Genomic DNA, 57,671 nt, shown 5'->3' with positions numbered 1-57,671 from the left:
GCCTTTCATGCCCACGACGCGTGCCGTGAGGTGCGGCAGGGGCTTGCCGATGGACAGCGTCCCGCTCGGCAGGTGCACCGGCGCCTTGGCCCCCGGCGGCACCGCGATGACGGCGGACGTCGTCTCGGTCATCCCGTAGCCGTTGTGGAGGTAGACGCCGAACCGCTCCTGGAACCGTACGACGGTGGCCGGCGGGATCGGTGCACCCCCGGAGTACAGGGCCTTCACCGACGCGAAGTGCTCCGGTCCGGCCTGCGGCAGCTGGAAGATCGCGTTGTACGCGGTGATGGAGCCGATCGTGTAGGTCACCCCGTGCTCGGCGAAGGCCTCCAGAGCGACCTCGGGGTGGAACCGGCCCGCCAGGACGAGCGTGGTGTCGGTGAGCAGGGAGATGGACGCGTTGACCACCGCCCCGGTGATGTGGAACAGCGGGGCCATGGCGAACACGACGTCCCCGTCGCCCACGCCCATCCACGACGCGCAGGTCACCACCACGCTCAGCACGTTGCCGTGGGTGTTCATCGCGCCCTTCGGCGGCCCCGTCGTTCCCGAGGTGTACGTCAGGAACGCGACGTCGTCACGGGTCGGCTCCACCGGCGAGGGACCGCGGCCCTCGAACTCGCCTATCAGCGCCACCAGATCGCCGTCGGGCGCCGGAGCGTGGCGTTCCGTCGACGCGAAGACCCGCGGATCGTTCCTCGACTGGTAGTCCAGCGCCGACGTGCTGATCAGCCAGCGCACCGTGCTCCCCGCCAGCGTGCCCAGCGTCTCGTGGACGTCCGCGTCCGCGCAGACGACGCCGACCGCCCCGGAGTCGTCGATGATCCGGCGGAGCTCCTGGCGCCGGTACATCGGGTTGAGTCCCAGTGCCGTGGCCCCCAGCTTCCACAGGGCCAGTAGCACCAGCGCGTACTGCGGGACGTTCTGCAGGTACACCCCGACGCGGTCGCCCCGGCCGGTCCCGCGGGACTCGAACGCGGCGGCCAGGGCGTCCGACGCCGCGTCCACCTCCCGCGCGGTCAGGGCACCGTCGAAGAAGCGGAGCGCGGTGCCCTCCGGGTTCTTCGCCACGCGTGCCTTCCAGGCGGCCACGAGCGAGCCGGGTGCCGCGTCCGTCCCCGTAACGGACCCGTTGGGGGGCGTGTCCCGCCGCCGACCTTCATCCACTGTCATCTGTCGTCCTTCCCATCCGTGTCCGTGCGCTTGGCGCGCCGGTCACGTGAGTTCGCGCTTGAGGATCTTTCCGGTGGACGTCATCGGCAGCGTCTGGACGACCTCGACGATGCGCGGGTACTTGTAGGCGGCCATCTGCTCCTTGCCCCAGGCGATCAGCTCGTCGGGACGGGCCTCGGCGCCTTGGTCGAGGATGACGAACGCCTTGATCTCCTCGCCGTGGCTCTCGTGCGGCACGCCGACGACCGCGGCCAGGCCGACCGCCGGGTGCGTCATCAGGACCTCTTCGATCCCGCGCGGGTACACGTTGAAGCCACCGCGGATGATCAGGTCCTTCGCCCGGTCGACGATGTAGTAGAAGCCGTCCTTGTCCCTGCGGGCCAGGTCGCCGGTGCGGAACCAGCCGTCCCTGACGGCTTCGGCGGTGGCCTCGGGGCGGCCGTGGTAGCCCTTCATCACGTTGTGGCCCTTGACCGCGATCTCGCCGATGGCGCTGCCTGAGCCGTCGTCCTCGACCTCCGACCAGTCCGCGTTGCCGAGCTTGACCTCGACGCCCCAGATCGGCACGCCGATCGACCCGGGACGGGGCTCCCGCGCCGGATCGCTGAAGGTCACCACCGGCGAGGTCTCGGAGAGGCCGTAGCCCTCCAGGACCTGGACGCCCAGACGCTCCCTGACCTGCTTGACGAGTTCCGCGGGGAGCGCGGCGCCGCCGGAGACGCCGACGCGCAGGTTCCTCGCGATGCGCTCGACGTCGACGTCGTCGGTGAGGGCCTGCAGCAGGCCCCACCACATGGTGGGGACGCCTGCGAAGACGGTGATGTCCTCCTGCTGCATCAGGGACGCCGTCTGCCGGGCGTCGAACCGTGGCAGCAGCACCAGTGTGCTCGCCGTCGAGAAGCCGGCGTTCATCTGCACGGTCGCCCCGAAGGAGTGGAACAGTGGCAGCACCAGCAGATGGGTGTCCGAGGCCGGCTGGTTGTCCAACAGCCGATTGCACGCGAAGGCGTTGAGCACCAGGTTGGCGTGGCTGAGTTCGGCGCCCTTCGCCTGCCCTGTCGTACCGCTCGTGTAGAGCAGCACGGCCGGGTCGTCACCGGACGTCCCGACGCTGTCGAACGTCGTCGCGGTGCCCCGCAGCGCGGCGCCCATGGTCTCGGCACCTTCGATCGGGCTCTCCGCCGCGGGGTCGGCGGTAATGAGGAAGAAGTGCTCGCAGCCCGGGGTCCCGGTGAACCCTGTGTGGCCCTCCGCACCCATCGGCAGGCCCTCGCCGCCCTCGAAGCAGAAGTACGCCTTGGCCTCCGAGTCGGCGAGGTGGTAGGCGACCTCCCGGCCCTTGAGCAGGACGTTGAGCGGTACGACGACCGCGCCGGCCTTGAGGATCCCGTAGTAGACGATCGGGAACCAGGGCACGTTCGGGCAACTGAGCGCGACCTTGTCGCCGGGCCAGATGCCGCGGTCGACCAGGAGGTTGGCGACCCGGTTGGCGGCGGCGTCGACCTGGGCGTAGGTGAGACGCGTCTTGCCGAGGACGACGGCGTCCCGGTTCGGGTGCGTCCGGGCGGAGTCCTCGAGCACGACCGAGAGGTTCAGCATGGTGTCTTCCGGGAAGGTGGACCGGGCCAGGCCGCGGGGGAACAGAACACGCGGCCTGGCTCGGAGCGGGTGGGGGTTGCGCGTGGATCGATGCGGGCGTCACAACTTCCGCAGGAGCCGGTCGAGGGCTTCGGCCGTCGCCTCGATGTCGGCGCTGGTGTGCGCCGTGCTGAGGAAGACCTTGCCGGACGGCATGAACAGGAAGCCCTGCCGCAGCATCCCTTCGAGGATCACTGCCCAGAGTCCGCTGGTTCCGTGAAGCCCCGTGGCGCCACCGGCGGGTACGTACTGGAGGAGCGAGCCGACCCGGTTGAAGCTGCCGAAGTCGGGCGATGAACCGAGAACGGCGCCGACGAGGGCTTCGAACTCGGACGAGGTCCGTTCGAGCTGGTCGTAGACCGCGGGATCGGCCAGGACGCGCATCGTCGCCGCGACGGCCGCCAGTGCGATCGGGTTGGCGTTGAAGGTTCCGGCGTGCACGACGCCGGACGTCACCTGGTCGACCAGCTCTGCCCGGCCGACGACGGCGCTCTGGGTGAAGCCGCCGGCCATCGCCTTTCCGAAGACGGACAGGTCGGGCAGCACGCCGTACTTCTCCGCCGCCCCGCCCCGGGCGATCCGGAACCCGGCGATCACCTCGTCGAAGACGAGGACGACGCCGTGCCGGTCGCAGAGGGTCCGCAGCGTCGACAGGAACTGCGGTGAGGGGGCTTCGACGCCGGCGTTGCTCATCACGGGGTCGACGAGCACGGCCGCGATGTCGCGCTCGACGGCCTCGCCCAGCAGGCGCTCGACCAGCTGTACGTCGTTGAAGCGCGCCACGACCAGGTCGTCCAGCACGCTGGCCGACTGCCCCGGCCCGCCGGGGGTGGCGGGGCGATCGCAGTCGTCCTCGGACATCCCGGCGTACACGGTGTCGTGCCAGCCGTGGTAGCTCTTGGCGAACTTCAGGACGCGGCGCCGGCCGGTGGCAGCGCGCGCGAGGCGCAGCGCCACCTGCACCGCTTCGGTCCCGGTGTTGCTCCACAGCAGTCGCTCGCCGTGTGGCACGGCTTCGAGGACCGCTTCCGCCGCGAGGTACTCGAGCGGGTGGCCGGTGCCGACGACCTGCATCTTCGTCGCGACCTCGGACACCGCGGACACGACGCGCGGGTCGCTGTGACCGAGGACGAGCGGGCCCCAGGCCATCACGTAGTCGATGTACCGGTCGCCGTCCAGGTCCCAGACGTGCGCGCCCCGCGCTTCGCGCACGAAGAGCGGATGGGGAGGCATCGCGGCGCGCAGGCCCGACCCCACACCCCCGCCGAGGCTGCGGCGGGCTCGCTCGAAGGCCGAGCGTGATGATTCCAGGGCCATGAGATCGCCCCTGCCTTTCAGTACGTGATCACCGAGCGGATACCGATACCGCGCTTCATCTGGTCGAACGCCTCGTTGATGTCCTGAAGACCGATCACGCTCGTCACCAGGGAGTCCAGATCGATGCGGTCGTTCATGTAGTGGTCGATCAGCAGCGGGAAGTCGGAAGCCGGCTTGCTGGAGCCGTAGTTCGAACCGATGAGCGAGAGCTCCTGATCGGACATGACGAAGGGATCGATGGAGACCTTCAGGCCGTCCGCCACCTGCCCGGCGACCACCGCCGTGCCGCCCCGGGCCAGGACCTCGTAGGCCGACTCGATGGTGCGGGGCAGCCCGATGGCCTCGATGGCGATCTCCACACCACGTCCGTCGGTGAGCTGGTGCACCCTGTCGGCGAAATCCTCGCGGGCGTTGTTGATCAGGTCGGTCGCACCGAAGACGCGTGCCTGTTCGAGCTTCTCGTCGGAGATGTCCGCGGCGATGATCTTCCGCGCGCCGGCGAGCCGGGCCCCCTGGATCGCGTTCAGGCCGACACCTCCGCAGCCGAGGACCAGCACGGTGTCGCTCGGCCGCACGCCGGCGGTGTTGACGGCCGCCCCGACACCGGTCGTGACGGCACATCCGACCAGAGCCGACTGCGGGAACGGGGCGTCGTCCCGGATGGCGATCGCACCCGATTCGGGCACGAGGGTGTACTGGCCGAACGTTCCGAGGCCCGCGAAACTGAGGACGTCTTCCCCGTCTGTGGACGTGATCCGGGACCGGCCGTCGAACGACAGGTGATTCGCCGAGTGCCGGCTGACCATGTCGCAGAGGACGGGCCTGCCACTGATGCAGTAGCGGCAGCGGCGACAGGAAGGCGTCCAGGACAATACGACGTGGTCGCCCTTCTTCAGCGTCGTGACACCTTCGCCGACACTCTCGATGATCCCGGCCCCCTCATGGCCGAGGATCATCGGCGAAGGAACCTCCCATTCGCCCAGGAGGACGTGGAGGTCGCTGTGGCACACCCCGCTCGCCCGGAGCCGCACGAGCACCTCGCCGGGCGGAGGCGTCGAGGGGATCGTCACTCGCTCGATGGTCAGTGGTTCGTTCGGCGTCCTGAAGACAGCGGCGTCGAATTCGATGGTCATGAAAGGCTTCCCTCCTTGCTCTGGGGCGATCACGTCCGAGCGATGCGGATGAGCTTCTTGTTCGCGAACTCGTCGATTCCCGCCCGGCCCAGCTCGCGTCCGAAACCGGACAACTTGACTCCGCCGAAAGGCAGTTCGGCGCCTTCGAGGCCGACGCCGTTGATGAAGACCATGCCTGCGTCGATCTGGTCGGCGACGCGCAGCGCCTGCTCGGTGTCCGTCGTGAACACGTACGAGCCCAGCCCGTACGGCGTGCCGTTCGCCAGTTCGACGGCCTCGTCCTCGGAACCGACCCGGTAGACGGTCGCGACGGGACCGAAGAGCTCCTCGGCGGCCGACGGCGATGTCGGCGAGACGCCCGTCAGCACGCCGGGCGGGAAGTACGCCCCCTCGCGCTCTCGTGCGGAGGCGAAGGTCGCCCCCTCATCGATGGCTCGCCTGACCTGGTCCTCGATGTACTCGGCGGCGGCGACCGAGGACAGGGGCGCCACCCCGTCGGTCAGGGCGAGCACCTTCTCGGTGAACCTGTCGAGGAAGGCGTCGTAGAGGTCCTCGGCAACGATGAAGCGCTTCCCGGCGTTGCACGCCTGACCGGCGTTCTCGAAGCGGGTCTCGACCGCAGCCTGGACGGTGGCGTCGAGGTCGTCGGTGGACAGCACGATGAAGGGGTCCGAGCCGCCCAGTTCGAGTACCACCTTCTTGAGGCTGCGCCCGGCCTTCTCGGCGACCTCCGCGCCGGCCCGCTCCGAACCGGTGAAGGAGACGCCCTGCACGCGGGGGTCCGCGATGGCGCGACCGATCTGTTCGCCGGTGGCGTGGACGTTGACGTAACAGCCCTGGGGGAAGCCCGCGTCCGTGAACAGCTGCTGGAGAGCCGCGGACGACTCCGGACACTGCGACGCGTGCTTGAGCACGATGGTGTTGCCCAGCGCGAGGTTGGGTGCGGCGAATCGGGCCACCTGGTAGTACGGGTAGTTCCAGGGCATGATCCCCAGCAGCACGCCGACCGGCTGGCGACGGACGAAAGCGGCGCCCTCTCCCTCCAAAAGCTCGATCGGTTCGTCGGCGAGGAACTTCTCCGCGTTCTCGGCGTAGTACCGGTAGATCGAGGCGCTGAACTCGACCTCCGCGACGGCCTCGTCCACCGGCTTGCCCATCTCCCGGTGGATGATCTCGGCAAGATGCCCGCTGCGCTCGCTGTGCAGGGTGCGACGGTGTTCAGCAACTCGGCGCGCCGCTCCACGGAGGTCTGCCTCGACCACTGCGCGTAGGCCTCCGCCGCCGCGTCGAGTGCCGAGTCGACGGTCTCGTCCGTCGCGGTCGGGTACTCCTTGACCAGCTTGCCGCTGGCGGGGTCCACCACCGCGTACACGTGCTTCTTCGCCATACTGACTCCTTGTTCGTGTTCCGGGTTCACGCGAGGGTTCCGGTCGCGCGGGCCGGGTTCGCGTCCGAGGCCGCGTTGTGGTCGTGCAGTGCGCGGTAGGCGCGGAAGTAGACGAATCCCTGGGTGCCCCACGTCGCCAGCGCGGCGGTGTAGAAGATCGTGTGGTTCGCGTCGTCGAACGGCAGCGGGAAGAAGTCGTACGTGATCGCGATGGTGGTCCCGGCGGCCGTGACCAGTCCCGTCCAGACCGCCGACCACTTCGCGCCCGCCTTCCACAGCCGCTTGGCGAAGTACCCGAGGAAGACCGCCGTGAGGAGATTGGCGACGACGTAGAAGACGGCGACCCAGAACGGGATGCCGCCGGTGTGGAGATCCGCGCCGTGGTACTGCCGGAGGAACAGGCCGGCCACGATCGCGAATCCGAACACGGCGACGTCGACGCCGCGGCTCGGCTTGTAGCGATGGGTGACCTTCACCAGGCCCATGACCAGAATGAGCGTGATCCCGACCGATCTGGAGAACGCGTCGAAGAAGTACGCCACGTCGTACAGGACGCTGTCGCCGTTGGCTCCGAACAGCGACCAGAGCAGGAAGTTGCTGCCCGATGTGGCGACGACCATCCACTCCAGGCCCAGGAGGTGGTTGCCGTACCGGCGGATGAACTTCCATCCGTAGAAGTAGCCGGCGAAGATCATCCACAGGTCGGCGAGCAGGAACAGCGCTTCCTTCATCGCGACACCCCTTCGCGGACGTCACGGGACAGGAGGGTGACGACGTGCTCGGCGGTGCGCTGGCCCGTCAGAACCGCGCCGTTCATGGTGCCGGCCCATTCGCCGGCGGTTTCCGAGCCTGCCCAGTGGACGCGCCCGTGGGGCTCACTCAGCGCCTTGCCGTAGCTCACGGTCGCGTAGGGAGCGACAGCGGGATTGGGGCCACCCGGGGCGAAGGGCTCCGCTCCCCAGCAGTGGTCCACGTAGTCGATCGGGGTGCGGGCCTGCGTACCGTAGAGGTCGACGAGCTGCTGGACGACCCGGTCGCGTCGGGTCTCGGGGCTGAAGCCGTCGAAGACGCGCGGATCGCAGAAGGCCATCAGGACGCCCGGTCCGCTGTGAGCGGGTGACACGTCGAAGGTGATGAACACCGTTCCGGTGTCGGTCACCGCCTCACCGGCGAATCCGTCGGCCCGCCAGAACGGCTTCTCGTAGGCTACGAAGGCCTTGCTCAGCACGCCCATGCGCCAAGTGCGGATCAGCCCTTCGGCCTGCTCGGGCAGAGCGGGATCGAAGTCGATGGCGGCGCGGTGCGCCGGCGAGGCCGTGACGATCGCGTACCGGGCGCGGATCTCGCCGAAGTCGGCATGGACGGTGACGCCTTCGTCGTCCTGCGTGATGCGGCGCACCGGTGTCGCCAGACGCACGCGGTCGCCGAGCCGCTCCGCCACCCGTTCGGCGATCTCCTGGGTGGTTTCGACGAACCGGTCCTGCTGCTGACCGCCGTCGACGTCCAGCATGTGATCGAGTCCGCCCGCCGAACGGATGTAGCGCATCGCGTGCAGCAGGGAGACGTCTCCCGGTGTGCAGCCCCACTGCACCTTGCTGATGACGGTCATCAGCGCACGCGTGCTGGGCAGTGCCTTCTTCCGGTCGAGCCATTCGCCGAACGAGATGGCGTCGAGCCGATCGGCCCCCGGCGTCTCCCACGCGGCGTTCACGTCGATGGTCGCGACCAGCTTGTTCACGGCCATCTGCATACGGGCCATGTCCACCAGGGCTGCGGGGGAGACCTTGGGAATGGTGCCGTTGTAGGTGCGGCGCCGGCCTGCCATCCACAGCACATTGCGGCCCTGGTTGTATTGATCGGTCGTCGTACAGCTCACCCGGCTCGCAAGGTCCCGGATGGCAGTGTGCCGCCGTGCCACCCATGTTGCTCCGAGGTCGACCTTCACGCCGGCCACCTCGCCGGAGAGCGAGCGGCCTCCGACCCGGTCGCGGCCTTCCACGACCACTACGGACCGCCCGGTGGTCACCAGTCTCTCCGCGGCGCTCAGGCCGGCGAAGCCGGCACCCACGACCACGACGTCGACCGTGGCGTTCCTGGACCGGGGCTCACGAGATCCGGACATGGTTTCCTCCTTCACCCACGCGGTTCGCGTGTTGCGAGATGTACGTCGTGATGGGGTCGACGAGGGCTTCGGGGATGTGATGGCCCATGCCGGGGATGACCACGTGCTGCGCCGAGCGGATCGCCCGGACGGTCGCGGCGCCGCCGCTCGGGTGCACCAGCGGGTCCCGGTCGCCGTGGATGACAAGCGTCGGGGCGGTGATCCTGCTCAGCTGGGCCGTCCGGTCTCCGGAACGCTGGATGGCCTGGATCTGTCGCGCCGTGCCGGCCGCCGGGTCACCTGCGCTGCGGTCCCAGCCGCGAGCCGCGATGGCCGCCTCGGCCGCGTCGTCGATGGGATGCCCTGTCCCCGCGACGTGCCGGGTGAGCCGCAGGTGGGCACGGACCGCCGCGGTTCTGTTCCTCGCGGGCGGGGCGGCGAGGAGCCGGATCGTCGACAGAGCCGGCTGCCCGACCTTGCGCGCCCCGGTGGTGGAGTAGAGGGAGGCCAGCGACAGGACCCGCTCGGGTGCTGTGGCCGCGATCGTCTGCGCGATCATTCCGCCCATCGACCGCCCGACCAGGTGCACCCGCGGGATCCCGAGATGGTCGAGTACGCCGACGGCGTCCTGTGCCATGTCGGCCAGTGCGTACGCGTCGCCGCGCGGGCGCGCGGCGATCTGCCGCCAGAGCGCGGGAGGGGGCGCGGCGACGAACGTCGACTGGCCGGCGTCGCGGTTGTCGATCGCGACGACCCGGAAGCCGCTGGTGACGAGGGCGCCGACGAACGAGTCGGACCAGAAGGTGAGGTCTTCGCCCAGTCCCGCGATGAGCAGTATCGCGGGGTCGTCCTTGTCGCCGTGGTCCCGGAAGCAGATCGTCATCCCGGACGGCAGGGTCGCGTACCGGTCGACGCTTTCGACGGCGCTCGTCTCAGGCACGGGCCGAACGCCTTCCGTCGGGCCGCGCGGCCGCCCGGGCGGCGCCGAACTTCAGGTGCTCGTCCGCCACCGGGCCGCGCAGGGCCTTGGAGTCCTCGGGGTAGGACATCGCCATCCGCCAGGGCTTCTCGGGGCCCTGCTTGGGCAGGAGCCTCTCGCCGCGCTTGGCGTACCCGGCCTTGAGGTCCATGACCGGCCTGCGCTTCGTTCCCGCCGGTGCGACCGGAACCACCGTGTCGTATCCGCGGGCGTCCATGTGCCTGACCAGGTCGATGAAGTAGCGACACATCAGGCTCACCTTGAGCGTCCAGGACGAGGTGGTGTAGCCGATCGCCATCGCCCAGTTCGGGATCCCGCTCAGCAGCATGCCGCGGTAACAGAGCGCGTCCGCGACGTCGACCTGGCGCCCGTCGACCACGAGGGGCATGCCGTCGAAGAGCCGCAGGTTCAGCCCCGTCGCGGTGACGATGACGTCGGCTTCCAGCTCCTCGCCCGACGCCAGGACGATTCCGCGCTTGCTGAACCGCGCCACGGCGTCGGTGACGACGGAGGCCTTTCCGTCCTTGATCGCGTCGAAGAAGTCGCCGTCCGGTGCCACGCACAGCCGCTGGTCCCACGGGTCGTACGGCGGGTTGAAGTGTTTGTCGACGTCGAATCCCTTGGGAAGGCGCTTGACGTTCTCGCGCCGGATGAATGCCCGTCCGGCCTTGGGGAAGGTCCGCAGGCCCTTCACGACGGCGTGTTCGGTCCAGATGTTCTTGAACCGCGTCACGGCATACCCGCGCTCTTCTCCGAGCAGTTTCGTGAGCGCCAGGGCGACCTTGTCCACACGGGGGAGCGCCATGACGTAGGTGGGGGTGCGCTGGAGCATCGTCACGTGCCGGGCGGCGCCCGCTCCGGTGGTCATGGCCGGCACCAGCGTGATCGCGGTCGCCCCGCTGCCGATGACGACGACCTTCTTGCCGCTGTAGTCGAGGTCCTCGGGCCAGTGCTGCGGATGGACGATCCGGCCCTCGAAGCCGTCCCGCCCCGGGAACTCCGGGGAGAACCCCTCGTCGTACCGGTAGTAGCCGGTGGCGGCGAAGACCCATCCCGCGTGGATCGTCTTGATCCGGGTCGCTCCCGCGCCGGGGTCCGACGTCTGGACCGTGAGAGTCCACCGTGAGTCCGCCGTGGACCATTCCGAGCGGAGGACCCGGTGGCCGAGCCTGAGGACGCGCTCCAGGCCGTTCTCCTCGACGGTCTCGTGGAGGTACTCCTTGATCAGGGGAGCGTCGGCGATCGCGGCTTCGTGGCGCCAGGGCTTGAACGCGTATCCGAACGTGTGGAGGTCGGAGTCCGAGCGGATGCCGGGATAGCGGAACAGGTCCCAAGTGCCTCCGATGTCGTCGCGCGCTTCCAGCACGGCGAGCGACTTCTCGGGGAGCTCCCGGCTGAAATAGGTGGCCGCGCCGATCCCGGAGATCCCGGCTCCGATGATCACCACGTCGAATTCCTCGACGGCGTCCAACATCTCAGCTGTCATGGCGTTTCCTCGCTGTTCCTGTGGCGGTCACCTCACTGTCGCGAGCCGCGACCGCCTGCGAGAACGACAGGGGGCACCTGCTTCGCCCGGGCTCGGTGCACGATGCACAGGCGGGCCGGGCCGCTGCGCCCAGGCGGTGTCCGACGTTCGGGCGGAGGCCCCGGCCGAGCCCGCAGCCCGGCCCTTCTGGGAACAGGGCAGCCGGAGACAGCCGTCCTGCGGCCGGTCGTGCCGCAACCGTTGCGGCAGCAAGACCGGGCGTGATAGAGGTTTGCCCCCGGTATGTGGTGGTGCTGAACGCCTCGTCGCGGTCGTGCGCAGAGGCAGAACCCGCTGTCGTCACGACCTCGCTGCGCGTCGCGCCCCCGGGTGTATGGAGCCGCGGGGGGATCGCCGCCGTCGCTCTCGCGATCGCGGCCGAGCGGAAGTGGCCGACGACCCGGGACCTGTGCGGGGCCACCCCTTCTCGGACGGGAAGATCCGCCTCCTGCCGCTCCGGCCCAGCCCGCTGCGAGGGAGCCGCACCCGTTCGTTTGCGCAGGCATACCGCCTCACGCACCCCTTCACCCACCCATGACGAGCCGGTACCGGCTCGTGAGCCGAAAGGTGGTCGCGATGACCGACCTCTCCAAGACAGGGCACGTCGAAGCAGCCGATGGTGAAGCGGGATCGGGCAATCCGCTCAACCGTGGGCTCGGCGTGTCGCAGATCGTGTTCATGGTCGTCGCCGCGGCGGCACCGCTCGGGCTGGTGGCCGGCGGGGTGCCGCTCGCCTTCGCCGTGAGCGGCAGCCCGGGGATGCCGCTGTACTTCGCCCTGTCCACCGTGCTGCTGCTGGTCTTCGCGGTCGGCTTCACGCTGATGGCTGGACAGGTACGCAACGCGGGGGCCTTCTACGCCTATGTCCAGGCGGGGCTGGGCCGGATCCCCGGTCTCTCGGCCGCGACCCTCGCGCTCTTCTCCTACACGCTGCTTCTCGTCGGGGTGAACGCCTACGTCGGCGTCGCGACGAGCAACGTCATCGAGCGGTACGCCGACGTCGGCTCCCCGTGGTGGTCGTGGGCACTCGTCTCGCTGGGCGTCATCGCCTTCCTCGGCTACCGCGACATCGAGCTGAGCGCCAAGGTGCTCGGTGCCGTGTTGGTGCTGGAATCCTTGCTGCTCCTGGTCCTGGACCTCGGCATCGTGGGCCACGGCGGCGCCCACGGCCTGACGGCCGAGTCGGTGACGCCCTCGATCGTGGGCACCGGCTCCCTGGGCCTCGGCATCATGTTCGCCATCTTCGGGTTCATCGGCTTCGAGGCGACGGCCGTGTTCCGCAACGAGGCGAAGGACCCCGACGCCACGGTCCCGCGGGCGACGTACGTCGCGATCCTGGTGATCGGGGTCTTCTACTCGTTCACCGTGTGGGCGATCGTGGTGGGTGTCGGCGTCGACGCGGTGGTCGGAGCCGCGCAGGCCGACCCCGAGGGCCTGGTCCTCACGCTGACGCGGAGCTACGTAAGCTCCGTCTGGGCCGACATCATGCAACTCCTCCTGATCAGCAGCCAGTTCGCCTGCGTGCTGGCCTTCCACAACGTCGTGACGCGCTACCAGTTCGCGCTGGCCCGGGCCGGTGTGCTTCCGGCGTCGCTGGGCGTCGTCCACTCACGGCACCGCGCGCCGTCGGCGTCCTCGGCCGTCGCCTCGGTGGTCGCGTTCGTCACCACGCTCGTCGTCGCCGCGCTCGGCCTCGACCCGATCGGGGACCTCTACGCCTGGTTCTCCGGCGCCGCCACCCTCGGCGTCGTCCTGCTGATGGCGGCCACCAGCCTCGCCGTCATCGGCTTTTTCCGGCGCGCCGATGGGCGGCAGTCGTTGTGGCGTACGGTCGTGGCCCCGGGCGTCGCCTTCCTCGGCCTGGCCTGTGTGGTCTGCCTGATGGTCGTCAACTTCCCGCTCCTCGTCGGTACCGTCACGGGGGCCTGGGTGATCGGCGGTCTCGTCGCCCTCTCGGCCGTGGTCGGCGTGGTGCAGGCCCTCGTCCTGCGAGCGCGCCGCCCGGCCGTCTACGAGCGGCTCTAGGCGATGTCTTCAAATGATCTTGCTTAGTGGATCACAGTGGGGTGATATGTCGCCATGAACTTTCTGATGTCGAGCGGGAGTTCGTCCGGCCGTTGCTGCCCGAGCCGGTGCGGGGGCGGAAGCGGCTGGACGACCTGCTGACGGCCTGACATTCAGCGACAGGGCGTGGTGACCTGTCGGGGAGCTCTCGGCTGAGATGGGTGGCCGCGCCGGTCCCGGTGATTCCCGCTCCGATGGTCACCACGTCGAACTCCTCCACGGCGTCCAACATCGCAGTCGGCATGGCGTTGGCTCGGTCGGCGTACGAGCGCAGGGGCGCGATCGGCCTGTGCGCCATGCACCATCCCCAGGGGAACTAGGTGCCCGGTGTCGTTCTCACCGAGGTCGTGGCTGACGACAGTGAGATGCGAGGCAATCGCCACAGGCGAAGTCCAGTTTTGCCAAACACCGTGTCGAGGGCGTGCCGACCGGGGCGTCTAGGGGTGTGCATTGAGTAATCAGACTGTCATCGTGGGTCTCGGCGCCACCGGCCGGGTCATCGCTTCTTCCTTGCTGCAACGCGTGGACGTGGAGATCGTCGGAGCAGCGGACCGGGACCCCCGCGTGGTTGGTCAAGACCTCGGAGCGCTACTTGGCGGCGCCGCGAACGGCGTCGTCATCGTGAGCGACCCGGCCGACCTGCCCACCGCCGACCTCGCGATCGTGGCGACCGTTTCGGATCTGCACAGGGTGGCCGACGCCCTGCTGCCGCTGCTGGAGCGTTCGTACAACGTCCTGAGCATCTGCGAAGAGCTGGCCTATCCATGGCAGAGCCATCCCGACCTGGCCCGACGGCTCGACGACACGGCGAAGGCGCATGGGGTGACGGTCCTGGGCAGCGGGGGCGAACCCGGGCATCCTGATGGACACCCTTCCTCTCCTGCTGACCGCATTGACTCAGCGTGTGGAGAGCGTGCGGATCCGCCGACGGACGAACATGTGATTCCTTCCTCAGCACCATCGCAGCGGCGGTCAATGCCTCCACCGCGGTCGTCGAGGCGGGTCCCGGTCTCCTGTCGATGGGAGACCTCCCGGCCCGCTCGGTCGCGGCCAAGGAAGAGCGACGAGCAGCCCGAGCCTCGCTCGGGGCCACCACCTCTCAGGACTGACACGGAGACACGCGCCTCTCGCCTCCACTGCTTCCAGACAAGGAAAACCTCCTGCTCGGCGTCTTCACACGTCTCGCCGAAGAGGCGCCTGCCACGGTTGATCCGCTGGAGGGGAACGAGGGCTTGGGGCGTGCTGCCAAGCATGCCTTGACGCGGAGCATGAAGCAGGACAGACCCCCAGCCAAAAGGAGACCAGCGCAGCATGAGGACCGACGGCACGAAATACAGCAACTTCACCGGCTGGATCGACCCGCCGGACGACGTGCAACCCGCGCTGGACGGCGACCTCACCTGTGACATCGCCGTCATCGGCGGCGGCATGGGTGGCATGGCGGCTGCCCTGCGCCTCGGGGAGCGCGACCAGGACGTGGTCCTGCTGGAGGCCGAGTTCTGCGGCTACGGCTCGGCCTCGCGCAACGGCGGTCAGATCGCCGGGGCCCCGGGTGGCGACCTGCGGATGCTCAGCCTCCAGTCCCCGAAGAAGATGCCGGTCATGGCCAAACTGGCGGAGCACGCGGGCCATTATGTGGAAAACCTCATCAAGACGCACGACATCGACTGCGACTACGTGGCGAACGGCCTGGTGTGGGGCGCGGTCTCACCCCTCATGATGCTCAGGGTGCGTACCCAGGCGGCGATCCTGCGCGCCTTCGGTGGGGAGGGGACCGTCGGCAGCAGAGAGGAACTCGGCCTCCCCGCAGGCTTCGTGGGCGGAATGCGGGAATCCATCGGCGGGATGCTGAACCCGGGCAAGCTCGCTCGTGGTGTGCGGCGCGCACTGCTCGCGTCCTCGGCCAAGGTCTTCGAGCAGTCGCGGGTGAGCGATGTCCGGCGGACCGGCAGCACCGTCGAGATCACGACACCGCACGGCACCGTGCGGGCCAACAAGGTGCTGCTCGCAACCAGCGTCTACGGCGGCGAGTGGGACATCACGCCCAAGAACCTCGCGACGCCGCTGTACGTCATCGAGATCGAGTCGGAACCCATCGCGCCGGAGCGGCTCGCCGCGCTGGACTGGACCAGTCGGTCCGGCATCATCACCCAGCACCAGTTGATGACCCACTACCGGCTCACCGAGCGCAACACCATCGTCTGCGGGGTCCGCAAAGCGCAGCGCGGCCAGACCTACCCGCTCCCGGACCGGGTTCCGGACCCCGGTGTCGTGCGGGACATGGGGAAGGATCTGGCCAACCGGTTCCCGTCGCTGTCCGACGTGGCCATCGAGCGGGCCTGGGGCGGGTGGATCGGCATCAGCCCGGACTGGCTGTCGGTCGCCGGGCAGGTGGGTGACAACGTCTTCTACGCGATGGCCTGCAACGGCCACGGCCTCTGTCAGGTGCCGTACGTGACCCATCAGCTCGCCGACTACATCGTCGACGGTGAGATGCCGGAGGACCTCGCCGGCATCTGGTCGGACGCCTCGAAGTACTCGCCGTCGATGTCGCTGCTGATGCAGCCGTTCGTCCTCCGAGCCATCTGGGGGCTGGACCGGTTCAACGACTTCTTCAACGGCAGCAGGACGCTGGCCCGGCGGGCGCTCCGTCGTGCCAGGCGCGGGGACTTCTGAAGGTTCGGGTGGTGTCTGCTCTGTGACGACGTGATGTGAGATCGCCACTCGCTAGGACAAGACCGCGCCGGTCTCACGAAGCAGCCGTCCGTCGCCCTCGCACCCCTCCTGATGTGGGCCCGACATGTGACGACAGAACCTAGGCGGGTCCTCGCACGGCGCGCAGCAGGGGAGGCGACAGGACCCAGAGGGCCTCGCCCAACGTCGCACCCGGATTGTCGAACTGGTGAAGCGTCTGTCCGGAGTACGAGGTGGACGCCCCTGCCGAGAGCATCCGGGTCTCACCCCCGACGATCAGACAGGTCGAGCTGCTCAGCCTCATCGCGAAGATCGTGGCGGTGTCGAGTCGATAGGGGCGCAGCACCTCGCAGACGCGCGGCAACGTCGGGACGGACACGCTGGTGAGCCCACGCTCCAACTGGCTCAGAAAGCCCTTTGTGACCTCTGTCCGGTACGCGACCTCCGTCAACGACACCCCGCGGTCGGGCCTGATAGCCCTTCATCTGTCTGTGACACGGCATGTCGGGAGCCTCGGCTCCCCGAGAGCAGAGGGACACTGAGAACATGGAAGAGCTGTGGCCCCCGCCCTCGCGTGAGGTCGCTGACGCGATCAGGTCACTGTGCCAGCGCCTGCTGACGGAAACGGACGCCCTGGTCGACGCCTTCGCGAGGCCCTCTCTCGTCGCCCAGAACGATCCCGCTCTCCTCGCGGACGCATCCCTGGTCGAGGAGGATCGCGCGCTCAATCGCTCTGAGCTGGTCCAATGGTTGACCGCAAACGTTCAGCAACCGGGGCGAAGGGTAGAGCCCTACGTCAGTCCGAGGACCACGGCGTACATCAATGATCTCGTCTCTCGGGGCATCGCGCCCGACTTCGCCGTTGCCTGGCGTGTGGCCCTGGGGATCGGCTGGCGGCGATGGCTGGAGGAATGCGTGGCGGATTGCGCGGACCCCGATCTTCTCGTGGGGATCCTGGACGTGACGGCGCAGTCGCTGGTGCAGTACGCCCTCGACTCCGTCGCGGCCCTGCGGCAAGCCGGCCTCGCCGCGGCGATGGGGAACACGGATGCCGAGGGGATCGCACTGATTCAGCTGATCGCCAGTGGGGCACCGATGGCGGAGGACCTCGCCGAAGGGCGCCTGCGCTATCGGATGGCGCGGTGGCACGTGGGTCTCGTCCTCTGGGTCGATGATCCCCAGGAGGCCGACGCCCTGGACGAGGCGATCGCCGCCGTGCGCTCCTCCGCCGGCGGCCGGAGCACGCTGGTGGCGCGCGCCAGCGCCACGTCGCGGTGGATCTGGCTCTCGGGGGAAGCCGTCCCGGACCCTCACCACGTGGAGAAGGACCTCGCGGCAGTCGACGAGGTCCGCGCGGCAGTGGGAAGGCCGGGACGCGGTCTCGATGGATTCCGCTCCAGCCACCAGGACGCCCTCGCGGCGCAGGCGCTGGTGATCCGGCTGGGGTCCGACCGGCGATTCACCGCATACGCCGACGTCGAGCTGATCGACGCGCTCACGAAGGACCGGCCCGGCGCACGCCGGTTCGTCATCAACACCCTCGGGCCGTTGGCCGAAGCCGACACAGCGCTGCGGCAGGCACTGCTCACCTATGTGCAGTGCGGTTTCAGTGCGACCCGGGCGGCCGCCAACCTCTACGCGCACCGCAACACCGTCGAACGGCGGGTCTCACGCGCCAACGAGCTCTCGGCCGTCAAGGTGGAGGACAACCCGACCCATGTGGCGGCGGCGCTCCTGGTGCTGGACATCGCGCCTGACATCGTGACGATCGCTCCGAGCTGAACTCACACCACGCAGCCGCGGTGTTCGAGCTTCCTTGCCCTGGGAAGAGCCCGGAAGGGCGAGACGGGGAAGGGTGGACAGGACCGCGCGGGCGCCCGGACGGTGCCCAGGCAGCCTGTCTTCGCCAGTGGCATTCCTTCCGGAACGTCTGCGATCGACGGCGAGGGCGACGCGCTGACACCGCCGATCAGAGGCGACGTCGGATGTCGGCATGCGGGCGCAGAGCGCCCCGGTGCCCTCCGCGCGTGCGTCAGGGGTCGCACGTAGCGCCCACGATGCACGTAATGCGCATTGAGCTTGAGTCCGTTTTGTGCCCGTCAGGCTGCTGACCTGCGGTTTTCCTTAACCTGTTTTGGCTCTACATGTTTGCGATGACGCACCACGTGGAGTGCGTGGCGATCCTGGAGCCGGTCGCGAAGGGCGCCTGATCCGGGGTTTCCCGGGGGCCTCGTGGCCACCTTCCGCTCGTTTGGCGGCCCTGCTGGCGCCGTAGGGGGAAGCGGTTGGGGCCGGAGGTGCGGGGTTCGTCGCCGGTGCGCCGTGAGCGCCGTCGGGCGCTGGGCCGGTTACTGGTCCCGCTCCTCCAGTGGTTTGTGGCTCCGCGTCGGTAACGTCCGGCACGTGTTGTGCGTCGTCCGGAGCCTGTGGGCGTGACCTCGGCTGTTCGAGTTCAGGCGAACAGTGCTTTCAGTGCCGGCCCACCGGCCAGGATGCGCCATGCCGGCACCCTGATCACCCGCGCCACCGGTCCCGCCTTCGCCCCGGCGCCGCCGGACGGGAGTTCCTTCAGCAAGTCGCCGCGCGCGTGGGTCAGTCGCAGGTGCCGGGCTGGATCCTGGCCCTGCTCGGGGCCCGGATCGATCACCACCGCCGTGTTCGCCCCAGCCACCGTGAAGAGCATGTCCACCGTGTGGCCGCCGACCACCGCCGCGCGCTCCAGGTCGGTGATGCCGGACGCGCCCAGGTACTCCTGGAGACGGTCGGCCAGCTCTTCACGGAACTCGGAAGCGGTTGCCGCGGTAGCAGACGCGCCCTGGTCCGCGTACGTCCCGCCGCGCAGCGCCGTCGACCGCTCCGCGAGCAACGAGGGGAGTCCCGCCCGCTCCGCCCAGAACGCATGACTGCCCACGGTGATCAGCTGCGACTTGGCCCGGGTGACGGCGACGTTCCACAGGTTGACCTGGCTCGCCACCCAGTGCGTCGTACGCGGCGGGGTGTTGCCGGTCGCCACCGGGCTCAGGACCATGACGTCGCGCTCGCCTCCCTGGAAGGCGTGCACGGTGCCCACCCGGACGCGGTCGTCGTCTGCCCAGGCGCGGGCCAGTACTTCCTTCTGGGCCCGGAACGGAGTCACCACCCCGACCGTCGCGTGCTCGGGCAGGCGCAACAGCAGCTCGTTCACCGCCTCGCGCACTCGCTCGGCCTCCGCCGCGTTGCACCAGGACCGGCCGCCCCTGCCCCGCGCAGACTCGCCGTGCGGCACGTCCACCCAGCCCAGCACCGGCGCCGGATCGGCCGCACCGAACGGATCGGCCGCCGACACCCGGCTCCGGACGTCGGTGAGGACCTGCAACTGGCCGGCATAGCAGTAGCCGTTGACGACGTCCGCGATCGCCGGGTGGCAACGGTAGTGCTCGTCGAGCAGAAGCGCTGCCTCACCGTGTTGTGCGGCCGCGTGGTACGAGGCGTATACGTGATAGGCGAGCCGGTGATCCTCCAGCAGGGCTGCGCTCAGCCCGGTCCGTACCCGTGCCTGCCGTTCCTGTTGGGCGGTGATGCCGGGGATGTGGCCAAGCTGCATGGGATCGCCGATGATCAGCGCCCTCTTGGCGCGGAAGAGCAGGGGCAGGACCGACGGGATCGAGCATTGGCTCGCCTCGTCGATCACCACCAGGTCGAAGAGCTTCGGAACGAGTTCCAGCTGGCGCACCGAGTGTGTGCTGATGGCCCACCCCTTGAGGTGTGTCATCAGATTGCGCTGGCTCTTCTGGAAGCCCGAGCGCTGGCGCAATGCCTGGAGCCGCTGTCCCATCAGCGAGCGGCCGCGAGCCATGGCCTCGGCCGCCACGGCCCGGGCGAGCTCGCCCGACGCCTCCGACAGACCGGCGGCGCTCTCCAGCCGTACGCGTTTCAGTTCCTCCTCGTCCCGGCCGAGGAGTTCCGGTACGAGCTCGCGCAGGTGGCTCTCCACCGCCACGGCGTCGGCCAGCGCGAGGAGCAGCTCGGGCTGAGCTGGCCGCGCAGAGGTCCAGGATGGCCACGGGTCAGCCGGATCCGTAACGGACGCCGCGATGAAAGCGGACAACGCCCGCCCCCTGCGCCACCGGCCGAGGGCGAACCAGCCGGCGCCGGCGGCCTTCCGGGCCCGCCCCTCCCAGCGGGAGAGCGGGGCCGCGCCGCTGCTCGCCCAGGCTCCTTCCAGCAGCTCCACCGGCAGTTCGAGTCCGCCCGCCCTCCGGGCCCGTTCCCGCAGCAGCTCCAGCAGCCGCGTTTCGTCACCCACCAACCGCGCCGCCTGTGCGCGGTGTGCGGCCGACTGGGCATACCGGTTGCGCAGATCGCCGGCCACGGTCGCCGCACCCCGAGCCGGCGCCTCGACAGGCTGGGCGAGCAGCCCTTCGAGCTTGGCGGCCTCGCGTTCCAGCGCGTCGGCGTTACCCGTCCGCATGAGCAGCCCGGGCGAGATCGTGTCACAGCGCTCGGCCACGACGTCCACGGCCTCGTTGTTCGTGGAAGCGACGAGTACGCTCTGGCCGGCGGCCACCGCAGTCGCGACCACGGCCGTCACCACCTCGCTCTTCCCGGTACCGGGCGGCCCGGTGGCGACGGTCAGCGGACGGGTCATCGCCGACCGGATCACCAGCTCCTGGCTTTCGTTGCACGGCCCCGGAGCGACGACGGTCGGCGTGTCGGTGCTCGCGTCCGCACCGCCGCCGCCCGTCAGGAGCGTGTCCAGCGCGGTGCCGGGGATCTGTCCGGTTCGGGTGGACATCTGGAGCAGGTTGTCCACAAGGGCTTCGGTCGCGATCCGCTCCACACCCGAGGGAGCGAGGAGGACGGCGGCGTTGTGCGCGCCGGGCCGCAGCGAGTCCATCACGGACCGCTCGCTCAGGGCGGACAGGTCGAGCGGCTCCAGTTCCGGAATGCCGAGCTCCGTGAGGAGTTCCCGTACGGCCCGTACCATCTGCGTGCCGTTGCCCTCCTGCCAGGTCGGCTGCCAGCGCGCGAGGAGGTCGGCGGCGTCGTCGTCCGCCAGCAGTTCCGTGATCAGTCCGGTGTGCAGTGAGGGAATCCCGTTCGGGCGGAGCCTGTCGCGGCCGTCCTCGTCGGGAGTCAGCTCCATCGGCTGGATCAGCAGCGGTGCGATCCGCACGGCGCCCCGGTGTCGGCCGTCACCCCCTCCCTCGGGGAGGGTGATGGCCGGATAGCCGTACCAGTACTCGTGCAGCCCGGCGCCGTCGACCTGGGCGCCCCGACTCTTCGGTTTCGGCAGCTGGGAGGGAGCGGGGAGAGTGGGCCCCAGCCCGGACTGGATCGTTTCGGACCCCTGACCCAGCAGGAAGTACGCGGAGCCCCGGTTGCCGTCCCGGTCGGGCAGCATGCCCGAAGCCGCCTGGGCGCTCAGGCAGTGCACGTAGTAGCGCAGCAGCCGCTGCCAGTCGATGCCGTCGTGGGCATCGAGGCCGGCCAGCGCCCGCGCCTTCAGCAGGGCCGGGGAGGCCTGGGCCGCCCGGGCAGCGTCGCGGAGCGGGGCGGGGAGGTTGACGGACCGGGCCACGGAGCGCGCCAGGGGGAGGGAGTGCGTCGCCCGGAACGTGGACTTGGTCGGTCGCTGCTCCTCGGGCACGCCGCTCCGTACCATCTGTGCGGTCAGGTACTCGAAGAGGTCGTCCGGGGTGATCCAGCCGCTGTCCTTGATCCGGCCGCTGCGCAGCCCCTCGACGATCTCGCCGGTGAACCGGGAAGTGCCCAGAAGGGACCCGGCGGGTGCCATCGCCGAGGCGGCCTGGAGGGCATCGGAGGCGGTGATGAAGTAGACGCCGGTCGGGCGCAGCAGTGTGCTGGGCGCGGGCCGGGCGTTGGTGTCGTCGCCGGTGCCCTTGGCAGTCCAGCCCTGGACGACCGAACCGCTGGAGCAGCAGTCCAGCAGCACGACCTTCGAGGAGGCCCGGCAGGACTGGAGCATCCGCTCCAGGAACTCGGCGGGTACGGCGGTGCCCGGCAGGTCGTCCGGGTCGGTGTCTCGGGTGAGGAAGTACAACTGGCCGTCGGCCTCGCAGAACTCGCCGTGGCCGCTGAAGTAGAGGAGGGCGGTCTCGCTGGGCTGCCGCTCATCCAGGAAGGACTCGATGGCGTGCAGCATCTCGGCGCGGGTCGGCTCGGGCACCATCTCGCAGTCGTTGTACATGCCGATCTCGGTGTTCTGGAGCACCGCCTGCATGTAGTGCAGGTCGGCCCGGACGGCCGGGAGATCGTGGTAGCGCTCGCTGTTGTACGTGGATACGCCGATGAGCACGGCGTACCGGTCGTTGTCGCTCACGCCGCGCCCGGTCCGTCCTCGTGGCTGCCGCCCTCGGTGCCACCGGCGAGGAACCGCTGGATCTGCTCGTCGTCGGCCCGTGCCTGCCGGCCGGAGATGCTCAGCGTCGCACCGTCGGGCCGGGTGACGACGATGGTCCGCTGCGGGATGCGGGCCAGCCAGATCTGGACGGCGGCGGCGACCATGGAACCGCCGCCGAACACCAGCCCGATCAGGTCGGTGACGGGCCCGCCCTTGAGGCTGTCGTCGTCCGTCTGTGAGCGGGGGACGTCGAGAGCGGCCCGGGGGTCGGTGTCGGAGATCGCGGCGAGCAGCTCGCGTGCCTCGCGGCGGGCGCGCAGCGGGTCTTCGTCGACGATGGAGATGCGGTAGCCGGCCGGGCCCGCGTGGATGGCGCTCACGTTCACTGTCCCCTTTGGTCCTCCGTGCGGCGGACACACGGACCGACGAGGCTATCGGGGCTCTTGTGCGAGGGGCCTCGCATTAGCCGGAAACCGCTGGTCAATGGCGTGAAACCGGGACCGGGAAAGCGATGGCCTGACTGCCCGCACCCCGGACAGGCGTCCTTGTCGCGGGAGGCGGGGGGCGGGAGGATGCCCTGTCAGGGACGGGCTGTCGGGAGGGGGAGTTGTGTGGAGGGTGTTCGGGCGGGTTGCGGTGGTGGGTGGGCTGGTCGGGTTGCTGGGGGGTGGGCAGGTGGCGGGGGCCGCGTCGGTGGGGGCGGAGATTGTCGTCGAGCGGGGCGGGGGGCTGCTTGACGGGGACGTCGTGGGGTTTTCGGTCGTGGGTGGGCCGGCCAAGGCGTATGTGTGGGTGGAGGTGTGTGCGCCCGATACCGTGGCGGGGGCCTGTGACGAGGACACCGGGCGGCAGTTCCGGGTGCTGCCGGACGGGACGCTGCCGGTCTCCCCGAAGAAGCTCTACGCGCAGCTCGCCACCGGGGCGGGGGTCTTCGACTGCCGTACCGCGACCGCCGCGCACCCGTGCCGGCTGGTGCTGACCGACAACAGCGGGGCCGTACTGGCCGGCGTCCCGTTGCGGTTCCGGCCGCACGGGGAGCTCGAAGCGGCGCCCACGTTCCGGGTGGCCCCCGACCAGGACCTGGTGGACGGGCAGTCCGTCCGGGTCACGGGCCGCGGCTACGAGCCGCGCTACCACTCGGTGGTCGTGGAGTGCGCGGTGGGCTCCGTGGAGTACGCCGGCTGCCGGTCCCGGGGGCGTCCGCCGGCCACCACGGACGAGGGGCGGCTCGACGAGACGCTGACCGTCTCGGCGTCCTTCGCGGCCAACGACGGCCGCACCGTCGACTGCCGCGTCGCGCCCGGCTGTGAGCTGGTCGTCCACGGGACCCGGCTGCGCGGCCCGGAATCGCTGCGCCATCCCCTCCGCTTCGCCCCGGCCGCCGGCTGACGGTATCCGGCATACGCTCCGGCCCCCGCGCACGCGTGCCCGCGTGCTCGCGGGGGCCCGCGTGTTTCGTGCTTCGAGTAAAGCTTCCGGTTTCGTGCCGGATGGCCGGGATGGCTTGAATTCGTCGCTCTGGCAGGAGCGGTGGAGTGGCCGGGAGCGATTGGTTCCAGCCAATCTTTAAGTGATGGATCAGCTTTCGGTCAGGGTGTCCCACCCGTCACTCGGCTTACGTCACGCCCCTTCGCTGTCAGCAGCGGACGGGTAGGCTGCTCAGGCTGGCCGGGCCCGGCTGGTGACGGGGGGAGATCCATTGGGTGAGCGGCTCAGTTTCAGAATTCTTGGTCCACTTATGGCCACCGCGGGGGCGCGGCCGGTTCAGGTGGGAGGTGCCCGGCAACGTACGATTCTGGCCCTTCTGCTCCTGAGTCCGGGGCGGATTGTGCCAGTTGACACACTTGTGGATGTAGTGTGGAACGGTAGGCCCCCTGCCACCGCGCGGACCCAGGTGGCCATCGTCATCGCCGCCCTGCGCAAGGCCTTCAAGAGCGAGGGCGTGACCGAGGAAGTCATCGTCACCGCCCACCCCGGGTACCTGCTGCGTGCGGAAGGGCACGCGCTGGACACCGTCACCTTCACCGCGCTCGTCGCCGAGGCCGAGACCGCCGTCCGCGAGGGCCGTCCGGTCGATGCCGCCCGCTGCTACGCCGACGCCCTCGCCCTGTGGCGCGGCCCGGCCCTCGCCGGGGTGGCCGGGCAGCTCGTCGAGGACGAGGCAGCCCGCTGGGAAGAGGTGCGGATCAACGCGTACGAGGCGATGACGGCCGTCCAGCTGGAGCTCGGCCGCCACCAGCTGCTGCTGCCGGAACTGGCCGCGACCGTACGGGAACACCCGCTGCGCGAACGCACCCGCTACCACTTCATCCTCGCCCAGTACCGCTCCGGGCGGCGGGCCGAGGCGATGGAGAGCTTCCGGGAGGCGAGACGGCAGTTCATCGACGAACTGGGCATGGATCCCGGCCCCGAACTTCAGGAACTGCACGACGCGATCCTGCGCGACGACCCCTCACTGGCCTTCGAGCCGCCACCCGCCGCCGCGGCCGAGGCGGTCGCGGACGCCCTGGGTGCGACGCGCCATGTCGTGCCCTCCGAACTGCCGCCCGACGTACCGGGCTTCGCGGGACGCGGCGAGGAACTCGCCGCGCTCGACGCCCTGGCCGGCGGGCAGGGCGAGGACGGGCGCACGCCCACCGTCGGACTGATCACGGGCGTCGCGGGCGTGGGCAAGACCGGTCTCGCCGTGCGCTGGGCGCACCAGGTGGCCGAACAGTACCCGGACGGACGGCTGTTCGCGGACCTGCGCGGGTATGACGAGCACCACGCCCCGACCGCCGCCGGAGACATCCTCAGCCGCTTCCTGCGCTCGCTCGGCGTCGACAGCGACGACGTGCCGGGTGGTCTGGAGGACCGGGTCGCGCTCTACCGCAGCGTGCTCGCCGAGCGCCGGGTGCTGCTGGTGCTGGACAACGTACGTACGTTCGCGCAGATCCGGCCGTTGCTGCCGGGCAGCGGCGGCTGCACCGTCCTGGTCACCAGCCGGGAGCAGCTGGAGCAGCTGGTGACCTGGCCGCACCGGGCCCGGGTCCACCTCGGGGTGCTACCCGAGGACGAGTCGGTGGAGCTGCTCGGCCGGATCGTCGGCGAGGCGCGGATCCTCGCCGCGCCCGAGGACTCGGCCCGGCTCGCCGAGCTGTGCGACCGGCTGCCCCTGGCGCTGCGCATCGCGGCGGCCCGGCTGGCGTCCAAACCGCACTGGTCGGTACGGCACCTGGTCACCCGGCTCAGCGACGGGCGGCGCCGGCTGGACGAGCTGAGCCAGGGCGAGTCGCAGATTCGGGCGAGCTTCGAGCTGAGCTACCGCTACCTCCACAAGGACGCGGCCCGGCTCTACCGCTACCTCGGGCTGCTCGGCGTACCCGATTTCACCGCCTGGGTCGGGGCCGCGCTGATGGACCAGGACGTCCTGGACGCGGAGCGGCTCATCGAGCACCTCGTGGACGCGCAGTTCCTGGAGGTCGTCGGGGTCGACGCCACCGGACAGCTGCGCTACCGCTTCCAGAACCTGATGCGGCTGTACGCGGAGGAGCTGGCGCGGGAGGAGGAGAGCGAGGAGGACCGGCTCGCGGCGTGCGACCGGGTGTTCCGGACGTGTCTGACCATCGCGGAGCAGGGCTGCCGGCGGGAGAACGGCGGGGACCACGTCGTCGTGCGCGGTGACGCGCCCCGCCGGGAGATCGACCCGGTGCTGCTGGAGGAACTGCTGTCGGCCCCGCTGGAGTGGTTCGAGGCCGAACGGCTCTCGCTCGTCGCCGTCGTGGAGCAGGCGGCCCGCACGGGCCGGGACGAGCTGGCCTGGGGGCTGGTCATGTCCATGGAGGTGCTGTTCGAGACGCGCAACTATCCGGAGGACTGGCGCCGGTGCTGCGAGTACGCCCTGGAGGCGGCGCGCGGCGCGGGCAACCTGCGCGGCCAGGCGGCGATGGAACAGCAGCTCGGCGTGATCGAGATGCGGCTGCGCAGGCTGGCCGAGTCGACGGCCCGGCAGGAAGCCGCCCTCGCCCTCTACACGCGGGCGGGGGACGCGCTCGGGCGGGCGCTGGTCCTCAGCGACCTCGCGTTCATCGACCGCATCCGGGGCGAGTACGACCGGGGAATGGAACGGCTGCGGGAGGCCCTGCCGGTGTTCCGGGCGGCGGGCAACCGCTCCTCCGAGGCGTACGCCCTCCAGAACATGGCCCAGTTCGCCCTCGATCAGGGGCAGCCGGAGGCCGCGCTGGAACTCGGCCGCGACGCCGTGCGCGTCTGCGAGGGCATCGGCGGCAAACGGCGCAGCATGGCGCTGGCCACGCACCGGCTGGCGGGCGCCCATCTGGCGCTGGGGCGGCTGGCCGAGGCCGAACGGGGATTCAGCCGGGTCGTGGTGCTCGTCACCGAGATCTCCGATCTGCTCGGCCTCGCCCACGCCCTGCTGGGACTCGCGGAGACCCGGTTCCGGGCGGGCGCCGTGGAGGCGGCCGAGCGGACCTTCCTGGAGGCGCTGGAGGTGGCGCGGCGGACCAAGAGCCCGATGATCGAGGGCCAGATCCGGCTGGCGCTGGGCGAGGCGTACCGGGGGTGCGGGCGCGAGGCGGAGGGGCGGGCCCATGTGACGGCGGCGCTCGGCATCTTCCAGGGCATCGGCGCCCCGCCGTGGGAGGAGAAGGCGGCCCGGGCGCTGGACCGGGTGGCCGTCGGCGGCGTCCGCGCCGCCCGGGACGAGGGGGAGTGCGCGTAAGCGTGCAATAACCCGCCGATAAAGCGGCTCCCTAGCGTCATCGCAGACGAGAAAACTGCCGAGCTGTGGAGTCTGCGATGTCACGTACGGTCGGTGCGCCCTCTTTTGCCGTGATTCCCGGCGCACAGGTGCACGAAGTCCTCGACGGCCGTGCGCCCGAGGTGGTCGGATTGATCGAATCCGCTTATCGGGTGCACGGAGAGGGCGGAACGGTCAATCCGCCGTCCTATTTCCTGCGCTTTCCCGACCGGCCGACCTCGCGCATCATCGCGCTCCCGGCTTCCCTCGGGGGAGCGGCGCCGGTCGACGGACTGAAGTGGATTTCCAGCTTCCCCGAGAATGTGGCGGCCGGAATTCCGCGCGCCTCCGCCGTACTGATCCTGAACGACCCCGAGACGGGATACCCGCTCGCCTGCCTGGAATCCTCGATCATCAGCGCGGCGCGCACCGCCGCCTCCGCCGCGCTCGCCGCCGACCGGCTCAGCCCGGCGGGCGGCCGGCCGCGCCGGATCGGCTTCTTCGGCGTCGGGCTGATCGCCCGCTTCATCCACCAGTACCTGGCGGGCACCGGGTGGGAGTTCGACGCGATCGGCGTGCACGACCTGTCCACCGAGCACGCCGAGGGCTTCGCCGACTACCTGACCCGGGCCGGCGAGCAGGGCCCGGTCACCGTCCACGACAGCGCCGAGAAGCTGATCCGCGAGAGCGACCTGGTCGTCTTCGCGACGGTGGCGGGCGCCCCCCACGTCACCGACCCGGGCTGGTTCGCCCACCACCCGCTCGTGCTGCACGTCTCGCTGCGCGACCTGGCGCCCGAGGTGATCCTCTCCGGCTTCAACGTCGTCGACGACATCGAGCACTGCCTGAAGGCCGACACCTCCCCCCACCTGGCCGAACAGCTCACCGGGAACCGGGACTTCGTCGACGGAACCCTCTACGACGTGCTCAGCGGGCAGCTGGAGGTACCGCGCGACCGGCCCGTCTTCTTCTCCCCCTTCGGCCTCGGCGTCCTCGACCTCGCGGTCGGCCGGCACATCTACGACACCCTCCGCGACCAGGGCGGCCTCACGGTCGTCGAGGACTTCTTCCACGAGATGCGCCGCTACGGCTGAGGCGCCCCGGACCACACCTCCAGCCCACCGCCCTCGCCCCCACCCCGCGCCGTCCGCCCGGCGCACGCACCACGGCCGCCCCGCACGGCCCCGAGCCCTCCGAGGAAAGTGATTCAGTGACCACACTGCTCGACACCACCACGCGGGCGCCGGCCGCTCCCGGCCGGCGCCCCCTGCCCGTCCGGGTCGAGGAGACCCTCCTGGACCCGCACCCGCCCATGGAGCTGTACGAGGCCCTGCGCGCCCGGTTCGGGGAGGACGTGTTCCTCCTGGAGTCCCTGGAGAGCCCCGAGTTCGACGGGAACTCGGCGGTCGTCGGCTTCGGCCGGCTCGCCGAGCTGCGCGTCCACCCCGGGCGGATCTCCGCCGTCGGCGTGGCGCCCGTACTGGCCGGACTCACGGAGGCCGCCGACCGGCTGGGTCTGGCCACCGGCCCCGGCGGGGACCGGCTGTTCGAGCGGCCCGGGCAGGTCTGGGACGTCCTGCGGGCCGTCGAGGCCTCCTTCGACGTCGACAGCGCCCGCCCCGACTACGCCTTCGGCTTCCTCGCCACCATCGGTTACGGAGCCGCTTGGTACATGGAGGAGCTGCCCGACCGCGGCGGCTTGGGCGACCAGGCCCCCGACCTGGTGCTGACCCTGTTCCAGGACACCGTCTGGTACGACCTGGACGCCGGCACGGCCGTCCGGCTGGCCGCGCGCTCCGAGGCGTTCGGTCCCGACGGCGGCCCCGCGGCCCGTACCGACCTCGCCGGGATCGTGGAGCGGCTGACGGCCGGGATGACCGAGCCGGCCGGGCGGACGCCCGCGGCCCCCGCCCCGCTCGCCGTCCGCGACAGCACCGACGAGGCCGCCTTCCTGGCCCGCGTCGAGCGCTGCCTCGGCCACATCGGCGTCGGCGACATCTACCAGATCCAGATCGGCCACCGCATCGAGGTCGACAGCACGCTGACCCCGGCCGACGTCTACCGCAGGCTCCGCGCGCGCAACCCCTCCCCGTACATGTACCTCGTCCCCCGGTGCGGTGCGACGCTGATCGGGGCCAGTCCCGAGGTGCTCTTCCGCACCGAGGGCGACCGGATCGTCATGCGCCCCATCGCCGGCACCACCCCGCGCAGCGGGGATCCGGCCGTCGACGGGCCGCGCATCGAGGCCCTGCTCGCCAGCGAGAAGGAGCGGGCCGAGCACGTGATGCTGGTCGACCTGTGCCGCAACGACATCGGCCGCGTCAGCCTGCCCGGCACCCTCGACGCCCGCGAGGTGATGACGGTCGAGACCTTCTCGCACGTCTTCCACCTGGTCTCCACCGTGGAGGGCGTGCTCGCCCCGGGCGAGGACACCTGGTCCGCGCTGGCCGCCACCTTCCCCGCCGGGACGGTCACCGGCGCCCCCAAGATCCGTGCCATGGAGCTCATCTCCGAACTGGAGAGCGATTCCAGGGGCATGTACGCGGGAGCCGTCGGCCTGGTCGACGTCCGCGGCTGGTCCCGGCTGGCGCTGTGCATCCGCACCGTCACCCACGACGGGTCCATGTACTCCACCCAGAGTTGCGCCGGCATCGTCGCGGACTCCTCGCCCGCCGCCGAGTGGCGCGAGACCCTGCACAAGATGGGGGCCGCCTTCTGGGCGCTCACCGGTGAGGAGCTGCTGCCGTGAAGGTCCTGCTCGTCGACGCCTACGACAGTTTCACCCACATCATCGACCAGTACCTGCGCTCCCTCGGCGCCACCACCGAGGTCGTACGGTCCCGCACCGAGAGCCCGGGCGAGCTCGCCGCCCGGCTGCCGGACGCCGTGGTCCTGGGCCCCGGCCCGGGGCACCCCGCCGACTCCGGCCACGTCGAGCTCGTGCACCGCTTCGCCGGACGGGTGCCGCTGCTCGGCATCTGCCTGGGCCACCAGGCCATCGCCCTGGCCCACGGGGGCGCCGTGCGCGTCGCCGACCGGCTCAAACACGGCAAGACCAGCGAGGTCGCCCACGACGGCGCCGGGGTCTTCGCGGGGCTCGACGCCCCCATGACCGCCACCCGCTACCACTCGCTCATCGTGGCCGAACCGCTGCCGCCGGAGCTGACCGCCACCGCGCACGCCGTCGACGACGGCTACGTGATGGGGCTGCGCCACCGGACCCTCGCCGTCGAGGGGGTGCAGTTCCACCCGGAGTCGATCACCACGGTCGGCGGCATGCGGCTCCTGCGGAACTTCCTCACCACCGCACGGACCCAGCAGCCCGCAGACGCCCTCGCCGGGTGACGAAGGAGCATTTCGTGGACCACGTGGATTCCTGGCGGGCCCTGCCCGCGGCACAACAGCCCGAATGGCCCGACCCCGCGGCCCTGGCGGCGGTACGGACGCAACTGCGCGACGGCGTCCCGCTCGTGGTCGCCGCCGAGTGCGAGCAGCTCAAGCAGCGGCTCGGCGCCGTCGCCCGGGGCGAGGCCTTCGTCCTCCAGGGCGGCGACTGCGCCGAGACCTTCGCCGACGTCCGGGAGGACTCCGTACGCCGCAAGGTGCGCACGCTGCTGCAGATGGCGCTCGTCCTCCAGTACGCCGCCTCCGTACCGGTCGTGAAGATCGGCCGGATGGCGGGCCAGTACGCCAAACCCCGCTCCCGGCCCACCGAGACGCGCGACGGGGTCACCCTGCCCGCCTACCGGGGCGACGCGGTCAACGGCTTCCCCTTCGAGCCGGCCGCGCGGGAGCCCGATCCGGGCCGGCTGCTGCGGATGCACCAGGCGGCCTCCGGCACGCTGAACCTCGTACGCGCCTTCACCACCGGGGGATACGCGGACCTGCGCCAGGCGCACGCCTGGAACCAGGACTTCGTGGCCCGCTCACCGGTCGGCGAGCGCTACGCGGCGCTGGCCACCCAGATCGACCAGGCCCTCAACTTCATGCGGGCCTGCGGGGCCGACGAACGCATCCAGCACGCCGTGGAGTTCTTCGTCAGCCACGAGGGCCTGCTGCTGGAGTACGAGGAACCGCTGGTCCGCGAGGATCCGGCGACCGGCCGGCGGTACGCGACCAGCGGCCACATGCTGTGGATCGGGGAGCGCACCCGGGACCTCGACGGGGCTCACGTGGAGTTCTTCTCGAAGATCACCAACCCGATCGCGGTCAAGCTCGGGCCGGCCACCGACTCCGACACGGTGCTGCGGCTGATCGACCGGCTCGACCCCGAACGCGAGCCGGGCCGGCTCACCTTCATCGCCCGCATGGGCGCCGGCCGGGTCCGCGACCGGCTGCCGGTGCTGGTGGAGAAGGCCGCCGCGGAGGGGGCGCCGGTGGCGTGGGTGAGCGATCCCATGCACGGCAACACCTTCGAGGCCCCGTCGGGCCTCAAGACGCGCCGCTTCGACGACATCGTCGACGAGGTGAAGGGCTTCTTCGAGGTCCACCGCGAGCTCGGGACGCATCCCGGGGGCGTGCACCTGGAGTTCACCGGGGGCGATGTCACCGAATGCGTGGGAGGCGGTGAGGAAGTGAGCCTGGACGGGCTGAGCGAACGCTATGAATCCACTTGTGACCCCCGGCTCAACCGGACCCAGTCACTGGATCTGGCCTTCCTGGTGGCCGAAATGTACCGGGAACGCTGAGCTTCCGCTTTCCGTCCTGATCGGCGAACGATATCCGAGGGACGCCCTTCCATCCCTCCAGTGCCCCTCAAGCGGTCCCGGCATGGCCGTCAAGGGCGGTCCCGAGGGAATTCATCGTCCTCGGGGCCGACCCTGACCAGCAGTTATATCGTCCTTATTCGAAATGGCGCGGGTCGCGAGGACGCGGCGATATCGGCTCGAAGCCGCTCCTTCCTAGTGTTCTTCTCACCGGAACAGACCGGAACTCAAGCAGGACTCAACGGGGGAGAAGAACCGAGATGCAGAACACTTTGCGCACCCAGATCAAGCTGATCACCGTCGCGATCGTCGCCGCCACCGCCATCGCGGGGGGCGTGCAGATCGCCCACGAGAGCCCGGCGGCCACCTCGACCGGTGTCACCGCGAGCGTCACCACCCCGGAGGCCCCGGCCGCGGCCCCGACCCCCACGCCGTCCTCCACCAAGAACGGCGAGGAGTGGGGCTGAGCGTCGGGGCCCCACCCCACGACTCACCCAGGGAGAACCAAGTGACCACCGTCAGACCGGAAACGGGCCAGGGGCAGCGCAGCTGGCCGGCCCTGCTGGAGACCCTGCTCGCCGGACGTGACCTCGCCGCCGTCGACACCGCCTGGGCCATGGACCAGGTGATGCGCGGCGAGGCCACCGAGGCGCAGCTCGCCGGCTTCCTGGTCGCCCTGCGCGGCAAGGGGGAGACGGTCGCGGAGCTGGAGGGCCTGGTACGGGCGATGCTGCACCACGCGGTCTCGCTCGACGTGCCCGGCGCCACGGTCGACGTGGTCGGCACGGGCGGCGACGGCGCCCGTACGGTGAACATCTCGACGATGTCGGCGATCGTGGCGGCCGGCGCCGGGGCCCGGGTCGTCAAGCACGGCAACCGGGCGTCCTCCTCGGCCTCGGGATCCGCGGACGTGCTGGAGGCGCTCGGGGTCACCCTGCGCCTGCCGCCGGCCCGGGTCGCGGAACTGGTGGAGGAGGCGGGCATCACCTTCTGCTTCGCCCCCGACTTCCACCCGTCGATGCGGCACGCGGCGCCGGTCCGCAGGCAGCTGGGGATCCCCACGGTCTTCAACGCGCTGGGACCGCTCACCAACCCGGCCCGGCCGACCGCCCAGGCGGTCGGCGTGGCCGACGCCCGGCTGCTCCCGCTGATCGCGGGGGTGCTGGCCCGCCGCGGCGGCAGCGCCCTGGTGTTCCGCGGGGACGACGGGCTCGACGAGCTCAGCGTCTCGACCACCTCGACGGTGCTCAGCGTGGAGGCGGGCCGGGTGCGGGAGGAGTCCTTCGACCCGAGGGACATCGGCATCCCGTTCGCCCCCTTCGACGCGCTGCGGGGCGCCGACGCCGGGCACAACGCGGCGGTGGCGCGGCGGCTGTTCGCCGGCGGAGAGCGCGGAGCGGTACGGGACGCGGTGCTGCTCTCGGCGGGCGCCGCGCTGGCCGCCGCCGAGCCGGCCGGGGGACGTACGGTCACCGAACGGCTGCGCGCGTCGGTCGCGGTCGCGGCCCGGTCCCTGGACTCGGGCGCGGCGCGGGACGTACTGGAGCGCTGGGTGCGGGCGGCGGCGGGACAACCGGCAGCCGGACACCCCGCGGCCGGTCACCCCGAGGCCGGTCACCCCGCGACGCCGCTCGCCACGGCGGGCCGGTGAACGGCGTGCCGCGGCGAGCGGTGCCCGGCCGCGCGACCGTGGCGTGACGCGGCGGTGCGGCCGCGGCCGTCCCCGGGAGGGGGACGGCCACGGCCGCACCGGCGATCGCGTACGGGAGCCGGACGGGAGCCGGGGGCGGGTCGGGGACCCGGTCGGCGGTTCAGGCGACCGCGGCCTTGGCCGGGAGCGCGACCGGTTCGTGGACCGGCGGCCCGTCGGCCACGTCGACGGCCTCCTCGGCGGGGGACACCCCCCGTCGGATCCAGGAGAGGGCGGGGGAGGTGATCGCGGTGGTGAGCAGGGCCATCAGGACCAGCAGCGTGAACAGGTCCGGCCCGATCACCCCCAGTTCCAGGCCCAGGTTCAGCACCACCAGCTCGGTCAGACCGCGGCAGTTCATCAGCGCGCCGATCGACATGGCGTCCCGCCAGGACTGCCCGCTCGCCCGCGCCGCGCCCGTACTGCCGCCCCACTTGCCGAGGAAGGCGACGACCATGACCGCCACGGCCCACACCCACATCATCGGCTCGGCGACGACCAGCCCCACGTCGGTGCGCAGACCGGTGTTGACGAAGAACAGCGGCAGCAGGACCGGAATGGTGAAGGCCCGCAGCCGGGCCGCGCACAGCTCGATCACCCGAGATCCGCGCGGGGTGATCACACCGAAGACGAAGGCGCCGAACAGCGCGTGCACGCCGATCTTGTCGGTCGCGAAGGCCGACAGGCTCAGCCCGCTGAACAGCACCACCAGGACCGCGGAGTCCACGGTCCGGGCGGCCCGCGCGGCCCACCGGGCCAGCAGCGGCCGGACCGCGTAGACCATGAACGCCAGGAACGCGGCGGCGAGTGCGGCGGTGGTGGCGGCGTCCAGCGGGGAACTGCTGGTGCTGACGGCGACCACCGCGGCCAGCAGGCACCAGGCGGTCACGTCGTCCACGGCCGCGCAGGCCATGGCCAGGGCGCCGATCCGGGTGTGGTAGAGCCCCCGGTCGGTCAGGATCCGGGCGAGCACCGGGAACGCCGTGATGCTCATGGACACCGCGATGAAGAGCACGAAGGCGAGCTTGGAGACCCCGTCGGGGGCCAGCGAGTCGTACATCAGCAGGGCCAGCCCCGAGCCGAGGACCAGCGGGAGCGCGATGCTCGCCTGGCTGACGGCGATGGCGGTACGGCTGTGGCCGCGCAGGTGGGAGAGGTTCAGCTCCAGCCCGACCAGGAACATGAACGCCAGCAGGCCGATGTTCCCGAACGCCCCGGTGAACGGCAGGACCGTCCCGGGGAACAGCCATGCCTGGGCCTGGGGCCACAGCCAGCCCAGCAGCGAGGGCCCCAGCAGGATGCCGACGGCGATCTCGCCGACCACCGGCGGCTGGCCGATGCGGCGGAAGAGCATCGCGCCGGCCTTGCACGCGAGGATGACGGCGGAGATCGCGATCAGCAGGTCCGGCAGCGGGTCACGGGCGGACACGGGCCGCCTCCTTCGCCGCCGCGGGGGCCGCGGCCGTGAGCGGGCCGGGTCTCGCGGGCGGCGGCGGGGCCGCGGCGGGCGGCCCCGGGACGGCGGTGGCGTCGGTCCAGCGGGCGTACCTGCGCTTGCCGTACAGCAGGGGTTCCTCGTCGTCGCGCAGCGAGACCCGGTGGACCCGGACGAACACGGCGGTGTGGTCGCCGAACGCCACGGAGTGGACCACTTCGCCGTCGGCCACGGCGTGCGAGGCCTGCGCCAGGTGCGGCCCGCCGGCCCCCAGCGGCAGCCGCCACTCGGCGCGCTCGAAGCGGTCGGCGGCGCCCGAGGCGAACAGGTCGGAGACCGGCCGGGCGTTCTCGTGCAGCAGGTTGACCGCGACGTGGCCCGTCTCCAGGACGGCCCGTACGGTCGGGCTCTCGGTGCGCAGGCACAGTACGAGGGTGGGCGGCGACAGGGCGACGCTGGCCAGGGAGCTGCAGGTCATGCCGCGCGGCTCGGAATCCGTACCGATCGTGGTGATCACCGAGACGCCGGACGGGAAGGCCGACATCAGCGGCCTGATGTCGGCTTCGGCCCGGTCGGCGCACTGGCCGGCGCGGACGGACGGGGACGGCTGGGAGGCCTGGGAGGTCTGGGACGGCTGGGAGGTCTGGGACATGCGGGTGCTCTCCTGAAGGTGGGGTGCCGGCGTCGGCCCGGAGCCGGGGGGAGGACCCGGCTCCGGCCGGCGCACCGGAGGGACTGCGGCCGCTCTACTTGCCGTGCAGCCGGCGCAGGTAGTCGTGCGCGCTCGGCAGCGTGTCGAGGAGGTGCTCCTGCTCCTGCTTGACCTTGCCGAACATCGCCTCCGCGCCCGCCACGGAGTCGGGCTTGTGCGCGAGGACCGGCAGCGGGGCGTCCGGTTCCAGGCCGAGACCCGCGAAGACGCAGTAATAACTGCCGTTCGTCCAGAAGTTGCGGAATTCCGCCTCGAAGTTCCCGTAGTACGTGGACTCGTCGGCGATCGGCGAGTTGATCGCGAGACCGGCCTTGTACGCGGAGATCTTCTCCTGGATGTTCTTCGGGAGCGTCAGCTCCTTGTTCGCGCGCCAGAACGGGGTGTCGTCGCGCGGCGCGTAGTAGAAGTGCGCCTGGATGAAGTCGCGGGTGTCGTCGAACATCATCTCGATCTCGCGGTTGAAGCTGTTGGCCAGCTCCGGGTGGAAATCGCGGTCCGGGAAGTGCTTGGCGAGCTGGTAGACGGCCGCGGTGATGAAGTAGATGCCGGTCGATTCCAGCGGCTCCAGGAACGCCGAGGAGAGACCGATGCTCACCACGTTGTTCACCCAGGCGCGGCGGTTGCGGCCGACCCGGAACTTCACGTGGTTGAACTTCGTGGTCTGCGGGTCCAGGCCCCAGAGCGCGCTGAATTCCCTGGTCGCCTCCTCCTTCGTCGTGAACTTGCTGGAGTAGACGTACCCGGAGCCGAAACGGCCCAGCATCGGGATCTTCCAGGTCCAGCCGGAGGTCATCGCGATGGCGGAGGTGTACGGCTCGATGCCGTTCGCCTCGTCGTCGTGCGGTACGGCGGTGGCGACGGCGCTGTCGCACAGCAGGTGGTCGCTCATGTCGATGAACGGCTCTTCCAGGGCCTGGTTGATGAGCAGGCCGCGGAAGCCCGAGCAGTCCACGAACAGGTCGGCGTCCAGCACCCGGCCGTCCTTGGTGTGCAGCGCCTTGATGAAGCCGCGCTCGTTCTTCTCCGCGTGGGTCATCTCGCCCTGGACGTGGCGCACGCCCTGCTTCCCGGTGGCGAAGCGGCGCAGGAAGTCGGCGACCAGCGCCGCGTCGAAGTGCCAGGCGTAGCGGGTGGAGGGGGTGCCGTCGAGCCACTTCGGGGACTTCTTCGCGTCCATGACCGGGGGCTCGCGGAAGCACGCGTAGTCGAACGGCTCCTCGGTCTGGCCCTCCAGCTTGCGCTTGGCCCAGTAGTGCGACATCGGGACGTTGTCGCTGTCCGGGAGGATGCCGAACGGGTGGTAGAAGTGGTCCGGGGCGCCGTTTTCCAGCTCACGGGCCTCTGGCTCGCCCTGGCCGCCGGTTCTCCAGTTCACGAAGCGCACGGCCATCTTGAAGCTGGCGTTGCACTCCCGCATCCACTCCTCCTCGGCGATGCCCAGGTACTCGAAGAGGACCTTGTGGAGGTTCGGGACGGTGGCCTCGCCGACACCGATCCGCGGGATCGCCGGCGCCTCCAGCACCGTGATGTCCACGGTGCCCTGGAGCGCCTTTCCGAGATAGGCGGCGGTCATCCAGCCGGCGGTGCCGCCGCCGAGGATGACGACTTTCTGAATGCGCGAGTCGGTGCCGGTCATGTGAGGGACTCTCTCTTCCGTCAGCGTGGGGGAGATCCGTGGTGCGATGTGGAAGAGATTCAGACCATCGACTATGCGCCACCTATAACCAGCCGTATGGCATCGATATAGCGGATTGGCCGAATCTCGGCACGCTGTATCCGCACCCCGCAACTCCCAGCAGAGGATGGCTGCATCAGATGCCGTACGACGAAGGGACGAAGGGAATCCTCTCTACCGTGGGAGGAACTCCGCTCATTGAACTGGAGCGTTTGCTGCCGGGCCTCGGCTCGCGGGTGTTCGCCAAGGTGGAGCGGTTCAATCCCGGAGGAAGTATCAAGGACCGCTCGGCACTCTCCATGGTGCTGGCGCGCATCAGAACCGGGGAACTCGTCCCCGGCACATCGACCGTCATCGAATCGAGCTCGGGCAATCTCGCGATCGGGCTCGCCCAGATCTGCGGGTATTTCGGACTCCGCTTCATCTGCGTGGTGGACGCCCGCACGACCCGGCAGAACGTCGCGATCCTGCGGGCCTACGGGGCCGAGGTCGAGATCGTCGTCGACCCCGATCCGGCCACCGGCGAACTCCTGCCGGCCCGGCTGCGCCGGGTGGCCGACCTCGTCGCCGAGACGCCCGACGCGTACTGGCCCGACCAGTACTCCAACCCGCTCAACCCGATCGCCCACCAGACCACGATGCGAGAGATCGCCGAGGCCCTCGACGGCCGCGTCGACCAGCTCGTCGTGGCCGCCGGCACCAGCGGAACCCTGGGCGGCTGCGCCGAATACGTCCGCCGGCACGGCATGGCCACCACGATCAACGCGGTGGACGCCATCGGCAGCGTGCTCTTCGGCCCGCAGGAGCGCCGCGCCCGGCTCATCCCCGGCCACGGCGCCTCGGTGGTGCCCCGCCTGCTGCGTCCCTCGGACGCCGACCGGGTCATCCACGTCGGCGACCTCGACTGCGTCGTGGGCTGCCGGCGCCTCGTCCGCGACGAGGCCGTACTCGCCGGCGGCTCCTCCGGGGCCGTCGTCGCCGCCCTGGAACGGATCGCCCCGGACATCGTCCCCGGCTCCAACGTGGTGCTCGTCCTGCCCGACGGCGGCGACCGCTACCTGGAGACGATCTACGACGACGCCTGGGTGTACCGCCAGTTCGGCGAGGTCTCGCACCTGTGGAAGGAGCCCCGTCCCGTGGGCCTCACCCCGCACCTGGTGGATATAGGCCACTGATAGCGGCCCCTCCCACCATCGATCCATCGGTAACCACGCAAGACCCCCACCCCCACCCCCACCGGGCGACCACCCGGCACGGCACCGGCAGGTCCGCCGCGGACCGCCGCTCATTGGAGGCACTTCAGATGACCACCCAGATCCCCGCCCTCGACGCCGGACGCAAGGAGCAGATCAAGGACATCGTCTGCGACATCCTCGAACTCGACCTCGACGAGGTGACCGAGACGAGCCTCTTCAAGGAGGAGCACGACGCGGACTCCCTGCGCACCATCGAGATCCTGGCCTCGCTGGAGCGCGTCTTCGGCATCACGCTGGAGCAGTCCGAGCTCAGCCGCATGGTCAACCTGGTCGGCGTGTACGCCGTGATCGCGGAGGCCGAGGGCAAGTGACTCCCCAGACGGCCGCGACGGGGCGGCGGCCCGCCGCCCGGCACCGGGTGGTGATCACCGGTCTCGGTGTCGTGACCAGCATCGGCACGGGCGTGGACGCCTTCGCCGAGGGCCTGCGCGCCGGACGCAGCGGGGCGAAGCCCATCAGCGCCTTCGACACCACCGGCTTCGCCCACTCCAACGCCTGCGAGATCACCGACTTCGAGCCGGAGGCCTGGCTGCGCGAGCTGCCCGCCGACGAGCTCGGCCGGGCCGCCCAGTTCGCGGTCGCCGGAGCCCGTATGGCGGTGATCGACGGGGGACTCACCGAGGCGGACGTCCGGGCCAGGCGCTCCCTGGTCTCGGTCGGCACCACCGACGGCGAGTCCCGCGACCTCGACCACCTCACCGGCCTCCAGGTCGCCGGGGACGAGGACACCCTCGACCCGGTGGTCGCCCGCCGCGTCTGGCCCGGCCGGCTCTCCGCGGGCATCGTCCGCGAACTGGGCCTGGAGGACGTGGAGACGGTCACCGTCCCCACCGCCTGCGCCGCCGGGAACTACGCCGTCGGCTACGGCTACGACGCGATCAGCTCCGGAGACGTCGAGATGGCGCTGTGCGGCGGGGCCGACGCCCTGTGCCGCAAGACCTTCACCGGTTTCTACCGGCTCGGCACCATCGCCCCCGACGTCTGCCGGCCCTTCGACGCCGACCGGCAGGGCATCCTCACCGGCGAGGGGGCCGGCATCCTGCTCATGGAGTCGCTGGAATCCGCGCTGGCCCGCGGCGCCCGCATCTACGCCGAGGTCCTCGGCTACGGGCTGTCCTGCGACGCCAGCCATCCCGTCGCCCCCGACCGGGACTCCATCGCCCGCTGCATCACCGCGGCGCACGCCAACGCCGGGATCACCCCCGCCGACGTGGACTTCATCTCCGCGCACGGCACCGGCACCCGGGCCAACGACGTCACCGAGGTCGGCGCGATCCGCCAGGTGTTCGGCGAAGACCTGCCGCGCACCGTCTCCATCAAGTCGATGATCGGCCACACCATGGGCGCCGCCAGCGCCCTGGCCTCGGCGGCCTGCGCCCTCGCCCTGCGCGAGGGGTTCATCCCGCCGACCATCAACCACCGCACCACCGACCCCGAGTGCGGCGTCGACTGCGTACCGAACGAGGCGGTGGAGGCCGACCTCAAGGTCGTGCAGAACAACGGACTCGCCTTCGGCGGCAACAACGCCGTACTGGTCCTCGGCCACTGGGAAGGCAGGAGCGCAGTCGCATGACAGCAACAGCACCGGCGGAATCCCCCGAGCGCCGGCTCGTCATCTCGGGCTGGGCCGTCACCTCCCCTTACGGGCTGGGCCGACGGTCCTTCGCCGAGGGGCTCCTCGCGCGGACGACGGCCACCTCGGCCGTCGACGGCGCGCAGTGGCCCGTCCCGTACGGGGAAGCGGGCCTGATCCCGGACTTCGACATCAAGGCCGTCCTCGGCCGCAAGGGCACCCGCTCCATGGACCGGGCCACCGGGATCGCCGTCGTCACCGTCGGGGAGCTGCTGGCGGACTTCGGCCAGGGCCTGGCCGCCGACCCGGAGAAGACCGGGCTCGTCCTCGGCACCTCGGGCAGCGTCCAGTCCATCATGGACTTCACCAAGGACGCGCTGACCGGCGAGAAGCCCTACCTGGTCGACCCGGCCCGCTTCCCGAACACCGTGATGAACTGCCCGACGGGCCAGAGCGCCATCCGGCACACCCTCAAGGGGCCCAACGTCACCGTGTCCGGCGGCTCGGCCACCGGCCTGCTCGCCCTGAACTACGCCTCCCGGCTGCTGCGCGGCGGCCACGCCAACGCGCTGCTGGCCGGCGCCGCCGAGGAGTTCTCCGTGCAGCGCGCCCGCCTGGAGCGGGTCGCCGACCACGGCGGGGCCGAGGCCGACCCGCTCGGCGAGGGCGCCGCGCTGTTCCTGCTGGAGAGCGGGGAGGCCGCCCGCGAGGGGGGCCGGCGGGTGCTCGCCACCGTGCTCGGCTCCCGCTTCCGGGCCTTTCCCGAGAGCGGCCGGGCCGGGGCCGCGCTGGCCCGCTGCGTCGCCGAGGTGCTGGGCGGCGCCGGCGTGGGCCCGGACGACGTCGCCCTGGTGGCACCCGGCACCCCGCCGGGGCAGCTCGGCAAGCAGGAGGAGTCCGCGCTGGAGGGGATCGCGGGCGAGCGGATCGCCGTACGCCCGCTCGTCGGCGACGCCACCGCCGCCTCGGCCGCCTTCCAGCTCGCCGCCGTGCTGGCGCACGCCGGAGCCGAACCCGCCCTCGTCGACCGGCTCGCGCTGGTCACCGCCCTGGACCGGGACGGCACCGTCGGAGCCACCCTGCTGCGGCTCGGCTGACACCGGCGGGGGCGCGGACCGCCGCGCCCCCGGCCCCGCCCGCACCACCGCACCGCCGCCCCCTCGTACACGTACAGCACGTACACGCGTACCCGCGTCCCGAAGAGAGAGGCATCTATCCATGTCCGAGACACCGAGGCCGGTAGCCCTCGTCACCGGCGGCTCCCGCGGCATCGGCCGGGCCGTGGTGGAGACCCTGGCGCGGGACGGCCACGACGTGGCGTTCTGCTACCAGTCCAACGAAGAGGCCGCCACGCTCACCGAGAAGTCCGCCCGGGAGCTGGGGGCGCGGGTGCTCGCCCGCCGCGTGGACGTCACGGACCGCGCGCAGGTCCGCGCCTTCACGGCGGAGGCCGAGGCGGCACTGGGGCCGGTGGAGGTCCTGGTCACGGCCGCCGGCATCGTCCGCGACAGCCACCTGGCCATGATGAAGGACGAGGACTGGGACGCGGTGGTCCGCACCAACCTCGACGGCACCTTCAACTTCGCCAAGGCGCTGGCCTTCCCGATGATGAAGCGCCGCCGCGGCACCATCATCACCCTGTCGTCGGTCGCCGCCGCCGGCAACGCCACGCAGAGCAACTACTCCGCGACCAAGGCCGGGATCATCGGCTTCACCAAGGCCCTGGCCAAGGAGTCCGGCCGCAGCGGCCTGCGGGCCAACGCCGTCGCCCCCGGCTTCATCGCCACCGACATGGTCGGCGGCCTGTCCGAGAAGCACGCCCAGGAGATGACGGCGCGGATCCCGCTGGGCCGCTTCGGCGAGGCGCGGGAGGTCGCCGAGCTGGTGTCCTTCCTGGCCTCCGACCGTGCCGCGTACATCACCGGACAGGTCTTCCACATCGACGGCGGCCTGGTCGTCTGACCGGCCCGAGCCGCCCGTCGCGCGAGACCGCGAGACCAGCCCGATCCCCAGAGGAGCCCGACATGGCCGGCCGTGCCGCCCAACCGCCCCGGTTCTACTTCAACCTGCGCAGCCCCTACAACTTCTTCGCCCTGCACGACCTGGAGCGCGAGCACCCCGGGCTGCTTGAGCGCCTGGAGTGGCGTCCCTTCTGGGAGCCCGACGAGACCAGCGCCGCGCTGCTGGCCGCGGCCGGGGGGCAGTTCCCGTACACGCCCATGACGCGCGCGAAGCAGTTCTACATCCTGCGCGACGTACGCCGGCTCGCCGCCGAGCGGGGCCTGGCGCTGACCTGGCCGGCCGACCGCGCGCCGTGGTGGGAGCCGGCCCACCTGACCTGGTTCCTCGCCGTCGACGCGGGCCTGGGCCGGGAGTGGGTGGCCCGGGCGGGCCGGGCGCGCTGGCTGGAGGGCCGCGACATCTGCGACCCGGCGACCGTCCTCGAACTGGCGGTCGAGATCGGTCTGGACGCCGACGCGGTGGCCGCCGCCACCGACAGCGCCGCGCTGCGCGAGCGGGCCACCGCCGCCCTGCTGGACGTGCACCGCGACGGGGTGTTCGGGGTCCCGTACTTCGTGCACGGCAGCGAGCCCTACTGGGGCCTCGACCGGGTCCCCGCCTTCGCCGCCACCTTCGCGGACGCCGACCCCGCGATCCCCGCCGCCCCCGCCGCGCCGCCCGCCGAGGCGGAGCTCGCGGTGGTCGGCGCCGGGCGGACCACGGACATGAGCCACGCGGGAGGCTGCGGATGAACGCCGCGACCGGGGCTGCCGAGACCGGGGCCGCCGTGATCGAGCCCGCCGCGACCGGAGCTGCCGCGACCGCTGTCGGCGGGGTGGCGCCGGAGGGGGCGCGGGCGCTGCCGCTGACCGCGATCCAGCAGTCCATGTGGACGGCCTACAGGGTCTCGCCCGAGGCCTGCGCCTACAACATCGTCATGCCGCTGCGGCTGCGCGGCCGCGTCGACCCCGCCGCCATGGACGCCGCCGTCACCGCCGTCGGCGCCCGTCAGGAACTGCTGCGCTCCGTCTTCACCGAGAGCGCCACCGGGGTGCGCCGCACCGTCAGTGAAACGCCCCTGGTACGGCTGGAGTTCCGCGACCTGGACGGCGCCGGTGAGAGCGCCCTGCACCGGGCCGCCGAGGAGGCCGGGGCCCGCCCCTTCCGGCTGGAGTCGGGCGCCTTCCGCGTGGTGCTGCTGCGCCACACCGACGAGGACTGGGCGCTGGTCACCTCCGCCCACCACATCGTCAGCGACTTCACCTCGCGCTGGCTGCTGGTCCGCGACGTCCTCGACGCCTACGAGGGGTTCGCGACCGGCACCGCACCGCGCTGGCGGCCCCTCCCCGGCTCCTACGCCGACCACGCCGCCGAGGAGCTGCGCTACACCGCCTCCCCCTCCGGAGCGCGGGCCGCCGAGCTGTGGACGGAGTCGGTGGGGCAGGCCCCCGCCGCCGAACTGCCGCTGGACCGGCCCCGCCCGGCCCTGCGCTCCTACCGGGGCGGGACCGTCGTCCGCCGGCTCGCCGCCGACAGCGCGGCCGGCCTGGCCCCGGCCGCCGCCGTCGCCGGGGTGACCCCCTTCGCCTACCTCCTCGGGGTCTTCCAGGCGCTCACCCACCGCTGGACCGGCCAGGACGCCTTCGTGCTCGGGGTCCCGGCCACCAGCCGGATGGGGCGGGCACAGCGCGACGTCATCGGCTGCTTCCTCAACACCATGCCGGTCCGGGCCGACTTCACCGCCGGCTCCACCTTCCGCAGCGCCGCCGAGCAGGCCGGGCAGCGGGTCATGGGCGGCATGATGGGCGTGCGCTACCCCTGCGCGCTGGCCTTCCCCCGCGCCACGGTCTTCCGTACCGCGCTGTTCCTCGTCCAGATGGACCGCATGGAGCCGCCGGTGCCCAACGTCCCGCCGGGCGCGGCCGAAGGCCCCTGCGTCCCGTACGCCGGGCTGGACATCGCCCTGATCGACGTCCCGCAGCAGGAGGGACAGCTCGACCTGCTGCTGCGGATCGAGCAGACCCCCGAGGGGGTCACCGCGGTCTTCTCGTACGACACGGACGTGCTCGACCGGGAGACGGTCGAGCGGTTCGCCGACGGGTACGAGCGGATGCTCGCGGCCGCCGTCGCCGGGCCGGATACCCCGGTCGCCGACGTGGAGCTGGCGGCGGAGGGGGAGCTGGCGGCGCTGCTGGCACTGGGCTCCGGCGGCGGCGCGGACTTCGCGTCGTTCGACGCCACCGACGAGTTCGATTCCTTCGAGAACGCCTGGGAGTACCGGTGAGCCTCAAAGTGGCCGTGATCGGCGCGGGACTGGGCGGACTGACCGCCGCCGCGGCCCTGTACGCCCGGGGCCTGGACGTGGCCGTCTACGAGCGGGGCACCGCCCTGCGCGAACAGGGCGTCGGCATGCACCTGGGCCCGAACGGGACCCGGCTGCTGGAACGCCTCGGCCTCGGCCCGCGCCTCGCCGAGCTCGCCGTGCGCCCGGACGCCCTGGAGGTGCGGGCCTTCCACAACGGCGCCCGGGTCGCCGAGCAGGAGATGGGTGAGGACTGGGAGCGCCGGTTCGGCGCCCCCTACCTCACCGTCCACCGCGGAGACCTGCACCGGATGCTGGCCTCCCTGGTGCCGGACGGGCGGATGCACACCGGCAAGGAGCTCCTGCGGTACGAGGAGGGCCCCGGCGGGGTGCTCCTGGAGTTCGCGGACGGCACCACGGCCACGGCCGACGTGCTGGTAGGCGCGGACGGGGTGCGCTCCGCGGTGCGCCGCGCGGTGGCCGGCCCGGACGCCCCCGTGTACTCCGGGAACAGCGCGCTGCGCGGCCTGGTCGACGCGGCGGACGTGCCCTCCCTGGACCCGCGCCGGATGTACATGTTCGCGGGCCCCGGCTCCCGCGTGCTGTGCTACCCGGTCAGCGGCGGGCGGCAGTTCACGTACGTGGTCGTCACCCCCGCGCCCGAGGGCGACGCGGAGTCCTGGACCAGCGCCACCGACCGGGCCGACCTCGACGCCGTGCTGGCCGGCTGGGCACCCGAGGTGCGCGAACTGGTGGCCGCGGCGGGCGAGGTGCGCCGCTGGGCCCTGTACGACCGGGCGCCCCTGGAGCGCTGGAGCACCCGGCGCGTCACCCTGCTCGGCGACGCGGCCCACCCGATGCTGCCCCACCACGGGCAGGGCGCCAACCAGGCCGTCGAGGACGCGGTGGCGCTCGCCCTGTGCCTGGCCCGCGCGGGCGAGGACGCGCCCGGCGTCGCCGCCGCGCTGGAGCGCTACGAAGCGGTGCGCCGCCCGCACACCACCCGGGTCCAGCTCGGATCGCGCACGGGCCGCCCCGCCCCGGCGGCGAACGGCCGCCCCGGTGGCGTCAAGGAGGCCGCCGAGGACGTGGGCTGGATCCTCGGCCACGACGTCGAGGCCGCCTTCGAAGCCCCCGCCGCCTTCGAGGCCCCCGAGCCCACCGCCGCCTGACCCCTGACGCACGCCCCCGACCCCAGGGCCCCCGACGCCGACCGGCGTCGGGGGCCCGTCGCGTTCCCGGACGTATATGGGCTCGATAGGGCATCGATAGCGCCCTCTTCAAGGATGGCCGCACCTGACCACGCGAAGGGAACAGCGATGAGCGAACAGCAGCACGAGGACACCGTCTACCGCGTCGTCCACAACGACGAGGAGCAGTACTCGATCTGGTGGGCCGACCGCGACCTGCCCGCCGGCTGGCACGCCGAAGGCACCGAGGGCAGCCGCGAGGAGTGCCTCGCCCGGATCACCGAGGTGTGGACCGACCTGCGCCCGGCGAGCCTGCGCCGCCGGATGGCCGCCGGATCCGCCGCCTGACCACCCGGACGGCCGAGCCACCCGGCGGGCCCCCGGGCCCCGGGAAGAGGCCGGCGCCACCCGATCCCGATGAAGGAGAGAACGTGAACGACCGTACGCAGTCGGGATCCGCCCCCGGCCGTCCGCTGCTGCCCGGCCTGTTCAGGGCCCAGGCCGCCCGCACCCCCGAGGCCCCCGCCGTGCTGAGCGCGGGCGCGGGCGTGTGGACGTACGCCGAACTGGAGGGTCACGCCGTCCGGTACGCCGCCGCCCTGCGCGCGGCCGGGGTGGCCCCCGGCGACTTCGTCGGCGTCTGCCTGCCGCGCGGCCCCGAACTGGTCGCCGCGCTGCTCGGTGTCTGGTTCGCGGGCGGCGCTTACGTCCCGCTCGACCCCTCCTATCCCGAGGCCCGGCTCGCCCTGGTCCTCCAGGACGCCGGCGCCCGCGTCGTGCTCGCCGGTCACGGCACCGCCGCCCGGCTGCCCGGCGGCGGCCCGCGCGTCCTGGACATCGCCGACGCCCCCGACACCGTGTCCGCCGCCGAGGCCGCCGCTTTCCCGGTGGCGCCCGACCCGGACCGGCCCGCGTACGTCCTGCACACCTCCGGCTCCACCGGCCGCCCCAAGGGCGTCCTCGTCCCGCACGGCGGCATCGCCAACCGGGTCCGCTGGCTGGCCCACCGGCACAAGCTCGGCCCGGCGGACCGGTTCCTGCTCAAGACCACCGTCGGCTTCGACGCCGCGGGGCTGGAACTGTTCTCGCCGCTCGTCAGCGGGGGAGCGGTGGCCGTGGCCCCCGAGGACGCCGAACGCGACCCGGCCGCGCTGCTGCGCGCCGTGGCCGAGCACGGCGTCACCGTCCTGCAGGGCGTCCCCTCCGTCTACCGGCGGCTGGCCGAACAGCCCGGCTGGGAGCGGGCCACCGCCCTGCGCCTGCTCTTCAGCGCGGGCGAGCCGCTGCACGCCGAACTCTGCCGCGCCCTGGCCGAACTGGCCCCGCGCGCCGAGATCTGGAACACCTACGGACCCACCGAGGCCTCCGTCGACATCACCGAGCACCGCTGGGACCCGGCGCAGCGCACCGGCGCCGTCCCCATCGGCCGCCCCATCGCGAACATGCGGGTCCTCGTCCTCGACCCGGCGGGCCGTCCCGTCCCCGTCGGCGTCCCCGGCGAGCTGCACGCGGGCGGCGTCGGACTCGCCCTCGGCTACCTGGGCCGCCCCGGCCAGAGCGCCGAACGCTTCGTGCCCGACCCGTACGGCGAGCCCGGCGAGCGGCTCTACCGCACCGGCGACCGGGTCCGCTGGCAGGCCGACGGCACCCTGGAGTACCTCGGCCGCCTCGACCACCAGGTCAAGGTCAACGGCGTCCGCATCGAGACCGGCGAGGTCGAGGCCGCGCTGGCCGCCCACCCGTGGGTGCGCGCCGCCGTGGCCGCCGCCGTGCCCGACGGCGCCGGCGGCCGGCGCCTGGTGGCCTGGGTGCAGTCCCGGGGCGAGCGGCTGCGTCCCGAGGAACTGCGCACGTTCCTGCGCCGCTCCCTGCCCGACCCGCTGATCCCCTCGCTGTACGTGCCGGTCGCCGACTTCCCGCTCACCGCCAACGGCAAGATCGACCGTTCCGCCCTGCCCGAGCCGGCCGCCGCCGCGGCCGAGGCGGAGGCCGCGCACGTCCCCGTACGCACCCCCGCCGAGCGGGTCGTCGCCGAGCAGTGGGCCGGTCTCCTCGGCATCCCCGCCGCCCGGATCGGCGCCACCAACGACTTCTTCCAGCTCGGCGGGGCCTCCCTGCTGCTGAGCCGGCTCGCGCAGGCGCTGACCGCCGCCTCCGGGACCGCCGTCCCGCTGCGCGCGCTGTTCACCGCCACCACCGTCGAGGCCCAGGCCGCGCTGCTGGCCGGCGCCCCCGGCCTCACCGGCGCCTTCGCCGAGGCCCAGGCCCAGGCCCGGGCCGATGACGACGACCGTGTCCGGCCCGTGCCGCGCACCGACGCCGGACTGCCGCTCTCGCCCGGCCAGCAGGGCCTGTGGCTGATGGACCGGATGCGCCCCGGCAGCGCCGAGTGGAACGCCCCCGTCTTCCTCACCCTGCCCCACCACTACACCGACGCGACGGTGGCCGCCGCCCTGACCGCGCTCGCCGCACGGCACGAGATCCTGCGCACCCGCTATGTCCTGCGCGCCACCGAGCCCGTCCAGATCACCGACGCCGAACCGCGCGTCGAACTGCGCGCCACCCGCGCGGAGAGCGCCGCGGCCCGGCACGCCCTGATCGAGGACGAGTTCGCCCGCCCCTTCGACCTGGAGCACGGGCCGGTCTGGCGCGCCCTGACCGTCCGGGGCGCCGACTCCCTCCACCTCGTCCTGTCCCTCCACCACATCGCCTGCGACGGCTGGTCCTCGGTCGTCCTTGAACGCGACGTCCTGGCCCTCGCCGAGGCCGTACACCACGGCCGCGAGGCCGTACTGCCCGCCCTGCCGGTCCAGTACGCCGACCACGCCGCGCACCAGCGCCGCCGGCTGGCCGCCGGGGGCGCGGGCGGTGAACGGGCCTACTGGAAGCGGGCCCTGGAGGGCATCGTCCCCGTCGACCTGCCCGCCGACCGGCCCCGTCCGGCCGTCCGCGACGGCGTCGGCGCCGCGCACGTCTTCACCGTCCCCGCCCCGCTCGCCGAGCGGGCCGCCGCCTACGGGCGCGGTCACGGGGCGACCCTCCAGCAGACGCTGCTGACCGCGTTCGGCGCGTTCGTCGCCCGCCTCACCGGCCACTGGGACGTGCCCGTCGGCGTGCCCGTCGCCGGGCGGGAGCGGCCGGAGGTCGCCGACGTCGTCGGCTTCTTCCTCAACACCCTCGTCCTGCGCTGCGACGCCCCGGCCGACGCCACCTTCGAGGAGGCGCTGATCCGGGTCCGCGACACCGCCCGCGCCGCCTTCGCCCACCAGGACCTGCCCTTCGACCGGCTCGTCGCCGAGCTGGACGACGCCCGTGACCCCGGCCGCACCCCGCTCTACCAGGTCATGTTCGACCTCCACGAGGAGGGCCGGACCGGCACCGCCACCGCCGACGACGACATCGAAGCCTTCCGGGGCGCCTGGCGCAGCGCCCGCACCGACCTCACCTTCGTGCTCCAGCGCCAGGGCGACGGCTCCCTGCTCGGTCTGGCCGAGTACGCCACCTCCCTCTTCGACCCGGCCACCGTCGAACGGTTCGCGGCCGGCTGGGTACGGCTGCTGGAGTCCCTGGTCGAGGACCCCCGGGGCCGCCTGGACCGGGCCGCCCTGCTCCCCGCCGCCCTGCGGGAGGAGATCCTCGCCCTCGGCCCCGGCGCCGCCGAACCGGGCGGCGCGGACCGCGCCGCCGACGCCTGCGTGCACACCGTGATCTCCGCCGTCGCCCGCACCGGCCCCCGGGAGACCGCCGTCGTCTGCGGCGCGGAGAGCTGGAGCTACGCCCGCCTCGAACGGCGCGCCGAGGCCTTCGCGCGCCGGCTGCGCGAGCTGGGCGCCGGGCCCGAGACCCCGGTCGCGGTCATGCTCGGCCGCACCCCCGACCTGATCGCCGCCTACCTCGGCGTGTGGAAGACCGGCGCCGCCTACGTACCGCTCGACGCGGCCGCGCCCGTCGAACGCCTCGGCTACGTCCTCCAGGACGCCGGGGTCCGGATCCTCGTCTCCGAGCTGTCCGGCGCCGTCCGGCTGCGCGGCCACCACGACGGGCCCTGGCTGGCCGTCGACACCGACGAACGCCTCACCGCCTTCGACGGCGCCGCCGAGGACACCGGGCTGGGCGGTGAGACCGGGCCGGGCGCCGCCGCTCTCGCCGCCTGCGGCGACCCCGGCACGGCCCACGACGGGCTCGGCGCGTGGTCCCGTACCGACGCCGCCACCGCCGACGATCCGGCCCGGCTCGCGTACGTCATGTACACCTCGGGCTCCACCGGCCGCCCCAAGGGCGTCGCCATCGAGCACCGCACCCTGCTGGCCATGCTCCGCGCCTCCCGGGCCCACCTGGACTTCGGCCAGGGCCCCGACGACGCCTGGCTGGCCCTGGCCCAGCCCACCTTCGACATCTCCTGCACCGAGCTGCTGATGCCGCTCACCGCCGGCGGCCGGGTCGTCCTGGCCCAGGAGCAGGACCTCGCCGACCACGCCGCGCAGCTGCGGCTCATCGAGGAGCACGGCGTCAGCCACCTCCAGGTCGCCCCGCCGCACTGGCAGATGCTCATCGACGCGGGCCTCGGGCGGCGCCCCCTCGTCGGCCAGACCGGCGGCGAACCCTGCCCGCCCGCCCTGGCCCGGGAACTGTCCCGGCGCCTGCTGCGCTTCGTCAACGAGTACGGGCTCACCGAGACCACCATCGCCGCCACCCGCTGGGACGCCCACGACACCGCCGCCTCCGTCCCCGTCGGCCGCGCCTACCCGCACGTCACCGCCCGGGTCCTGGACGCCTACCTGGAACCCGTCCCGTACGGCACCACCGGTGAACTGTGCGTCGGCGGCGCGGGACTGGCCCGCGGCTACCACGGCCGCGCCGGCCTGACCGCCGCCGCCTTCGTCCCCGACCCGTACGGCGCCCCCGGCGCCCGCCTCTACCGCACCGGCGACCGCGCCCGGATGCTGCCCGACGGCACCCTGGAGTTCGCCGGACGCGCCGACGGCCAGGCCAAGATACGCGGCCGCCGCGTGGAGACCGGAGAGGTGCAGGGCGTCCTCGCCGAGCACCCCGGGGTCGCCCAGTGCGCGGTCGTCGTCCACGGCGCCGGCCCCACCGCCGCGCTCGTCGGCTACTGGGTCCCGGCCACCGCCGCCGGCGCCACCCCGCCCGGCGACGCGGAACTCCTCGACCACTGCGCCCGCCGGCTGCCGGACTACATGGTCCCCGCCCTGCTGGTGCCGGTCCCGGAGATCCCGCTCACCCGCCACAACAAGGTCGACGTCAAGGCGCTGCCCGCCCCCGACCTGGCCGCCGCCCTCGCCGACGAGCCGTACACCGCGCCCGAGGGCCCGGTCGAGGAGATCGTCGCCGGGATCTGGGCCGAGGTCCTCGCCGGGGAGGACGGCACCACCCGCCGGATCGGCGCCCGCCAGGGCTTCTTCCGGATCGGCGGCAACTCCGTCCTCGCCGCCCGCGTCATCGCCCGCCTCCACGAGGAGTTCGACGTCGAGATGCCGCTGCGCGCCGTCTTCGAACACCCCACCGTCGCAGGGCTCGCCGCCGCCGTCGAAGAGGCCGTGCGCGCCGAGATCGAGACCCTCGACCACGCCGAACTCGCCATCGCCCACAGGGAGTACCAGCCGTGACCGCACCCACCGCACCCACGCAGGAAGAGCTGCGGGCGGAACTGCTGCGCAGGCGGCTCACCGGACGCGCGGGCCGCGCCACGGGCCGCGGCCCGGCCCGCTCCGGGATCCCGCGCGCCGACCGGGACGCCCCGCTGGCCCTCTCCGCCGGGCAGCGCCAGCTGTGGTTCCTCCACCAGCTCGACCCCGACAGCCCCGCCTACCTGCTGCCGCTCGCCCACCGGCTGCGCGGCACCCTCGACGAGAGCGCCCTGCGCCGCTCCTTCGACGCGCTGGCCGCCCGCCACGAGATCCTGCGCACCCGCTACCTCCTCGACGGCGGCGAGCCCCGCCAGGTCATCGACCCGGCCGGCCCCGTCGACTACGCCGTCAGCGAGGTCACCGGCGTCGAGGCCGCCGACCGCGACGCCGCCGCGGCCGCCTTCGCCCGGGCCCGCGCCACCGAGGTCTTCGACCTCGCCGCCGAAGCCCCGCTGCGGGTGCGCCTGCTGCGGCTGGCCGCCGACGACCACGTCCTGGTCGTCGTCATGCACCACATCGCCTGCGACGCCCTGACCCGGCCGCTGATCCTCGCCGACCTGGCCGCCTGCTACCGCGCCGCCGGGGCGATCACCGGCCCGCTGGACGGCGTACTGCCCGAACCGGCCGTCCAGTACGCCGACTACGCGGCCTGGCTGAACGCCCGCCAGTCCGGCCCCGCCGCCGAGGCCGCCCTCGACTGGTGGCGCGGACAGCTGGCCGGCAGCGAGCCCCTCGGCCTGCCCACCGACCGGCCGCGCCCCTCCGTGCGCGGCTGGGACGGCGCCGTCACCGCCTTCGACGTACCGGCCGGGGTCGCCGCCCGGCTGCGCGCCCTCGCCGAACAGGAGGGCGCCACCCTGTTCATGGTGCTGCTCAGCGCCTACCAGGCCCTGCTGGGCCGCTACGCCGGCAAGCGGGACGTCGCCGTCGGCACCGCCGTCTCCGGCCGCACCCGCCCCGAGCTCCAGCAGATGGCCGGCTACGCCTACAACAGCCTCGTGCTGCGCGGCCGCTGGCAGGGCGACCCGGCGTTCCGGGAGCTGCTGGCGGCCAACCGGACCACCGTCCTGGACGCCTTCGACCACCAGGACACCCCCTTCGACCGGATCGCCGACGAGCTGGAGCCCGAGCGGGACCTGTCCACCACCCCGCTCTTCCAGGTGATGTTCGACCTGGCCTCCGGGCACGGCTCCGACCGCCCCGACCTGCCGGGCCTGGAGGTCACCCCGGTCGCCGCGAGCGGCCGCATCGCCCGCTTCGACCTCACCCTGCACCTCGCCGAGCGCCCCGACGGCTCCCTGCACGGAGCCCTGGAGTACGCCACCGACCTCTTCGAGGACGCCACCGCCGAGCGGATCACCGGCCACTACGCGGCGCTGCTCGCGGCCGTCGCCGAACGGCCCGGCGCCCCCCTGTCCACCCTCTGCTTCCTCGGCGCGGCCGAACGGGCCCTGCTGCTCGACGGCCCCGCCGAACCGGTCGGCGCCCCCGTGGACGCCGCCGCGCTGAAGCCGGTCGTCCAGACCATCGGCGAGCAGATCGCCGCCACCCCCGGCGCCGTCGCCGTCCGGCACGCCTCCGGCGACCTCACGTACGCCGAACTCGACGCGCGCGCCGACCGGTTCGCCCGCCGCCTGGCCGGCCTCGGCGTACGCCCCGACGAGACCGTCGGCGTCCTGCTCGACCGCGGGCCCGACCTGGTCGCCGCCCTCCTCGGCATCTGGCGCGCCGCGGCCGCCTACGTGCCGATCGACCCGGGCTACCCCGACGAGCGCATCGCCTTCATGCTCGGCGACACCGCCACCCGCCTCGTGATCACCCAGTCCCGGCACGCCGGCCGCTTCGACGGCGCGGTAGAGCTGCTCGTCGTCGACGACCCGGCCGAGCGGACCGCCCTGGCCACCGCCGAAGCCGAACTGCCCGCCGTGCACGACCTCGACCAGCTCGCGTACGTCATCTACACCTCCGGCTCCACCGGCCGCCCCAAGGGCGTCCTCATCGGCCACCGGGGCCTGGCCAACTACCTCACCTGGACGGCCGGCGCCTACGCCACCGCCGGCACCGGCGGCGCCCCGCTGTTCTCCTCCGTCGCCTTCGACCTCGGCGTGCCCGATCTGTACGCCCCCCTCATGACCGGGCAGGCCGTCCACCTGCTGCCGCAGGACTTCGACACCGCCGACCTCGGCGCGCTGCTGGCCGAGGGAGGACCGTACGCCTTCATCAAGCTCACCCCCGGCCACCTCGACCTGCTCTCCCAGCAGCTCACCGACGTCCAGATCCGCGACCTCGCCGGCCTCGTCATCGCCGCGGGCGACTCCTTCACCCACCGCCTCGCCGAGCGCTGGGCCGCCGCCGCGGGCCCCGGCGGCACCCGCCTCGCCGCCGAGTACGGGCCCACCGAGATCACCGTCGGCAACTCGGCCCACTTCCTGCCCGCCGACGGCGCCGCCCACGGCCCGGTCACCACCGAACTCGTCTCCATCGGCCGGGCCATCCCGCACACCACCATGTACGTGCTGGACGAGGGCCTGCGCCCGCTGCCGCTGGGCGTCCCCGGCGAGGTGTGGATCGGCGGCGCCGGCCTGGCCCGGGGCTACGCCGGCCGGCCCGACCTGACCGCCGAACGCTTCCTGCCCGACCCCTACGGAGCCCCCGGCGCCCGCCTCTACCGCACCGGCGACCTCGCCCGGGTCCTGTCCGACGGCAGCCTCGACTTCCTCGCCCGCCTCGACCACCAGGTCAAACTCCGCGGCTACCGCATCGAACTCGGCGAGGTCGAGACCGCCCTCACCGCGCTGCCCGCCGTCGCCGAGGCCGTCGCCCTGGTCCGCGAGGACACCCCGGGCGACAAGCAGCTCGTCGCCTACGTGGTCCCCGCGCCCGGCGCCGCCGACGCGGACCTCGCCCCCGCCGCCCTGCGCGACGCCCTCGGCGAGGCCCTGCCCGGCTACATGGTGCCCTCCGCCTACCTGCGCCTCGCCGCCCTCCCGCTCACCGCCAACGGCAAGCTGGACCGGCGCGCCCTGCCCGCCCCCGGCCGCGCCGCCACCACCGTCGGCGAGCACGTGGCGGCGCGCGACGCCGCCGAGGCCTCCATCGCCGCCGTCTGGGCCGAGGTCCTCGGTCTGGAGACGGTCGGCGTCCACGACAACTACTTCGACCTCGGCGGGGACTCCATCCGCGCCGTCACCCTCGTCGGCGCGCTGCGCGAGGCCGGCTGGGAGACCAGCGTCCGCGACGTCTTCGAACACCGTACGGTCGCCAAGCTGCGCGCCGCCCTCGGCGACCAGGCCGGCGACGGCTGCGCCGCACGGGCCGACGGCCCCGTCGCGCCCTTCGCCCTGATCGGCGACGCGGACCGGGCCGCCCTGCCCGCCGACGTCACCGACGCCTACCCGGTCTCCCGGATCCAGGCGGGCATGCTGGTCGAGATGCACGGCCGCAGCGGCGAGAACCGCTACCACAACATCACCTCCTTCCGGATCCGCGACGAACTCCCCTTCGACCCCGAGGTGTTCCAGCGGGCGGCCGACCTCATCGTGGAACGCCACGAGGTGATGCGGACCTCCTTCGCGTTCTCCGGCTACAGCGAGCCCCTCCAGCTCGTCCACGCCGTCGGCGCCGTCACCATGCCCTGCCTCTTCGAGGACCTGCGCCACCTGCCCCGCGAGGACCGCGAGTCCACCCTGTGGTCCTTCGCCGACCGCGACCGCGAGGAGCTGTTCGACCTCGGCGCCGCCCCGCTCATGCGGATGGCCGTCCACCTCGTGGACGACGCGAGCTGGTGGCTGTCCATCACCGAGTGCCACCCCGTCATCGAGGGCTGGAGCTACCACTCCCAGTTGATGGAACTGCTGCGCGCCTACCGCGCGATCCGCGCCGGCGGCGCACCCGACCCGGCCCCGCCCGTCCCGGCCGTGCGCTACGCCGACTTCATCGCCGGCGAGCTGCGCTCCCTGGCCGGCGCCGAGGACCGCGCTTACTGGCGTCAACTAGTCGACGGCCATGAGAAGTTCACCGTCCCGACGGGCTGGGCCGGCGACCCGCACGGCCCCGACGAACGCTACCGCCTCGACCTCGCCCTCGGCGACCTGGAACCGGGCCTGCGCGCCCTCGCCTCCGCCGCCGAGGTCCCGTACAAGAGCGTGCTGCACGCCGCGCACAGCAAGGTCCTCTCCCTGCTGACCCGGGCCCGCGCCTTCCGCGGCGGCATGGTCGCCGACGCCCGCCCCGAGGAGGCCGGCGCCGAACGCGTCTCCGGCATGTACCTCAACTCCGTGCCCTTCCCCTACCACGAGGGTGCCGCCGCGACCTGGGGCGATCTCGCCCGTGAGGTCTTCGCCCGCGAGGTCGAGCTGTGGCCGCACCGCCGCTACCCGATGCCCGCCATGCGCGTGGCCGGCGGCGAGAGCCACCTGATCGACGTGCTCTTCCACTACCTGGACTTCCACCAGGTCGACGTGGAGCTCATCGACATCATGGCCAGCCGCGACGACAGCCCCAACGAGTTCCCGCTCGTCGTCGGCACACCCGTACGCGGCCACCTCTCGATCGCCTCCCGCACCCGGACCCTCTCCCGGGCGGCGGCCGAGCGGCTCGCCGCCCTCTACAAGGCCGTGCTCGCGGACATGGCCCGCACCGGGGCCGACGGCGACGCCCGCACCGGCTTCCCCACCCACCAGGAGCGCGCCCGCCTCGCCGCCCCCGCCCTCCCGCACCCCGAGACCCCCCTCGACACCCTCGTCGCCTTCGAGGCGCAGGCCGCGCGGACCCCGTGGGCCACCGCCCTCAGCGGCGCCGGAACCCCGCCGTCCGGGACCTCGTACGCCGAACTGGACGTGCGGGCCAACCGGTTCGCCCGGCGGCTGCGCGCACTCGGCGCGGGCCCCGAGAGCCGGGTCGCGGTCCTGCTGGACCGGGGGCCCGAGCTGGTCGCCGCCCTGCTCGGGGTCTGGAAGGCCGGCGCGGCGCAGCTGCCCGTCGACCCCTGCGCCCCCGACGCCCACCTCGCCGCGCTCGGCTTCGATCTGGTGCTCACCCAGGACGCGTACGCCGGCCGGTTCGCCGCCGCGGGCGCCGCCGGACGGGTGCTGCTCGCCGGGGACGTCTCCGACGAGGGCGACGGCGGCCCGCTCGGCCTGGACCTCGATCCCGACCGGCTCGCCTACGTCCTGCACACCTCGGGCTCCACCGGCACCCCCAAGGGCGTCGAGATCAGCCACCGTTCGCTCGCCCACTACCTCGACTGGGCCGTACGGGCCTACGCCGAGACCGGCTCCGGCGGCGCCCCCTGGTTCACCTCGGCCGGCTTCGACCTCGGCCTGCCCGCCCTGTACGCGCCCCTGCTGACCGGCCGGGCCGTACGGCTGCTGCCGCAGGACTGGCAGCCGCAGGAGCTCGGTCGGCTGCTGATGGCCGGGGCCCCGTACGCCTTCATCGGACTCACCCCCGGACACCTGCGGTTGCTGGAGGCGCAGCTGAGCGACTCCGAGCTCGGCGGCCTCGCCGGTATCGCGGTCTGCGCCGGCGACGCCTACCCGACGGCGCAGGCCGAACGGGTCGGCGCCCGCATCGCCGCGGCCGGCGGCGCGATGCTGCTCGGCGCCGAGTACGGGCCCACCGAGGCGACCGTCGCCGCGACCTTCGGGCACGTCCGCCCGAGCACCGGGCGCCCCCTCGTCCCGCTCGGCTCGAACCTGCCCGGCGTGCTGCTGCGGGTCCTCGACGACCGGCTCCGGCCGGTGCCCGACGGGGTCACCGGGGAGGTGTGGCTCGGCGGCGAGGGGCTGGCCCGCGGGTACGCCGGGGCGGCCGCCCTGACCGCTGAATCGTTCCTGCCCGACCCGTACGGCCTGCCCGGCACCCGCCTCTACCGCACCGGCGACCTCGCCCGGATCCTGCCCGGCGGCGCCCTGGAGTTCACCGGCCGCGCCGACGAACAGGTCAAGATCCGCGGCCACCGCGTCGAACCCGGCGCGGCCGAGGCGGCCCTGACCGCCGACCCCGCCGTCCGCGAAGCGCTCGTCGTGCCGGTGGACGCCGCCGACGGCGGCAAGCGGCTCGCCGCCTGGGTGGTGCCCGCCGACGGACACCCCGTCGAGGTCCGCGCCCTGCGCGACCGGCTGCGTACCGTCCTGCCCGCCGCCGCCGTACCCGCCACCGTCACCGTCGTCGCCCAGCTCCCGCTCACCGCGCACGGCAAGCGGGACAAGGCCGCCCTGGCCTCCCGCGAGGCCACTGCGACCGCGCTGCCCTACACCGCCCCGCGCACCGACCTGGAGAAGGTGCTCGCCGAGGTCTGGGCCGAAGTCCTCGGCCTCGAACAGGTCGGCGTGCACGACGACTTCCGCGACCTCGGCGGCGACTCGCTGCTCGTCGCCCCGCTGCTCGT

General features: G+C 72.3%; 37 protein-coding genes and 1 pseudogene (2 of these 38 running past the window's edge). 23 read left to right on the top strand and 15 right to left on the bottom strand.

Annotation, left to right across the window (positions count from 1 at the left end):
• The 9 genes and pseudogenes from ACZ6ZT_RS12965 to ACZ6ZT_RS12925 all read right to left on the bottom strand — a co-directional run.
• Positions 1-1,071 carry the 5' portion of a class I adenylate-forming enzyme family protein gene (locus tag ACZ6ZT_RS12965; protein WP_469718777.1) on the bottom strand. Its footprint begins 507 nt before the window's first position, so 1,071 of the gene's 1,578 nt are visible here — the first part of the coding sequence; its start codon is at positions 1,069-1,071; its stop codon lies off the left edge, out of view.
• 144 nt (positions 1,072-1,215) lie between these two features.
• Positions 1,216-2,754, bottom strand: coding sequence for a long-chain-fatty-acid--CoA ligase (locus tag ACZ6ZT_RS12960; protein ID WP_469718774.1), 1,539 nt, complete (start codon positions 2,752-2,754; stop codon positions 1,216-1,218).
• Positions 2,755-2,871: 117 nt separating this feature from the next.
• Positions 2,872-4,128, bottom strand: coding sequence for an aspartate aminotransferase family protein (locus ACZ6ZT_RS12955; protein WP_469718773.1), 1,257 nt, complete (start codon positions 4,126-4,128; stop codon positions 2,872-2,874).
• A 17-nt stretch (positions 4,129-4,145) separates the two neighbouring features.
• Positions 4,146-5,261, bottom strand: a complete 1,116-nt coding sequence (locus ACZ6ZT_RS12950) for a Zn-dependent alcohol dehydrogenase (protein WP_469718771.1) — start codon at positions 5,259-5,261, stop codon at positions 4,146-4,148.
• A 29-nt stretch (positions 5,262-5,290) separates the two neighbouring features.
• A pseudogene (locus tag ACZ6ZT_RS12945) lies at positions 5,291-6,648 on the bottom strand (NAD-dependent succinate-semialdehyde dehydrogenase).
• Between the two features lie 26 nt (positions 6,649-6,674).
• Positions 6,675-7,379, bottom strand: a complete 705-nt coding sequence (locus ACZ6ZT_RS12940) for a transporter (RefSeq protein ID WP_469718769.1) — start codon at positions 7,377-7,379, stop codon at positions 6,675-6,677.
• Positions 7,376-8,722, bottom strand: coding sequence for a flavin monoamine oxidase family protein (locus ACZ6ZT_RS12935; protein ID WP_469718767.1), 1,347 nt, complete (start codon positions 8,720-8,722; stop codon positions 7,376-7,378). Before ACZ6ZT_RS12935 ends, ACZ6ZT_RS12940 begins: the two co-directional genes overlap by 4 nt.
• A 31-nt stretch (positions 8,723-8,753) precedes the next feature.
• The gene (locus tag ACZ6ZT_RS12930) at positions 8,754-9,689 is read right to left on the bottom strand and encodes an alpha/beta fold hydrolase (RefSeq protein ID WP_469718765.1); all 936 of its coding nucleotides are present in this window, start codon (positions 9,687-9,689) and stop codon (positions 8,754-8,756) included.
• On the bottom strand, positions 9,682-11,214 hold the full coding sequence (locus ACZ6ZT_RS12925) for a flavin-containing monooxygenase (protein ID WP_469718764.1): 1,533 nt from the start codon (positions 11,212-11,214) through the stop codon (positions 9,682-9,684). The genes ACZ6ZT_RS12930 and ACZ6ZT_RS12925 overlap by 8 nt, the downstream gene beginning before the upstream one ends.
• 615 nt (positions 11,215-11,829) lie before the next feature.
• Between ACZ6ZT_RS12925 and ACZ6ZT_RS12920 the strand changes: the two genes are divergently transcribed.
• Entirely contained in the window at positions 11,830-13,278 is a 1,449-nt protein-coding gene (locus tag ACZ6ZT_RS12920; RefSeq protein WP_469718760.1) for an APC family permease, read from the top strand.
• 1,350 nt (positions 13,279-14,628) lie between these two features.
• A complete protein-coding gene (locus ACZ6ZT_RS12915) occupies positions 14,629-15,993 on the top strand; it encodes an NAD(P)/FAD-dependent oxidoreductase (RefSeq protein ID WP_469718757.1) in 1,365 nt (454 codons plus the stop codon).
• A 139-nt stretch (positions 15,994-16,132) separates the two neighbouring features.
• On the opposite strand, the gene ACZ6ZT_RS12910 is transcribed toward ACZ6ZT_RS12915, so the two are convergent.
• Complete coding sequence (locus ACZ6ZT_RS12910; protein ID WP_469719073.1) at positions 16,133-16,486, bottom strand: helix-turn-helix domain-containing protein; 354 nt, start codon at positions 16,484-16,486, stop codon at positions 16,133-16,135.
• Positions 16,487-16,557: 71 nt separating this feature from the next.
• Between ACZ6ZT_RS12910 and ACZ6ZT_RS12905 the strand changes: the two genes are divergently transcribed.
• The gene (locus ACZ6ZT_RS12905; protein WP_404141381.1) at positions 16,558-17,793 is read left to right on the top strand and encodes a PucR family transcriptional regulator; all 1,236 of its coding nucleotides are present in this window, start codon (positions 16,558-16,560) and stop codon (positions 17,791-17,793) included.
• A gap of 670 nt (positions 17,794-18,463) precedes the next feature.
• Here ACZ6ZT_RS12905 and ACZ6ZT_RS12900 read toward each other — a convergent pair.
• Together ACZ6ZT_RS12900 and ACZ6ZT_RS12895 are read right to left on the bottom strand one after the other, a co-directional pair.
• Positions 18,464-22,333 (bottom strand): caspase, EACC1-associated type, encoded by a 3,870-nt coding sequence (locus ACZ6ZT_RS12900; protein ID WP_469718754.1) that lies wholly within the window; start codon positions 22,331-22,333, stop codon positions 18,464-18,466.
• A complete protein-coding gene (locus ACZ6ZT_RS12895) occupies positions 22,330-22,734 on the bottom strand; it encodes an effector-associated constant component EACC1 (RefSeq protein WP_469718750.1) in 405 nt (134 codons plus the stop codon). Before ACZ6ZT_RS12895 ends, ACZ6ZT_RS12900 begins: the two co-directional genes overlap by 4 nt.
• A 418-nt stretch (positions 22,735-23,152) precedes the next feature.
• On the opposite strand from ACZ6ZT_RS12895, the gene ACZ6ZT_RS12890 reads away from it, so the two are divergent.
• From ACZ6ZT_RS12890 to trpD, 8 genes are all read left to right on the top strand, one after another.
• Positions 23,153-23,743 (top strand): neocarzinostatin apoprotein domain-containing protein, encoded by a 591-nt coding sequence (locus ACZ6ZT_RS12890; protein WP_469718748.1) that lies wholly within the window; start codon positions 23,153-23,155, stop codon positions 23,741-23,743.
• 349 nt (positions 23,744-24,092) lie between these two features.
• The gene (locus ACZ6ZT_RS12885) at positions 24,093-27,074 is read left to right on the top strand and encodes an AfsR/SARP family transcriptional regulator (RefSeq protein ID WP_469718746.1); all 2,982 of its coding nucleotides are present in this window, start codon (positions 24,093-24,095) and stop codon (positions 27,072-27,074) included.
• Positions 27,075-27,151: 77 nt separating this feature from the next.
• Complete coding sequence (gene sbnB / locus ACZ6ZT_RS12880; protein ID WP_469718744.1) at positions 27,152-28,186, top strand: 2,3-diaminopropionate biosynthesis protein SbnB; 1,035 nt, start codon at positions 27,152-27,154, stop codon at positions 28,184-28,186.
• 116 nt (positions 28,187-28,302) lie between these two features.
• Entirely contained in the window at positions 28,303-29,841 is a 1,539-nt protein-coding gene (locus ACZ6ZT_RS12875; protein ID WP_469718742.1) for an anthranilate synthase component I family protein, read from the top strand.
• Positions 29,838-30,437, top strand: coding sequence for an anthranilate synthase component II (locus ACZ6ZT_RS12870; RefSeq protein WP_469718741.1), 600 nt, complete (start codon positions 29,838-29,840; stop codon positions 30,435-30,437). The genes ACZ6ZT_RS12875 and ACZ6ZT_RS12870 overlap by 4 nt, the downstream gene beginning before the upstream one ends.
• Before the next feature lie 23 nt (positions 30,438-30,460).
• Positions 30,461-31,780, top strand: a complete 1,320-nt coding sequence (locus tag ACZ6ZT_RS12865; RefSeq protein WP_469719071.1) for a class II 3-deoxy-7-phosphoheptulonate synthase — start codon at positions 30,461-30,463, stop codon at positions 31,778-31,780.
• A gap of 278 nt (positions 31,781-32,058) precedes the next feature.
• Positions 32,059-32,265: a hypothetical protein gene (locus ACZ6ZT_RS12860; RefSeq protein WP_469718740.1), complete on the top strand. Its 207-nt coding sequence runs from the start codon at positions 32,059-32,061 to the stop codon at positions 32,263-32,265.
• A 41-nt stretch (positions 32,266-32,306) separates the two neighbouring features.
• Positions 32,307-33,449: an anthranilate phosphoribosyltransferase gene (gene trpD, locus ACZ6ZT_RS12855; protein ID WP_469718738.1), complete on the top strand. Its 1,143-nt coding sequence runs from the start codon at positions 32,307-32,309 to the stop codon at positions 33,447-33,449.
• A 160-nt stretch (positions 33,450-33,609) separates the two neighbouring features.
• Here the strand turns inward: trpD and ACZ6ZT_RS12850 are convergent, their stop codons facing one another.
• The gene (locus ACZ6ZT_RS12850) at positions 33,610-34,917 is read right to left on the bottom strand and encodes a cation:proton antiporter (protein ID WP_469718736.1); all 1,308 of its coding nucleotides are present in this window, start codon (positions 34,915-34,917) and stop codon (positions 33,610-33,612) included.
• Positions 34,904-35,467: a flavin reductase family protein gene (locus ACZ6ZT_RS12845; RefSeq protein WP_469719069.1), complete on the bottom strand. Its 564-nt coding sequence runs from the start codon at positions 35,465-35,467 to the stop codon at positions 34,904-34,906. Before ACZ6ZT_RS12845 ends, ACZ6ZT_RS12850 begins: the two co-directional genes overlap by 14 nt.
• Here ACZ6ZT_RS12845 and ACZ6ZT_RS12840 point away from each other — a divergent pair.
• A complete protein-coding gene (locus ACZ6ZT_RS12840; RefSeq protein ID WP_469719095.1) occupies positions 35,400-35,591 on the top strand; it encodes a hypothetical protein in 192 nt (63 codons plus the stop codon). The two genes, ACZ6ZT_RS12845 and ACZ6ZT_RS12840, sit on opposite strands and share 68 nt — an antisense overlap.
• 78 nt (positions 35,592-35,669) lie before the next feature.
• On the opposite strand, the gene ACZ6ZT_RS12835 is transcribed toward ACZ6ZT_RS12840, so the two are convergent.
• Complete coding sequence (locus tag ACZ6ZT_RS12835) at positions 35,670-37,271, bottom strand: tryptophan halogenase family protein (protein ID WP_469718734.1); 1,602 nt, start codon at positions 37,269-37,271, stop codon at positions 35,670-35,672.
• 179 nt (positions 37,272-37,450) lie between these two features.
• On the opposite strand from ACZ6ZT_RS12835, the gene sbnA reads away from it, so the two are divergent.
• The 11 genes from sbnA to ACZ6ZT_RS12780 form a co-directional block, all read left to right on the top strand.
• Positions 37,451-38,485 carry a 2,3-diaminopropionate biosynthesis protein SbnA gene (gene sbnA / locus ACZ6ZT_RS12830; protein WP_469718732.1) on the top strand — a complete coding sequence of 345 codons (1,035 nt, stop codon included), beginning with the start codon at positions 37,451-37,453 and terminating at the stop codon, positions 38,483-38,485.
• A 128-nt stretch (positions 38,486-38,613) separates the two neighbouring features.
• The gene (locus ACZ6ZT_RS12825) at positions 38,614-38,877 is read left to right on the top strand and encodes an acyl carrier protein (protein WP_266843109.1); all 264 of its coding nucleotides are present in this window, start codon (positions 38,614-38,616) and stop codon (positions 38,875-38,877) included.
• The gene (locus tag ACZ6ZT_RS12820) at positions 38,874-40,139 is read left to right on the top strand and encodes a beta-ketoacyl-[acyl-carrier-protein] synthase family protein (protein ID WP_469718730.1); all 1,266 of its coding nucleotides are present in this window, start codon (positions 38,874-38,876) and stop codon (positions 40,137-40,139) included. Before ACZ6ZT_RS12825 ends, ACZ6ZT_RS12820 begins: the two co-directional genes overlap by 4 nt.
• Positions 40,136-41,236 (top strand): beta-ketoacyl synthase N-terminal-like domain-containing protein, encoded by a 1,101-nt coding sequence (locus tag ACZ6ZT_RS12815; RefSeq protein ID WP_469718728.1) that lies wholly within the window; start codon positions 40,136-40,138, stop codon positions 41,234-41,236. Before ACZ6ZT_RS12820 ends, ACZ6ZT_RS12815 begins: the two co-directional genes overlap by 4 nt.
• Positions 41,237-41,357: 121 nt before the next feature.
• Positions 41,358-42,101, top strand: coding sequence for a 3-oxoacyl-[acyl-carrier-protein] reductase (gene fabG / locus ACZ6ZT_RS12810; RefSeq protein WP_469718726.1), 744 nt, complete (start codon positions 41,358-41,360; stop codon positions 42,099-42,101).
• 62 nt (positions 42,102-42,163) lie between these two features.
• Positions 42,164-42,892 (top strand): DsbA family protein, encoded by a 729-nt coding sequence (locus ACZ6ZT_RS12805; RefSeq protein WP_469718721.1) that lies wholly within the window; start codon positions 42,164-42,166, stop codon positions 42,890-42,892.
• Complete coding sequence (locus tag ACZ6ZT_RS12800) at positions 42,889-44,424, top strand: condensation domain-containing protein (RefSeq protein ID WP_469718718.1); 1,536 nt, start codon at positions 42,889-42,891, stop codon at positions 44,422-44,424. The genes ACZ6ZT_RS12805 and ACZ6ZT_RS12800 overlap by 4 nt, the downstream gene beginning before the upstream one ends.
• Positions 44,421-45,614 (top strand): FAD-dependent monooxygenase, encoded by a 1,194-nt coding sequence (locus ACZ6ZT_RS12795; RefSeq protein ID WP_469718716.1) that lies wholly within the window; start codon positions 44,421-44,423, stop codon positions 45,612-45,614. The genes ACZ6ZT_RS12800 and ACZ6ZT_RS12795 overlap by 4 nt, the downstream gene beginning before the upstream one ends.
• Before the next feature lie 147 nt (positions 45,615-45,761).
• On the top strand, positions 45,762-45,980 hold the full coding sequence (locus tag ACZ6ZT_RS12790) for an MbtH family protein (RefSeq protein WP_469718714.1): 219 nt from the start codon (positions 45,762-45,764) through the stop codon (positions 45,978-45,980).
• 83 nt (positions 45,981-46,063) lie between these two features.
• The gene (locus tag ACZ6ZT_RS12785; protein WP_469718712.1) at positions 46,064-51,259 is read left to right on the top strand and encodes an amino acid adenylation domain-containing protein; all 5,196 of its coding nucleotides are present in this window, start codon (positions 46,064-46,066) and stop codon (positions 51,257-51,259) included.
• Positions 51,256-57,671 carry the 5' portion of an amino acid adenylation domain-containing protein gene (locus ACZ6ZT_RS12780; RefSeq protein WP_469718710.1) on the top strand. 115 nt of this gene lie beyond the right edge of the window, so only the first 6,416 of its 6,531 coding nucleotides appear in the window; it begins with the start codon at positions 51,256-51,258; the stop codon falls past the right edge of the window. The genes ACZ6ZT_RS12785 and ACZ6ZT_RS12780 overlap by 4 nt, the downstream gene beginning before the upstream one ends.

It is taken from the genome of Streptomyces sp. NPDC102258 (assembly GCF_055584685.1).
Note: the sequence above shows the minus strand (reverse complement) of the source record. Positions and strands in the feature narration are given on the sequence as shown.

What these genes read in the sequence shown, in the direction of transcription:
- ACZ6ZT_RS12955 (WP_469718773.1), bottom strand. Translation starts at nt 4,128, where the DNA reads ATGGCCCTGGAATCATCACGCTCGGCCTTCGAGCGAGCCCGCCGCAGC.
- ACZ6ZT_RS12950 (WP_469718771.1), bottom strand. Translation starts at nt 5,261, where the DNA reads ATGACCATCGAATTCGACGCCGCTGTCTTCAGGACGCCGAACGAACCA.
- ACZ6ZT_RS12940 (WP_469718769.1), bottom strand. Translation starts at nt 7,379, where the DNA reads ATGAAGGAAGCGCTGTTCCTGCTCGCCGACCTGTGGATGATCTTCGCC.
- ACZ6ZT_RS12925 (WP_469718764.1), bottom strand. Translation starts at nt 11,214, where the DNA reads ATGACAGCTGAGATGTTGGACGCCGTCGAGGAATTCGACGTGGTGATC.
- ACZ6ZT_RS12920 (WP_469718760.1), top strand. Translation starts at nt 11,830, where the DNA reads ATGACCGACCTCTCCAAGACAGGGCACGTCGAAGCAGCCGATGGTGAA.
- ACZ6ZT_RS12915 (WP_469718757.1), top strand. Translation starts at nt 14,629, where the DNA reads ATGAGGACCGACGGCACGAAATACAGCAACTTCACCGGCTGGATCGAC.
- ACZ6ZT_RS12905 (WP_404141381.1), top strand. Translation starts at nt 16,558, where the DNA reads ATGGAAGAGCTGTGGCCCCCGCCCTCGCGTGAGGTCGCTGACGCGATC.
- ACZ6ZT_RS12885 (WP_469718746.1), top strand. Translation starts at nt 24,093, where the DNA reads ATGGCCACCGCGGGGGCGCGGCCGGTTCAGGTGGGAGGTGCCCGGCAA.
- sbnB (WP_469718744.1), top strand. Translation starts at nt 27,152, where the DNA reads ATGTCACGTACGGTCGGTGCGCCCTCTTTTGCCGTGATTCCCGGCGCA.
- ACZ6ZT_RS12860 (WP_469718740.1), top strand. Translation starts at nt 32,059, where the DNA reads ATGCAGAACACTTTGCGCACCCAGATCAAGCTGATCACCGTCGCGATC.
- ACZ6ZT_RS12840 (WP_469719095.1), top strand. Translation starts at nt 35,400, where the DNA reads ATGCCGCGCGGCTCGGAATCCGTACCGATCGTGGTGATCACCGAGACG.
- ACZ6ZT_RS12845 (WP_469719069.1), bottom strand. Translation starts at nt 35,467, where the DNA reads ATGTCGGCCTTCCCGTCCGGCGTCTCGGTGATCACCACGATCGGTACG.
- ACZ6ZT_RS12835 (WP_469718734.1), bottom strand. Translation starts at nt 37,271, where the DNA reads ATGACCGGCACCGACTCGCGCATTCAGAAAGTCGTCATCCTCGGCGGC.
- sbnA (WP_469718732.1), top strand. Translation starts at nt 37,451, where the DNA reads ATGCCGTACGACGAAGGGACGAAGGGAATCCTCTCTACCGTGGGAGGA.
- ACZ6ZT_RS12825 (WP_266843109.1), top strand. Translation starts at nt 38,614, where the DNA reads ATGACCACCCAGATCCCCGCCCTCGACGCCGGACGCAAGGAGCAGATC.
- ACZ6ZT_RS12815 (WP_469718728.1), top strand. Translation starts at nt 40,136, where the DNA reads ATGACAGCAACAGCACCGGCGGAATCCCCCGAGCGCCGGCTCGTCATC.
- fabG (WP_469718726.1), top strand. Translation starts at nt 41,358, where the DNA reads ATGTCCGAGACACCGAGGCCGGTAGCCCTCGTCACCGGCGGCTCCCGC.
- ACZ6ZT_RS12805 (WP_469718721.1), top strand. Translation starts at nt 42,164, where the DNA reads ATGGCCGGCCGTGCCGCCCAACCGCCCCGGTTCTACTTCAACCTGCGC.
- ACZ6ZT_RS12800 (WP_469718718.1), top strand. Translation starts at nt 42,889, where the DNA reads ATGAACGCCGCGACCGGGGCTGCCGAGACCGGGGCCGCCGTGATCGAG.
- ACZ6ZT_RS12790 (WP_469718714.1), top strand. Translation starts at nt 45,762, where the DNA reads ATGAGCGAACAGCAGCACGAGGACACCGTCTACCGCGTCGTCCACAAC.